The 57671-nt window shown below is 49.9% G+C and carries 56 protein-coding genes (2 of these 56 only partly in view); 13 read left to right on the forward strand and 43 right to left on the reverse strand.

Annotation, left to right across the window (positions count from 1 at the left end):
- The 3 genes in view from metN to AC6R10_RS07785 are tightly spaced (at most 28 nt apart) and all read left to right on the forward strand, a layout consistent with a single transcriptional unit that may run on beyond the window.
- Positions 1–12, forward strand: the 3' portion of a protein-coding gene (gene metN / locus AC6R10_RS07775; protein ID WP_334554519.1) for a methionine ABC transporter ATP-binding protein MetN. The gene continues 1023 nt to the left of window position 1, outside the view; 12 of the gene's 1035 nt are visible here — the last part of the coding sequence; its start codon lies beyond the left edge, outside the window; its stop codon occupies positions 10–12.
- Entirely contained in the window at positions 2–679 is a 678-nt protein-coding gene (locus tag AC6R10_RS07780; RefSeq protein ID WP_334554517.1) for a methionine ABC transporter permease, read from the forward strand. Before metN ends, AC6R10_RS07780 begins: the two co-directional genes overlap by 11 nt.
- A gap of 28 nt (positions 680–707) precedes the next feature.
- Positions 708–1517 carry a MetQ/NlpA family lipoprotein gene (locus tag AC6R10_RS07785; RefSeq protein ID WP_487901256.1) on the forward strand — a complete coding sequence of 270 codons (810 nt, stop codon included), beginning with the start codon at positions 708–710 and terminating at the stop codon, positions 1515–1517.
- A gap of 119 nt (positions 1518–1636) precedes the next feature.
- Here the strand turns inward: AC6R10_RS07785 and AC6R10_RS07790 are convergent, their stop codons facing one another.
- The 3 genes from AC6R10_RS07790 to ykgO form a co-directional block, all read right to left on the reverse strand.
- Complete coding sequence (locus tag AC6R10_RS07790; protein ID WP_487901257.1) at positions 1637–2164, reverse strand: cytochrome b; 528 nt, start codon at positions 2162–2164, stop codon at positions 1637–1639.
- 163 nt (positions 2165–2327) lie between these two features.
- A complete protein-coding gene (locus AC6R10_RS07795; protein WP_500631715.1) occupies positions 2328–3914 on the reverse strand; it encodes an AbgT family transporter in 1587 nt (528 codons plus the stop codon).
- A 227-nt stretch (positions 3915–4141) separates the two neighbouring features.
- A complete protein-coding gene (gene ykgO, locus AC6R10_RS07800) occupies positions 4142–4267 on the reverse strand; it encodes a type B 50S ribosomal protein L36 (RefSeq protein WP_005380299.1) in 126 nt (41 codons plus the stop codon).
- A gap of 119 nt (positions 4268–4386) precedes the next feature.
- Here ykgO and tsaA point away from each other — a divergent pair, with 119 nt between their 5' ends.
- Both tsaA and AC6R10_RS07810 read left to right on the forward strand, forming a co-directional pair.
- On the forward strand, positions 4387–5082 hold the full coding sequence (gene tsaA / locus AC6R10_RS07805) for a tRNA (N6-threonylcarbamoyladenosine(37)-N6)-methyltransferase TrmO (RefSeq protein ID WP_500671918.1): 696 nt from the start codon (positions 4387–4389) through the stop codon (positions 5080–5082).
- A gap of 109 nt (positions 5083–5191) precedes the next feature.
- Positions 5192–6907 (forward strand): proline--tRNA ligase, encoded by a 1716-nt coding sequence (locus tag AC6R10_RS07810; protein WP_500631717.1) that lies wholly within the window; start codon positions 5192–5194, stop codon positions 6905–6907.
- Positions 6908–6989: 82 nt separating this feature from the next.
- Here the strand turns inward: AC6R10_RS07810 and AC6R10_RS07815 are convergent, their stop codons facing one another.
- Together AC6R10_RS07815 and lpcA are read right to left on the reverse strand one after the other, a co-directional pair.
- Complete coding sequence (locus AC6R10_RS07815; RefSeq protein ID WP_500626565.1) at positions 6990–7835, reverse strand: class II glutamine amidotransferase; 846 nt, start codon at positions 7833–7835, stop codon at positions 6990–6992.
- Positions 7836–7870: 35 nt separating this feature from the next.
- The gene (gene lpcA / locus AC6R10_RS07820) at positions 7871–8446 is read right to left on the reverse strand and encodes a D-sedoheptulose 7-phosphate isomerase (RefSeq protein WP_334554503.1); all 576 of its coding nucleotides are present in this window, start codon (positions 8444–8446) and stop codon (positions 7871–7873) included.
- Positions 8447–8767: 321 nt separating this feature from the next.
- Between lpcA and fadE the strand changes: the two genes are divergently transcribed.
- Positions 8768–11221, forward strand: a complete 2454-nt coding sequence (gene fadE / locus AC6R10_RS07825) for an acyl-CoA dehydrogenase FadE (protein ID WP_500671919.1) — start codon at positions 8768–8770, stop codon at positions 11219–11221.
- Between the two features lie 239 nt (positions 11222–11460).
- On the opposite strand, the gene AC6R10_RS07830 is transcribed toward fadE, so the two are convergent.
- Both AC6R10_RS07830 and dnaQ read right to left on the reverse strand, forming a co-directional pair.
- Positions 11461–12711, reverse strand: coding sequence for a TIGR03503 family protein (locus AC6R10_RS07830; RefSeq protein ID WP_500671920.1), 1251 nt, complete (start codon positions 12709–12711; stop codon positions 11461–11463).
- A gap of 8 nt (positions 12712–12719) precedes the next feature.
- A complete protein-coding gene (gene dnaQ, locus AC6R10_RS07835) occupies positions 12720–13463 on the reverse strand; it encodes a DNA polymerase III subunit epsilon (protein WP_500626562.1) in 744 nt (247 codons plus the stop codon).
- 55 nt (positions 13464–13518) lie between these two features.
- Between dnaQ and rnhA the strand changes: the two genes are divergently transcribed.
- Positions 13519–13983 carry a ribonuclease HI gene (rnhA, locus tag AC6R10_RS07840; RefSeq protein ID WP_500671921.1) on the forward strand — a complete coding sequence of 155 codons (465 nt, stop codon included), beginning with the start codon at positions 13519–13521 and terminating at the stop codon, positions 13981–13983.
- Positions 13984–14009: 26 nt separating this feature from the next.
- On the opposite strand, the gene AC6R10_RS07845 is transcribed toward rnhA, so the two are convergent.
- Positions 14010–14747, reverse strand: coding sequence for a class I SAM-dependent methyltransferase (locus tag AC6R10_RS07845; protein ID WP_500671922.1), 738 nt, complete (start codon positions 14745–14747; stop codon positions 14010–14012).
- Between the two features lie 55 nt (positions 14748–14802).
- Between AC6R10_RS07845 and gloB the strand changes: the two genes are divergently transcribed.
- The 3 genes from gloB to AC6R10_RS07860 all read left to right on the forward strand — a co-directional run bounded on the left by gloB (position 14803) and on the right by AC6R10_RS07860 (position 17889).
- Complete coding sequence (gene gloB, locus AC6R10_RS07850; RefSeq protein ID WP_500631721.1) at positions 14803–15561, forward strand: hydroxyacylglutathione hydrolase; 759 nt, start codon at positions 14803–14805, stop codon at positions 15559–15561.
- A gap of 70 nt (positions 15562–15631) precedes the next feature.
- A complete protein-coding gene (locus AC6R10_RS07855; protein ID WP_500671923.1) occupies positions 15632–17206 on the forward strand; it encodes a LysM peptidoglycan-binding domain-containing protein in 1575 nt (524 codons plus the stop codon).
- Positions 17203–17889 carry a YIP1 family protein gene (locus AC6R10_RS07860; protein ID WP_487901269.1) on the forward strand — a complete coding sequence of 229 codons (687 nt, stop codon included), beginning with the start codon at positions 17203–17205 and terminating at the stop codon, positions 17887–17889. The genes AC6R10_RS07855 and AC6R10_RS07860 overlap by 4 nt, the downstream gene beginning before the upstream one ends.
- Here AC6R10_RS07860 and AC6R10_RS07865 read toward each other — a convergent pair.
- The 21 genes from AC6R10_RS07865 to rpsB form a co-directional block, all read right to left on the reverse strand.
- A complete protein-coding gene (locus tag AC6R10_RS07865; RefSeq protein ID WP_500671924.1) occupies positions 17879–18733 on the reverse strand; it encodes an endonuclease/exonuclease/phosphatase family protein in 855 nt (284 codons plus the stop codon). The genes AC6R10_RS07860 and AC6R10_RS07865 overlap by 11 nt on opposite strands.
- Positions 18734–18887: 154 nt before the next feature.
- Positions 18888–19226, reverse strand: a complete 339-nt coding sequence (glnB, locus tag AC6R10_RS07870; protein ID WP_334554486.1) for a nitrogen regulatory protein P-II — start codon at positions 19224–19226, stop codon at positions 18888–18890.
- A 172-nt stretch (positions 19227–19398) separates the two neighbouring features.
- A complete protein-coding gene (locus tag AC6R10_RS07875; RefSeq protein ID WP_334554484.1) occupies positions 19399–19713 on the reverse strand; it encodes a c-type cytochrome in 315 nt (104 codons plus the stop codon).
- Positions 19714–19816: 103 nt separating this feature from the next.
- Positions 19817–21145, reverse strand: a complete 1329-nt coding sequence (tilS, locus tag AC6R10_RS07880; protein ID WP_500671925.1) for a tRNA lysidine(34) synthetase TilS — start codon at positions 21143–21145, stop codon at positions 19817–19819.
- A gap of 139 nt (positions 21146–21284) precedes the next feature.
- Positions 21285–22244, reverse strand: coding sequence for an acetyl-CoA carboxylase carboxyl transferase subunit alpha (gene accA, locus AC6R10_RS07885; RefSeq protein ID WP_334554481.1), 960 nt, complete (start codon positions 22242–22244; stop codon positions 21285–21287).
- Positions 22245–22278: 34 nt separating this feature from the next.
- Positions 22279–25758 (reverse strand): DNA polymerase III subunit alpha, encoded by a 3480-nt coding sequence (dnaE, locus tag AC6R10_RS07890; RefSeq protein WP_500671926.1) that lies wholly within the window; start codon positions 25756–25758, stop codon positions 22279–22281.
- A gap of 86 nt (positions 25759–25844) precedes the next feature.
- Complete coding sequence (rnhB, locus tag AC6R10_RS07895) at positions 25845–26462, reverse strand: ribonuclease HII (RefSeq protein WP_500633916.1); 618 nt, start codon at positions 26460–26462, stop codon at positions 25845–25847.
- Positions 26463–27605, reverse strand: coding sequence for a lipid-A-disaccharide synthase (gene lpxB, locus AC6R10_RS07900; RefSeq protein ID WP_500672024.1), 1143 nt, complete (start codon positions 27603–27605; stop codon positions 26463–26465). It abuts the gene before it with no gap.
- Between the two features lie 90 nt (positions 27606–27695).
- Positions 27696–28484, reverse strand: a complete 789-nt coding sequence (gene lpxA / locus AC6R10_RS07905; RefSeq protein WP_334554546.1) for an acyl-ACP--UDP-N-acetylglucosamine O-acyltransferase — start codon at positions 28482–28484, stop codon at positions 27696–27698.
- Between the two features lies 1 nt (position 28485).
- Positions 28486–28938: a 3-hydroxyacyl-ACP dehydratase FabZ gene (gene fabZ / locus AC6R10_RS07910; RefSeq protein ID WP_334554476.1), complete on the reverse strand. Its 453-nt coding sequence runs from the start codon at positions 28936–28938 to the stop codon at positions 28486–28488.
- A gap of 155 nt (positions 28939–29093) precedes the next feature.
- Complete coding sequence (gene lpxD / locus AC6R10_RS07915; RefSeq protein WP_500671927.1) at positions 29094–30125, reverse strand: UDP-3-O-(3-hydroxymyristoyl)glucosamine N-acyltransferase; 1032 nt, start codon at positions 30123–30125, stop codon at positions 29094–29096.
- A 6-nt stretch (positions 30126–30131) separates the two neighbouring features.
- The gene (locus AC6R10_RS07920) at positions 30132–30641 is read right to left on the reverse strand and encodes an OmpH/Skp family outer membrane protein (RefSeq protein WP_500671928.1); all 510 of its coding nucleotides are present in this window, start codon (positions 30639–30641) and stop codon (positions 30132–30134) included.
- Positions 30642–30655: 14 nt separating this feature from the next.
- A complete protein-coding gene (bamA, locus tag AC6R10_RS07925) occupies positions 30656–33079 on the reverse strand; it encodes an outer membrane protein assembly factor BamA (RefSeq protein ID WP_500671929.1) in 2424 nt (807 codons plus the stop codon).
- A gap of 39 nt (positions 33080–33118) precedes the next feature.
- Positions 33119–34477, reverse strand: a complete 1359-nt coding sequence (rseP, locus tag AC6R10_RS07930; RefSeq protein WP_500626551.1) for a sigma E protease regulator RseP — start codon at positions 34475–34477, stop codon at positions 33119–33121.
- Positions 34474–35682, reverse strand: coding sequence for a 1-deoxy-D-xylulose-5-phosphate reductoisomerase (ispC, locus tag AC6R10_RS07935; protein ID WP_500671930.1), 1209 nt, complete (start codon positions 35680–35682; stop codon positions 34474–34476). The genes rseP and ispC overlap by 4 nt, the downstream gene beginning before the upstream one ends.
- Positions 35683–35730: 48 nt before the next feature.
- On the reverse strand, positions 35731–36573 hold the full coding sequence (locus tag AC6R10_RS07940) for a phosphatidate cytidylyltransferase (RefSeq protein ID WP_500671931.1): 843 nt from the start codon (positions 36571–36573) through the stop codon (positions 35731–35733).
- 11 nt (positions 36574–36584) lie between these two features.
- A complete protein-coding gene (gene uppS, locus AC6R10_RS07945) occupies positions 36585–37340 on the reverse strand; it encodes a polyprenyl diphosphate synthase (protein WP_500671932.1) in 756 nt (251 codons plus the stop codon).
- Positions 37341–37436: 96 nt separating this feature from the next.
- Complete coding sequence (frr, locus tag AC6R10_RS07950) at positions 37437–37994, reverse strand: ribosome recycling factor (protein ID WP_334554544.1); 558 nt, start codon at positions 37992–37994, stop codon at positions 37437–37439.
- Positions 37995–38102: 108 nt separating this feature from the next.
- Positions 38103–38834, reverse strand: coding sequence for a UMP kinase (pyrH, locus tag AC6R10_RS07955; protein ID WP_334554461.1), 732 nt, complete (start codon positions 38832–38834; stop codon positions 38103–38105).
- A gap of 287 nt (positions 38835–39121) precedes the next feature.
- Positions 39122–39964 carry a translation elongation factor Ts gene (gene tsf / locus AC6R10_RS07960; protein ID WP_334554459.1) on the reverse strand — a complete coding sequence of 281 codons (843 nt, stop codon included), beginning with the start codon at positions 39962–39964 and terminating at the stop codon, positions 39122–39124.
- 133 nt (positions 39965–40097) lie between these two features.
- Positions 40098–40826, reverse strand: coding sequence for a 30S ribosomal protein S2 (gene rpsB / locus AC6R10_RS07965; RefSeq protein ID WP_334554457.1), 729 nt, complete (start codon positions 40824–40826; stop codon positions 40098–40100).
- Positions 40827–41201: 375 nt separating this feature from the next.
- Here rpsB and map point away from each other — a divergent pair, with 375 nt between their 5' ends.
- The 3 genes from map (at position 41202) to AC6R10_RS07980 (ending at position 45321) form a co-directional block, all read left to right on the forward strand.
- On the forward strand, positions 41202–42080 hold the full coding sequence (gene map, locus AC6R10_RS07970) for a type I methionyl aminopeptidase (protein ID WP_500671933.1): 879 nt from the start codon (positions 41202–41204) through the stop codon (positions 42078–42080).
- Between the two features lie 98 nt (positions 42081–42178).
- On the forward strand, positions 42179–44800 hold the full coding sequence (gene glnD / locus AC6R10_RS07975) for a bifunctional uridylyltransferase/uridylyl-removing protein GlnD (protein WP_500671934.1): 2622 nt from the start codon (positions 42179–42181) through the stop codon (positions 44798–44800).
- A 137-nt stretch (positions 44801–44937) separates the two neighbouring features.
- Complete coding sequence (locus AC6R10_RS07980) at positions 44938–45321, forward strand: DUF3461 family protein (protein WP_334554450.1); 384 nt, start codon at positions 44938–44940, stop codon at positions 45319–45321.
- A gap of 92 nt (positions 45322–45413) precedes the next feature.
- Here the strand turns inward: AC6R10_RS07980 and pgpA are convergent, their stop codons facing one another.
- The 14 genes from pgpA to AC6R10_RS08050 all read right to left on the reverse strand — a co-directional run.
- Positions 45414–45917, reverse strand: coding sequence for a phosphatidylglycerophosphatase A (gene pgpA / locus AC6R10_RS07985; protein ID WP_500671935.1), 504 nt, complete (start codon positions 45915–45917; stop codon positions 45414–45416).
- Complete coding sequence (gene thiL, locus AC6R10_RS07990) at positions 45914–46891, reverse strand: thiamine-phosphate kinase (protein WP_500671936.1); 978 nt, start codon at positions 46889–46891, stop codon at positions 45914–45916. Before thiL ends, pgpA begins: the two co-directional genes overlap by 4 nt.
- Positions 46892–46952: 61 nt before the next feature.
- Entirely contained in the window at positions 46953–47420 is a 468-nt protein-coding gene (gene nusB / locus AC6R10_RS07995; RefSeq protein WP_334554444.1) for a transcription antitermination factor NusB, read from the reverse strand.
- On the reverse strand, positions 47420–47890 hold the full coding sequence (gene ribH / locus AC6R10_RS08000) for a 6,7-dimethyl-8-ribityllumazine synthase (protein WP_053408902.1): 471 nt from the start codon (positions 47888–47890) through the stop codon (positions 47420–47422). The genes nusB and ribH overlap by 1 nt, the downstream gene beginning before the upstream one ends.
- Before the next feature lie 130 nt (positions 47891–48020).
- On the reverse strand, positions 48021–49127 hold the full coding sequence (ribBA, locus tag AC6R10_RS08005) for a bifunctional 3,4-dihydroxy-2-butanone-4-phosphate synthase/GTP cyclohydrolase II (protein ID WP_500629440.1): 1107 nt from the start codon (positions 49125–49127) through the stop codon (positions 48021–48023).
- A 48-nt stretch (positions 49128–49175) separates the two neighbouring features.
- On the reverse strand, positions 49176–49829 hold the full coding sequence (locus tag AC6R10_RS08010; RefSeq protein ID WP_500671937.1) for a riboflavin synthase: 654 nt from the start codon (positions 49827–49829) through the stop codon (positions 49176–49178).
- A gap of 1 nt (position 49830) precedes the next feature.
- A complete protein-coding gene (gene ribD, locus AC6R10_RS08015; protein WP_500671938.1) occupies positions 49831–50931 on the reverse strand; it encodes a bifunctional diaminohydroxyphosphoribosylaminopyrimidine deaminase/5-amino-6-(5-phosphoribosylamino)uracil reductase RibD in 1101 nt (366 codons plus the stop codon).
- A 26-nt stretch (positions 50932–50957) separates the two neighbouring features.
- Positions 50958–51407 carry a transcriptional regulator NrdR gene (nrdR, locus tag AC6R10_RS08020; protein ID WP_334554434.1) on the reverse strand — a complete coding sequence of 150 codons (450 nt, stop codon included), beginning with the start codon at positions 51405–51407 and terminating at the stop codon, positions 50958–50960.
- 103 nt (positions 51408–51510) lie between these two features.
- On the reverse strand, positions 51511–52761 hold the full coding sequence (locus AC6R10_RS08025; RefSeq protein WP_500671939.1) for a glutamate-5-semialdehyde dehydrogenase: 1251 nt from the start codon (positions 52759–52761) through the stop codon (positions 51511–51513).
- Positions 52762–52780: 19 nt separating this feature from the next.
- Entirely contained in the window at positions 52781–53914 is a 1134-nt protein-coding gene (gene proB, locus AC6R10_RS08030) for a glutamate 5-kinase (protein WP_500671940.1), read from the reverse strand.
- Between the two features lie 137 nt (positions 53915–54051).
- Complete coding sequence (gene crl / locus AC6R10_RS08035; protein WP_334554428.1) at positions 54052–54441, reverse strand: sigma factor-binding protein Crl; 390 nt, start codon at positions 54439–54441, stop codon at positions 54052–54054.
- A 105-nt stretch (positions 54442–54546) separates the two neighbouring features.
- Positions 54547–55794 carry an esterase FrsA gene (gene frsA, locus AC6R10_RS08040; protein ID WP_500633929.1) on the reverse strand — a complete coding sequence of 416 codons (1248 nt, stop codon included), beginning with the start codon at positions 55792–55794 and terminating at the stop codon, positions 54547–54549.
- Positions 55795–55915: 121 nt separating this feature from the next.
- Entirely contained in the window at positions 55916–56380 is a 465-nt protein-coding gene (gene gpt, locus AC6R10_RS08045) for a xanthine phosphoribosyltransferase (protein ID WP_487901288.1), read from the reverse strand.
- Positions 56381–56594: 214 nt separating this feature from the next.
- Positions 56595–57671: the 3' portion of an NCS2 family permease gene (locus AC6R10_RS08050; RefSeq protein ID WP_500638135.1), read on the reverse strand. The gene runs 216 nt beyond the window's last position; 1077 of the gene's 1293 nt are visible here — the last part of the coding sequence; the start codon falls outside the window, past its right edge — the gene reads right to left on this strand; its stop codon occupies positions 56595–56597.

Genomic DNA, 57671 nt, shown 5'->3' on the forward strand with positions numbered 1-57671 from the left:
TATGTCCTTTAACACGATTTCACAGTGGCTCGAGCTTAACAGTAAGCTATTGATTGGCGCGACGTGGGAAACCCTCTACATGGTCGCCGTCGCGGGTATCGTGGGCTTTGCTGTCGGTATCCCTCTCGGCGTTATCTTACACACGACCAAAAAAGGCGGCCTACTAGAAAACACCAAACTCAATGGTGTGTTGGGCGCAATCGTCAATATTGGTCGCTCCGTGCCGTTTTTGGTGTTGATGGTTGCCATCATCCCTGTGACGAAACTGTTGGTGGGCACTTTTATCGGTACCACCGCCGCCATCGTGCCGCTCACGATTGGTGCGATTCCATTCGTCGCTCGCCTGATTGAAGGCGCACTACTGGAAGTGCCAAGCGGTTTGGTCGAGGCTGCGCAATCTATGGGTGCGACGCCAATGCAAATCATCAGTAAAGTATTGCTTCCTGAAGCGATGCCGACCATCGTCAACTCCGTCACCATCACTTTGGTGACATTGGTGAGCTACTCAGCAATGGCGGGTACAGTGGGCGGCGGCGGTCTGGGTGATGTCGCGATACGTTACGGATTCCACCGCTACGATGTGGTCATCATGGCTGTGACAGTGGTGATGCTCATCGTACTGGTTCAAATTATTCAATCTATCGGCGATGCAATTGTACGCCGAGTGGATCACAGATAAACATTAAGATTTTCACAAGGAGAAGGTCATGAAATTTAATCTTAAAGGTCTTTTGGCGATTGCCGCTGCGGCATCTGCATTGGTTCTGTCTGGTTGTGGCGAAAAAGAAGCGGACAACAGCAAAATCAAAGTCGGCGTGATGGCGGGTGCAGAAGCACAAGTTGCTGAAGTAGCAGCAAAAGTGGCGAAAGAGCAGTTCGGTCTGGATGTAGAATTGGTGACATTCACGGATTACGTTACTCCTAATGCAGCCTTGGATGACGGTTCAATCGACATCAACGCGTTCCAGCACAAACCATACCTAGATCAGCAAATTGCTGACCGTAGTTACAAGCTGGCTATCGCAGGTAACACTTTCGTTTACCCAATCGCGGGTTACTCTAAGCAAGTGACCTCTGTGGAAGAGATCGAAGAGGGTGCACGTATCGCCGTTCCTAACGATCCAACTAACCTAGGTCGCTCATTGATTCTACTTGAGCAGCAAGGTCTGATCACACTGCGTGAAGGCGTTGGTCTACTGGCAACGGTACGTGACATCGTTGAAAATCCAAAAAACATCTCAATTCTTGAGCTAGACGCAGCCCAGCTTCCACGCTCTCTTGATGATGTTGCGCTGTCTGTCATCAACACCACTTACGCAAGCTCTATCAACCTGACGCCAGAGAAAGACGGTGTGTTTGTTGAAGATAAAGAGTCACCATACGTGAACCTTATCGTTGCGCGTGAAAACAACGTCTCAGCAGAGAATGTACAAAACTTCGTAAAAGCTTACCAAACTGACGAAGTGTACAACGCTGCTTCAGACATCTTCCAAGGTGGTGTCGTTAAAGGTTGGTAATCTGACCTAAACGCACAATACCCCAATAAATACCAAAAAGGGTCGACGTTCATGTCGACCCTTTTTCTATCTTGGAATTCTCTGTTCTAGGAGCATTCTCTGCAGTCTGTCATTGTGGATTATTTACGCCCCAACATACGACTCAAAGTGCCATCCTTATCGACCCATTGATGCTTAAGCGCCGCCGCAATGTGGAGCACCAAGGCAGCAATGATGATCTTAGGGGCAAACCCATGCACTGCACCCCCTAGAGATTGCAGCCACTCTATTTTTTCCCCTGCAGCAAGGATCTCGACGCCAAATACCTCCAGTGCTCGCCCGCCGCCGACGCTCATGGCGATGCCTGAGATAGGCATCAGTAGTGTCGCCAGCATCAAAATGCCATGAATCGACTTGGCTAGAATCTCTTGTACTCGGGTCAACACCGCCGAGCTTTCAATCGGCCCTTCTTTGAGTCGCCACGCCACGCGCAACACAGCGATCAGCAAAATAATCACGCCAAGGGATTTGTGAATCCCCATTAACTCGCCTTTGGCTGGGCTTCGCTCCATTTGCTCAAGATACAAGCCAAGGCCTAACACGCCAATAAAACCAAGGCCCGTTAACCAGTGAAAAAAGAGGGTGGGTTTAGAATGTGGATTGCTCATGATGACGCTCTCTTATTAAAAGTATGCTGTCTATTATCTGGTCACCCTAGCCATCAATCCAGAGACTTCTAAGTAAAAAAACGTAAAGAGCAAAAAACGTAAAGAGCAGGCAAAAAAAAGCCGAAGCAAACGCTTCGGCTAAGGAAAAGTGTGAGTCTATCGACTACGGCGTGTAGTAGGTCGCCGCGCCCGGACCAACAGGTAGACCAAGGATGAAGACCCATACGTAGAAGAGTATACTCCAACCAACGATAAAGCAGATTGAGTACGGCAGCATCGTCGCGATGAGAGTACCGATACCGAGATTCTTCATGTAGCGCGTTGCCACAGCGAGGATCAGACCAAAGTAACTCATCATAGGTGTGATGATGTTGGTCGTTGAGTCACCAATACGGTAAGCCGCTTGAATCGTTTCTGGTGCGTAGCCAACCAGCATCAACATAGGCACGAAAATCGGTGCGGTGACCGCCCACTGCGCTGACGCTGAACCGATCATCAAGTTGATGAAGCCGCACATCAAGATAAAGGCGAAGAACAGCATTGGGCCAGTAAGACCAATATTTTGCAAGAAACCGGCACCGGCTACGGCAAACACTTGACCAAAGTTCGTCCATTTGAAAAATGCAACAAACTGCGCAGCAAAGAAGACTAAGACAATGTACATGCCCATTGATGACATGGATTTAGACATCGCATCAATCACGTCACGGTCATTGTTCATCGTGCCCACTACGCGGCCGTAAACAAAGCCAGGAATCGCGAAGAAGACAAAGATAAACGCCACGATGCTCTTAAGGAACGGAGAACCCGCGACAGTACCTGTACTTGAGCGCAATACGCCATCTTCTGGAACGATAGTCCAAGCCAGCAGCGCCGATACCACTAGGATCGCAATACCTGCCAACTTCAAGCCTTTCTTTTCGATAGCCGTCAGGCTACCCATTTTGTCTTGAGACAGATCTTCCGCCGCTTCTTCGTCATTGTATTTACCCAGTTTTGGCTCAACGATTTTCTCAGTCACGAAGGCACCGGTAATGGCGATAAAGAAGGTGGAGACGAACATAAAGTACCAGTTCACCTCAGGACCGACGGTGTAAGTTGGGTCGATCATCTGAGCGGCGGTCTCGGTAATACCAGACAGCAGTGGATCCACCGTACCAATAAGCAAGTTCGCCGAGTAGCCACCGGATACACCGGCAAACGCCGCCGCCAAGCCCGCCAAGGGGTGACGACCCAAAGAGTGGAATAGCATCGCTGCCAGTGGGATCAGAACCACATAGCCTAGCTCAGACGCGGTGTTAGAAATGATACCAGCAAAAACCACGGTCACAGTAACCATGCGCTTAGACGCGCCCATCACCATACCGCGCATCGCGGCAGAAAGTAGACCCGAGTGTTCAGCGATCGCAACACCTAACATGGCGACCAATACCGTCCCGAGCGGCGCAAAGCCAACGAAGTTCTTCACCAGGTTGGTCACGATCAGTTGAAGGCCTTCAGCGTTCAGTAAGCTGACCACATGAATCATTCCATCTGCGGCACGACCGCTTGCCCCTTCAGGACGAGGATCGATGACTGACACTTCGAAGTACCCGGCAACGCCAGATAGCACGAGAATCGCGAGACAGAAAATAGCAAATAGTGTGATTGGGTGGGGTAATAGGTTCCCCAAATACTCTACCGAGTCAAGAAAGCGGGTAAAAATAGGCTTTTTCGGCGAGCTTTGTTTCATTGAAGCAGATGAACTCATCTGTTCCCTCCTTGTCGTTTTTCCTACGCTTTTGTGACAGGGCTGTCACAAAAGCTTGGGCAGAGTACTCGACAAGAAGGTCAATTAGAAATCCTAAATGTTACAAAACGTATCAAATAGAAGAATAATTAACCAAAAAACTTAGCTTACAATGAAAAATATCACTAATTAAACGATAAATATCAACATAAAAAACCACAGATAAAATAAACACCATCAATCATTTGTTACTTTTGCACCGCCTTAAAGCGAGGATTGGTTTTGCAGATCACGTATAAGCGCCCTCTTCGTTTAACGATTTGGCAATCAGGATGACGGCTTTTTGCACTCTTTAATGATTTCACGACTTTCATCTCTTAATTCTCCATTGATTGTTATATTATAACATATCAATTAATAATCATTATCAATAAGAAAAGCAAGCAAAATTTGTGATACTTTGCCGTATCAATCCGTACTGAAGACCTTAGCCATGTATTCCATAGAACCGATTGGCCTTATCGAAAGCCCTTACAAAGAGAAATTCGCCGTTCCTCGTCAACCTCGCTTGGTCCCTGCTGCGCGATCACGCGTCAAGCTGCAAGGGGCGGCCAATAGCCCTGAAGCCGTGCGTGGATTAGAGCAGTTTTCTCACGTGTGGTTGCTGTTTTTGTTTGATCAGAATCTGCAAGCGGGATGGAAGCCCACTGTGCGTCCGCCTCGCTTGGGCGGCAATGAGCGCATTGGTGTGTTTGCCTCGCGCTCGACATTCAGACCTAACGGTATCGGCATGTCGGCGGTCGAAGTCAAAGGGGTGAGCAAGCAAGGCGATCAGATCTATCTGGATCTGGGCAACGTCGACTTGGTCGACGGCACCCCGATTATCGACATCAAGCCCTATATCCCCTACTCAGATTCAGTGGCTGAGGCCAAAGGAGGCTACGCAGAAGCAGAGCCCGAAACCTCTCAAGTCCACTTCTCCTCGATTGCGCTAGCCACGCTCGACAAGCGCCACGATGCTGAGTATGTCAAAACCGTTATCGAACAAGTACTGGCGCAAGACCCTCGTCCGGCCTACAAAAAGAATAAGCCCGACGACAAGGAATATGCGGTAAATTTGTTCGATCTGAACGTCAAGTTCACCGTTCACGATAACTTAATAACAGTTACTGCGATTGAAAGCTTTTGACAACACTCTTTGGCTGATATTATAAGCGGCTAACCATTTTCCCTTTGTGGGATCTTCATACTTCAGCCTATTGGCTTGAGTATCTAACTTTACTAAACGGATAAATTGAATGCGTACCAGTAACTATCTTCTTTCTACTCTTAAGGAGACTCCAAACGACGCAGAGGTCGTGAGCCACCAGCTCATGCTCCGCGCGGGTATGATCCGTAAGCTGGCTTCAGGTCTATACACCTGGCTGCCTACTGGTCTGCGTGTGCTGCGTAAAGTCGAAAACATCGTTCGTCAAGAGATCGACAATGCAGGCGCCGTCGAAACCTTGATGCCCGTTGTTCAGCCGTTTGAACTATGGGAAGAGACAGGCCGCAGCGAGAAGATGGGTCCTGAGCTCCTTCGCTTTACTGACCGTCATACGCGTCCGTTTGTTCTAAGCCCAACTGCAGAAGAAGTGATCACTAGCCTAGTGCGCAACGAAGTGAGCTCTTATAAACAGCTACCGCTCAACCTGTACCAAATCCAAACCAAATTCCGCGATGAGCGTCGTCCACGTTTTGGCGTAATGCGTGCACGTGAATTCTGCATGATGGATGCATACAGCTTTGACATCGACAAAGAAGGTCTAGAGAAATCTTACCAAGCAATGCACGATGCTTACTGTAAAGCCTTCGATCGCATGGGACTTGAGTACCGCCCAGTACTGGCTGACTCTGGCGCTATCGGTGGTAGTGGTTCTCAAGAGTTCCACGTACTTGCGGAAAGTGGTGAAGACCTCATCGCCTTCTCGACTGAGTCTGATTACGCAGCGAACATCGAAAAAGCCGAAGCGGCCGCACCTGCTGGTGAGCGCGCTGAGCCAACTCAAGAGATGACGCTGGTGGATACGCCAAACGCGAAAACCATCGCAGAGCTTGTAGAGCAACACGGTCTACCTATCGAGAAGACAGTCAAAACGCTGTTCGTAAAAGCCTCTGACGAAGTAGACGCAGACATCATCGCGCTAATCATCCGTGGCGACCACGAACTAAACGAAGTGAAAGCAGAAAACTTGCCTCAAGTTGCTGCTCCTCTAGAGATGGCAAGCGAAGAAGAGATTCGCGCACTGATCGGCGCAGGTCCTGGCTCACTCGGCCCTGTTGGTCTTGAGTTGCCATTCATCGTTGACCGCACTGTTGCTGTAATGAGCGACTTCGGTGCAGGTGCGAACGTTGATGGCAAGCACTACTTCGGTATCAACTGGGGTCGTGACGTTGAGCTTGGCCAAGTTGAAGATCTGCGTAATGTTGTCGAAGGCGATCCAAGCCCATGTGGAAAAGGTACCCTAATGCTTAAGCGTGGTATCGAAGTGGGTCACATCTTCCAGCTTGGCAATGTTTACTCACAAGCGATGAACTGTGGCGTGCTGGGCCCTGACGGTAAGAACGTCATCCTGGAGATGGGTTGTTACGGTATCGGTGTGTCACGTGTTGTGGCTTCAGCGATTGAACAAAACCACGACAAATACGGCATCATCTGGCCAGACGCTCTAGCGCCTTTCCAAGTAGCGATCGTACCAATGAACATGCACAAGTCTGAAGAAGTGAAAGAAGCAGCTGAGAAGCTGTACGCTGAACTGACGGCTATGGGTATCGAAGTCCTATTCGATGACCGTAAAGAGCGCCCAGGCGTTATGTTCTCTGATATGGAACTGATCGGTATTCCTCACACTATCGTGATTGGTGACCGTTCAATGAAAGAAGGCAACTTCGAGTACAAGAACCGCCGCTCGGGAGAGAAGACGCCAGTCGCTATCGCTGACGTGATTGAGCACCTCAAGGCACAACTTAGCTAATACCGCTTAAGCGATACAAACAAAAAGGGTTGACGTGAAAGCGTCAACCTTTTCTATTTTGGACGTTTGCTCAATGGCGACGCTACTCCAAAGGCTCTGTCGGCGCTTGACTGGCGACCTTCTTCTCGGCATAAGCCACATCTACCAGCGCATCCGCATTGCCATCAATCAGCTCGCCAAAGTGAAAGATACCAAACTCACCCGGCTTCATCCGATGCCAGGTTTCATTGTCCGTCAGCGGTTGAGTAGCAATCACTGAGACAATATCGTTGGGCGTCGTCTCTTCTTGAAAGTTGATGGTGACATCTTCATCAATCAATGTCGCTTGCCCAAAAGGCGCGCGACGAGTGATCCAATACAGATGATTGGTGCAATACGTCATCACATACTCTCCGTCAGAGAGCAACATATTGAAGACCCCTTTCTCTTTGAGCATGTCACAACACATGGCCACAAAACGAAATACTCCCACCATATCGTGCGGTGGTTGTGGGTAACGATCTTCCATCTGCTTGAGCAGCCAACAAAACGCCATCTCACTGTCAGTTTGCCCCACTGGACGATGCCGACCTGTGTCCATCTGTTGGTAGTCCGTCAACTGGCCATTGTGGGCAAAAGTCCAGTAACGCCCCCACAGCTCGCGGGTAAACGGATGGGTATTTTCCAGATTCACACCACCACGGTTGGCTTGGCGGATATGGCTGATGACCGCGCGGCTCTTAATCGGATAGTTTTGCACTAACTCGGCAATTTTCGACTGACAGCTAGGGTTAGGGTCTTTGAAATTACGAAAACCTTTCCCCTCATAGAAGGTGATCCCCCAGCCATCACTGTGCGGGCCAGTTTTTCCCCCACGCTGCATTAAGCCAGTGAAACTGAAACAAATATCGGTCGGAACGTTGGCACTCATACCGAGCAATTCACACATGCTTCAAACCACTCCCTGTCAACGTGATGGCGTAATTACGCCATCTCCTTTTCAATCAATTGGATCACAATGTGGATGATTTTGATGTGGATCTCTTGAATGCGATCCGCATAGCCAAAATGAGGAACACGAATCTCGATATCCGCTACCCCCGCCATTTTGCCACCGTCTTTACCCGTCAGAGCGATGGTTTTCATGCCTTTCGCTTTTGCCGCTTCTATCGCCTTAAGAATGTTCCCTGAGTTGCCCGAGGTAGAGAGGCCAAACAGAACATCCCCAGCCGAACCGACCGCTTCAACATAACGAGAGAAAACAAAGTCATAGCCAAAATCGTTGCTAACACAAGAGAGGTGACTTGGATCTGAAATGGCAATCCCAGGGTAACCCGGACGATTTTCACGATAGCGTCCAGTGAGCTCTTCGGCGAAATGCATCGCATCGCAGTGTGAGCCGCCGTTACCGCACGAGAGCACTTTGCCCCCTTGCTTGAATGAATCGGCAATGAGTTTCGCTGCGGCTTCAATTTGAGCAATGTTGTGCTCATCACTTAAAAAGGCATTCAAGACGTTCGCCGCTTCAGTTAATTCACTTTTGATCAGATCGTGGTACATAGGGAATTCTCTAATTGTTATCTTCGATGGGGAAATTTAGCCACAAAGCTAAATACCATTGTTTACGAGTTTACTCGAACCATCCAGAGTGTCGATAGCTGCGCGTCAACTAATGCCAATTCCTCCCCCTACTTCGCCCACAAATTCAGCACGGACCGACAATTTTAGAATTTTCACTCTACTTAGATCACTTTTTAAGCACGATTGGGTTTTACATTTCATTAATGAGTTGTTTACACTCTAACTGGTTAGACCTCTTATAAGATAAACGACGTATAACCCTTAACCCTACATTTTGGGGCGTCGAAGAAGGAAATACACATGGACATCTTGCTCTCAATATTAGGCTTTACGGTGGTACTGGCGACCTGCTTGTACCACCGCAGCTCCTTAATCCTTTCACTGTTTGCGTTAACACTGACGATGGTCGTGCTCTCCATCTGGGGCAGCGCAGGATCGTTGAGTTGGATACTGTACATCGCCGCCACTGCGGTTTTGGCCGTTCCATCGATTCGTCAGTCTCTGATCAGTAAAAAAGCCCTTTCTCTCTTTAAGAAAGTGCTGCCCGCCATGTCTCAAACCGAAAAAGAAGCGTTGGATGCTGGTACGGTTTGGTGGGAAGCTGAGCTTTTCAAAGGCAAACCAGACTGGAACAAGCTGCACGACATTAAAGCGCCAACGTTAAGTGCCGAGGAGCAAGCTTTCCTCGATGGCCCCGTCAATGAAGTGTGTGCGATGGTGAACGACTATCAGGTCACTCACGAGTTGGCCGATCTGCCACCGCAAGTTTGGCAGTACCTAAAAGACAACAAGTTCTTCGCAATGATCATCAAGAAGCAGTACGGCGGGCTTGAGTTCTCTGCCTACGCTCAGTCGCTGGTATTGCAAAAGCTCACTGGCGTCTCAGGCGTGCTCTCTTCTACCGTTGGCGTGCCTAACTCATTGGGCCCGGGCGAACTGCTACAACACTACGGCACCGACGAACAGAAAAACTACTATTTGCCACGCTTAGCCGAAGGTAAAGAGATCCCTTGTTTTGCACTGACCAGCCCAGAAGCAGGCTCAGACGCCGGCTCCATTCCAGACTTCGGTATTGTCTGTAAAGGCGAATGGGAGGGCAAAGAAGTCCTCGGCATGCGCCTAACTTGGAACAAGCGCTACATCACGCTCGCCCCAGTCGCCACCGTTCTCGGCCTCGCCTTTAAATTGCGCGATCCAGACGGCTTACTCGGCGAGACGGAAGAACTTGGCATCACCTGCGCGCTGATTCCCACACACCTAAAAGGGGTGGAAATAGGCAATCGCCACTTCCCGCTCAACGTGCCTTTCCAAAACGGCCCGACACGAGCCAATGATCTGTTTGTACCTTTAGATTTCATCATTGGTGGCCCATCAATGGCCGGTCAAGGTTGGCGCATGCTGGTCGAATGTTTGTCTGTGGGTCGCGGGATCACCTTACCGTCGAACTCAACCGGTGGCATTAAGACGGCGGCTTTGGCAACTGGTGCGTACGCACGTATTCGCCGTCAATTTAAACAACCGATTGGCCAGATGGAAGGCGTCGAAGAGCCATTAGCACGTCTAGGTGGCAACGCGTATGTGATGGACGCGGCCAGCAACCTGACTGTCGCGGGGATTGATTTGGGTGAAAAGCCCTCGGTCATCTCAGCGATCGTGAAGTATCACTGCACCCACCGCGGTCAGCAAAGCATCATCGATGCGATGGACATTGTCGGTGGTAAGGGCATTTGTCTTGGACCGAAGAATTTCCTCGCGCGCGGCTACCAAGGCTCTCCGATTGCCATCACGGTAGAAGGGGCCAACATCCTCACCCGCTCCATGATCATCTTTGGCCAAGGGGCGATTCGTTGCCATCCGTTTGTGCTGGAAGAGATGAATGCGGCTTACTCTGACGCCTCCGATGCGCTTGATAAGTTTGATAGCGCGCTTGCCGGTCACGTCAGCTTTACCCTGAGCAACCTTGTGCGCAGTGTCTGGCTGGGTGTTACCGATGGCCGTTTCTCCAGTGCACCGGTTCAAGACAGCACGAAACGTTACTACCAGCAGCTCAACCGCTACAGTGCTAACATTGCCTTCTTGGCCGATATTTCGATGGCAGTACTGGGTGGTTCGTTGAAACGTAAAGAGCGCTTGTCGGCTCGCTTGGGCGACATTTTGAGTCAATTGTACTTAAGTTCAGCCACGCTGAAACGCTTTGAGAATGATGGCCGCATTAGTGATGACTTGCCATTGGTTCACTGGGGATTGCAAGACAGCTTGAAGCAAACCGAGCTGGCGATTGATGAGTTTCTCGCTAACTTCCCAAATCCTTGGTTGGGTAAAATCCTGCGCGCTCTGATCCTGCCTTTTGGCCGCGTTCGCCGAGCGCCGAATGACAAACTCGACAGCAAAGTCGCGCAAATTCTGCAAACGCCAAGCGCCACACGTGCTCGCTTAGGTCGTCATCAATACTTCGAAGCGAGTGAGTTCAATCCTGCGGGTAAAATTGAGCAAGCCTTGACGGTGATTTTAGAAGCAGAGCCTGTGTTTAAGAAAGTATGTAAAGCGCTCAATGAGCGTAAGCCTTTCTTGCGCCTAGATCTCATCGCCGATATTGGCCTAGAGAAAGGCATCATCGACACAAAAGAGGCTGAACTGCTACGCAGTGCCGAAGAGCACCGCCTCTATGTGATCAACGTCGATGATTTCGAGCCCAAAGAACTGGCGACCAAACCGGTTCGAAAGAGTAAGCCCAAAATCGTCGAAGTCGCCTAACGCGCGCATACTAAGCGTATAAAAACGACAAAGGGCAGCCTCGCTGCCCTTTGCTTTATCTCGCTATCCTTACTGCTAACTATCCTTGCTGCTGACTATGCTTACTGGTAAATAGAAACCTTCGCTAAGCCGACGAGTTATCGTCACTAAGGTTGATGTTAGATTGATTGAGAGCATCACTCTTAAACACCCTCTATCAATGCTTGCCTGCATAGCGCTGCCGCAACAGCTCTTACGGATTACTTCTTCGGCATCTCAAGCTGCATTTCCGGCATCGCTTCTTTCTTGGCTTTGAGCTTACGCATAACAAACCAAACCACCAGCCCCAACAAAATCGCAATTAGGTTGCCGACACCGATAATGATCATACTCTTGGTTCGCTGGGCTTTTCTAAACTCAGCCAACTGCATCTCTTCCATGATTTTCTGCTGCTTGAGACGTTCCTCTTCTTGCAGACGACGAGTCTCAGCAATATCGATGTCTTCGACCACACTGTAGGTGTGTTGATTCTTGGCAAAAATCAGAGGACGTTGCGAGCCCAACTCGGTGGCGAAAGTCTTGGAGGACCATTGGTAATTGCCCAGCGTACCGTCATACGGCACTTCAAGCTCAAAGGTACTGCTTTCCGGCTCCGAAGCCCCTTGCACGCTAACCACATTGCCCTTCGGATCAGTATGGTCGACAAACCCAGCAAGACTGCCTGGCATGATCATCCCCATCTCACCGGAGAACACGACGCGATGAGGCTCACCAGAGACTCGTGATTGAATGAAGGTCGTTTCCAATGGGGTGGGATAAACCAATACCTCTTGCTCTTGAGCACGCAGGAACACACCATTGCCGGAGGTAATGCGCACGCGATACTTACCCGGCGCGCTGGTAATGGGTAGCGACACCGTAAACACGCCATCGCCCGCCACTTCGTCGAGCCCTTGACCATCATCAGCAAACACACCGATCTCTTCTGGCACCGGACGCGCCTCTTTGACTAACTGATCTTCATTCTCAACATACTTGGTGAAGGTCACTTTCAGTTGGACACGGTCCAAAAAATCACGCAAAACTAATGGTTTTTTATCCGCCGTCAAGCGAGCGGTGAACTTCAGCTCTTCCCCTTGATAGAGGCGGTTGGGCAGTACGTCAGTGGCCAGTTCAAGATGAGAAATCAGAGTAATTTTGTTTTTAGGCGTGACTTTACCGATCGCCTGCCAAGGGCCGGGCATTGGGTTATCAATCGAAATGATGTCCATCGCCGACTCTTGATACCAACGCACATTATCTGGGCTGCGCCAGGCGTAATATTTCTTACCATCAGGGCGCACTAACACCACAGGTTGGGAGTTTTGCGCGCGGTAGATAACAAAGGTGATTTGCTTGATGGTGGGGTCGACTCGAAAACGGTTATCGAGCAGAGACATTGAGGACTCTTGCGCTGCAAATCCTAGACAACTGAATACCATGCCCACTAGGGCAATCCAACTCCTCAACATCCCTTCTCCTACTGACGCCAGAGGCTGCTTGCGCTCTTCTCGACGATATCTAATCTTTTATTGTGTGCTTCTAGTTCATCGGCCGTTGCTTTAATTACCTTTAGCGCTTTTCGACCACTGGCGACGCGTTTTATTGACTCACCTCCCACATCACCGTCACTGGCGCTGCCGGGATTAAATTGCAAAGAGGTCTGCCCACCGGTCATCAACAGGTAAACGTCGGCGAGAATCTCCGCATCGAGCAAAGCGCCGTGCAAGGTACGGTGTGAGTTATCTATGCCGTATCGCTCACACAAGATGTCCAAGTTGTTGCGCTTACCAGGGAAGATTTTCTTCGCCATCGCCAGCGTATCGGTGACTTTGCAGTAGTCTTCTGTTTTACCAATATTTGGGTCTAATAAGGCAAACTCATTGTCCATAAAGCCGGTATCGAAGGGCGCGTTGTGCGCCACCAATTCGGCCCCTTTGATGAACTCAAGAAACTCTTGGTGGATAGCGTGATACTCGGGCTTATCAACCAAAAACTCATCTGTAATACCGTGTACTTCTATCGCGTCTGGTTGAATCTCGCGATCGGGCTTAATGTAGACGTGAAAGTGTCGTCCTGTCAGCTTACGATTAATGATCTCAACGGCACCGATTTCAATAATGCGGTGACCAATATGCGGCGCGCCGCCTTCTCGGTTCATACCTGTGGTTTCGGTATCGAGTACAACGATGCGGCCGTATTGCGAATTGCTGCTGGTATTCATAACAATATCTATGTCAGACTATGTCTCTAAGTGATTAAACCAATAGTACCAAAACATGACGAAACAGGTGGAAATTTTCACAGACGGTTCTTGCCTTGGCAACCCTGGACCCGGTGGTTATGGCGTTGTCCTGCGTTACAAACAGACGGAAAAAACCTTAGCCAAAGGCTATACCCTCACCACCAATAATCGCATGGAAATGATGGCTACCATCGTCGCTCTCAAGGCGCTCAAAGAGCCTTGTCATGTCATCCTCACCACCGATAGCCAGTACGTTCGCCAAGGCATCACGCAATGGATTCACAACTGGAAGAAGCGTGGCTGGAAAACCGCCGACAAAAAACCGGTAAAAAATGCCGATTTATGGCAAGCGTTAGATGCCGAAACCGCACGTCACAACGTCGAGTGGCACTGGGTGAAAGGCCATGCCGGGCACAGAGAAAACGAGATGTGCGATGAGCTAGCCAGGACCGCCGCAGAAAACCCAACCGAAGAAGATACAGGCTATCAGCCGAGCTAACGGTGCCTTATTCTTCAATACCGCAGCTATTGCTTAGGGTTGAGGGAAATTTTGTAATTGACGCCCAGTGGCGTCAATTTTCGTTTAAGCTTCCAGCGAGGTTTTATCGGCTTGAGCGGGTAAGTCCGCTTTCTTGCCACGATAAAATAGAGGCTACCCATCGGCCGCGCCCACTCCCCTAGGCTATTTTCCATCCAAGTCCAAAACGTTCGATAGCTTTGCATCGGAAACAGAGCGTAGCGATCGCACTCAATCACTTCATAATTGAGTACGCCCAGCCAATCTTTAATGCGATTGGGGGTAAACATCCGGCCACTCCATGGCAAGTTGTGCTTGCGCCATGGCATCAGGCTTGCCAAGCCGGTCAAACTCAGTGGGTTAAAACCGGTCAAAATCAGATAGCCATCATCCATCATCACTCGGTCAACCTCACGTAATAAGCGGTGCGGATCGTTACAATAATCGAGTTGGTGCGCCATCACGATGGCATCAAAGCTCTTTTCTAGAAACGGCAGTTGATAACCGTCAGCGATGACGTTATGCAAAGGATTTTTTATGTCGAGCTGGACTTGATGTTGAATATTGCAACTAAAACTGGTTAACTCACAGCTCAAGCCACCTAGCTTGAGCAGGTGATAACCAAACAGCTTCGGACACCATTCATCGACGCGAGTTTGGATAGACTCACTCACCCACTGGCCGTTTTTTAATTGCGTCCACGAATGGGGTTGTTCTAGCTTCTTCTTACTGCGGGCTGGCTTCATACTTAACCTGCTTCACTCAAGAGTCGATGACGACAGTGTCACTGGAGAGACTTCCATGTTAGAGATCAAAAGCATACCTGCATTTAACGACAATTACATCTGGCTTATCGAAAATCGAGATAAGCGTTGTGCGGTTGTTGACCCCGGTGATGCGGCTCCAGTCCTGGCGTATCTCAAACAGCACGAATTGAGTTTGGAAGCGATTTTAATTACCCACCATCACAATGATCACATTGGCGGCGTCGCCGAGCTAGTGCGCCAATTCCCGACCATCAATGTGGTGGGGCCTGCAAGCGAGCCGATTCCAACCTTATCCCACTCTGTCTCTACTGGCGATCAAATTGAGCTGTTTGGTGAAGTGTTCCGTGTCATCGGCCTTGAAGGACATACATTAGGTCATATCGGCTACGTCGGTGATGGCAAACTGTTCTGCGGCGATGTGCTGTTTTCTGCCGGCTGTGGGCGCGTGTTTGAAGGCACAATGGAACAGATGCATACCTCATTGTGCAAACTGGCGGCTCTGCCTGATGAGACCGAGGTCTATTGCGCTCATGAATATACCGCGAGCAATGTCGCGTTTGCATTGGCGGTCGAGCCCGATAACGTCCAACTTCAGCAATATCGTGATGAAGTCAATCGGCTGCGTGCCCAAAATCAACCCACCCTCCCTACCACGCTTGGGAGAGAAAAACGCATCAACCCTTTCTTGCGTACCGGTGAACCCAGTGTCATGCGCTCGGTCGCCAATCGGACCCAAGAGACAGACGCACTCGCGATATTTAGCGCATTACGTGAGTGGAAGAACGAATTTTAGCACTTTGGTGCTTGTCACTGCCTAAGTGACGAAAGTATTATCAGCAGCCAAAGATTAAAAGGGCTGGATAATGCGATTGAAACATAGCTGGGCTTTGGCTCTCCTGCTGACAGGGTGTCAACTGACTCAGTCTGACCATACCGGTGAAGGCGAAAGCCCTGACACCAATACTCCTAACACGGCTTTGCAGCACACATCAGTAGCTGCGAAGCCCGCGACCAAGACAAAAGCCACCAAACCCGCGCCCGTTGTGACCCCAGAGTCTCAAGAAGATGTGTGGCAGCGAATTGCGATGCAACTCGAGATGCCAATCCCGGAGCACAAAAGCGTGGATTACTACCGCACTTGGTATCTCAAACACCCTAACCATCTCAAAACCGTCTCCGAGCGCGCACAGCCATTTCTCTACCTAATCACGGAGAAAATCGAGCAGCGTGGCCTTCCGCTAGAATTGGCCCTGCTTCCTGTCGTAGAGAGCTCATTTGATGCCTTTGCCTACTCGCACGGTAGCGCCGCTGGCTTGTGGCAGTTTGTACCTGCGACCGGTAAATCCTTTGGCTTAAAACAGAACTACTGGTATGACGGACGTCGAGATGTCGATGCCGCGACCGATGCCGCACTTGACTACCTCACTCAGTTAAACCGCCGCTTCAATGGCGATTGGCAACATGCCATCGCGGCCTACAACAGCGGCGGCGGTCGTGTTTCTAGTGCGATTCGTAAAAACAAGAAGCTTGGTAAACCGACCGATTTTTTCTCGCTTGACCTCCCTAAAGAGACCAGTGGTTATGTTCCTAAACTGCTCGCCCTAGCGGATGTGGTGGCCAACCAAGAAAAATACGGTATCGATATTCCTGCCATCGCCAACCAACCTGTGGTTGAGCTGGTTGATCCTAAAGAGCAGTTAGATCTGGCGATTGCAGCCAACTACGCTGGCCTAACGGTAAAAGAGCTGCAAAGCTTAAACCCTGCTTACAATCAGTGGGCCACCGCACCCGATGGCCCACATCAGTTATTGCTGCCCGTCAATTCGGTCGCACCATTTCGCCAAGCCGTTGAAGCCAACCGTGGTCAAGGTCTAAAAGTGGTGCGTTACAAGGTGAAATCGGGCGATAGCCTGAGTGTGATTGCCAACAAACACAACACAACCACTAAGGTGATTCGCACCGCCAATAACCTCAAAGGCAACACGATTCGCGCGGGTCAGTACCTGATGATTCCGACCTCGACCCGTGACGACAAAGCGTACACCTTGAGCGCATCCAACCGATTGGCACAAACCCAGTCTCAAGCGCGTGGCACCTATAAACTGACGCATACGGTGAAGTCAGGGGAGAGCCTCTGGAGCATTGCCTCTACCAACAACGTATCGCACCAATCCTTGGCAAAGTGGAATGGCATGAGCCCAAGAGACACCTTGCGCGTTGGCCAATCACTGGTGATTTGGAAAGAGAATAAAGAAGGCGCGATCATTCGCACTGTCTTTTATGATGTCCGCTCCGGAGATACCCTCAGTGGTATCGCGAGCAAGTTCAAAGTGAAAAGCCGCGACATCGTCAAATGGAATGACCTGAGCAATCAGAAATACCTCAAGCCCGGTCAAAAACTCAAGTTGTATGTCGATGTCACTAAGGTGAGCGTATGAACCCGTCAAGTAACCCTTTGATCATGCTGGTGGATATTTTCCGTTCGCCCAGCGCTTGCTTTCTCGCCTTGTACCAGCGCGGCATGTGGGGATGGCAACCCTACTTGTTTCTAATTCTGTCGCCATTTTTGTTCTGGGGCGCCTACTTTGACATGGTCAATGTTGCCTGGCTACAAGAGACACTAGAAGCGCAATTGGCCATCACCAATCCTGAGCAGCTCGCCCTACTGGATGCCAATACCTTAATGGCCAGTGAGATCATCAGTGATGTCGCCGGACGCACACTGACGATTGTGATGTTGGCGTTTTGGTTTAATTTGGCTACTAAGCCGAGTCAGCATCAACATGGATTTTGGCGTTGGTTTGCTGCGAGCGCGGTGATCACCTTCCCAGCGATCATTGGCGATTTGGCGAGCTACATCAGTGTGCTGTTAAAACACGGTCAAGTGATGGTCTACGCTGCCGATCTCAATAGTTTGAATGGCTTACTCAAATTGCCGCTGACTCACTCATGGTCGCAATTTGCCAGCTCATTTCCTTTGCTGCTGCCTTGGTACATCGCGCTGGGATATGCGGCGGTCGGCACTTGGACAGAGTTTGAGCGTGGCCAAGCGTTAGCCATCGCCGCTCTCCCTTGGGTCGCTTACTACCTGATTTGGGCTCTCTATATTGTTATTTTTTAAGCTCAAAACTGGCTAACATTGGATTATGATCGGAGGCGTCACTGTGTGGTGCCTCTGCTGTTTTCAGCGTCAATCCACGATAGAAGATATGATCCAGCTGCAGGCCCGTCAGAAACTGAGTGCGGTTATCAGGCGTAAAAGTGACCGCGTTGAGCGCTAAGCCCGACAACGCTTGACGCATCACCGTCATGCGCTCTTCACTCCAACTGTTAAAATCCCCCGCCACCAGCATTGGCCCCTGATGCTTTCTGAGCTCCGTCACCAAGGTGTCAATTTGGCGCAGGTACTCTTGAGTGCCATAAGTGAAATTAACCGCATGAATGTTGACCACGGCAAGCTCACGGCCATCACTCAACGGATAACGAGCATAGAGCGCCGATTTGGGTAAACGCAGCCAAGGTTCCAATTCAGTGTAAGCGCAAGCCAGACGCGGGGCACCGAGTGTCAAATTGAGCACTCCGGCACTGGTATCAAACACTTTAAACGCATCCACTTGGGTGCCAAACCAACGCGCTTGTTCAATGTATTGCTTGAACGCCTCCCCCATGCTCGCCTCTTGCAGCAGCACCAACTGCTTGTTGTCACTGAGCTCGCGCAGCGCTGATTGCCAAGAGGGACGATTTTGCTTGTAGATATTCCACACCAAGATATTCAGTTGCCCCTCTTTATCCAGCGCAGGCGCCTGTGGGTTCTGGTAGCAATGCAGAGAGACCTGACTCTCTTGATTGGAGAGCGAGTAGACCAGACGGTCGGCAGGCAAGATAAAAATGGTATGAAAGAGCGTGAGCCCCATTAGCGTGAGCGCACTTACGGTGATCAGTGTAATGGTAAGGCGCTGTTTCATTTCGCGACCCTATTTGGAAAAGGGATAGTTGGAAAATAGAGAGTGAGAAAAGGCATAGCTAGAAAAAACATAGAGTAAAACGCGTGGTAGGGAAAGCGGTCTTAGATAAAACAAAAGAGCCATTGGGCTCTTTTGTTCTCATTCGGATTCAGCGTTAAATCGCTTCTTCGTCTTCTTCACCCGTACGGATGCGTACCACGCGCTCCACATCAGTGATAAAGATTTTACCGTCGCCAATTTTACCGGTTTGTGCGGTTTCGATGATGGTGTCGACACACTGCTCAGCCACCTCTTCGTTGACCACAATCTCAAGCTTCACTTTTGGCAGAAAGTCGACCATGTACTCCGCGCCGCGGTAGAGCTCTGTGTGACCTTTCTGACGACCAAAGCCTTTCACTTCAGAGACCGTCATACCTGTGATGCCGACTTCTGCCAACGCTTCACGTACGTCATCTAATTTAAATGGCTTGATGATGGCTTCGATTTTTTTCATGTTCATCCCTTAAACTTGCGCAACATATTTCCCTGATTATCACACGAACATCATGCAATAAAAAGCCCGAGCCAACACTCACCAACAGTTTGTCACTTACCATGGTTATGACTCGGGTTCTTTAACCAATCCCACCGTCGCAAAGCGCTGACGAGACTGGTGAAAAATGGTGTTATTTTAAGCTCGCGTAATAAGCGGCTAAGTTTTCGATATCCGCATCACTGAGCATCGACGCTTGCGCCTGCATTACTGCTGCCAAGCCGCCATTGCGCTCTTTGTTTTTGTACGCCTTGATAGAGGAGATCAAGTACTGCTCATTTTGACCCTTTAAGTTTGGATAGCCAGGGATCACGGCAATACCATCAGCGCCATGACACGCTGCGCACACGGCGGCCTTCGCTTGCCCTGCCGCCGCATCACCCGCCGCTAATGCGTGTCCACTCACTAATCCTAAGCTCATCATCACTGTGATTGCGATTGTCTTCATTGCTCTTCCTTATCCATTGTCTTTTTTGTTTGATGACGATGGGTATCGCCACTCCCCAATAAGGCTAGGGGTATTATTTTTACGATTGTGGCACAACTCTGGTTTACTTGTTCCAGGTAAGTTCACAATCTTGACCAATAAAGGCTTTATCTACAAAGAGATGCGCCACTGCTGCAACTTGGTCACCACACATTAAAATCGGCGTTCGGCGCCTCAACCAGCTGGGTACGCCGTACTCCTGAAACAGTTTTTTCATCGGCCGGCGATGACCTCGTTCAGAAGGGTGAGCGGTAAAACCTTGCGGGTCAAAAGTAATACGCAGGGGCTGTGCACTAAGCGCTGCTAAAGATAAATGCCCTTGAGAAGAAGTGCGCAGCGCGAGGTGCCCCAAGTTGGCGGGGAGTTCGATGCTCTGACCGATAGCAATCTCATGCTGCCAATGTTCAAGACTGGCGTGATCGTCCACCAAGTAGAGTCGCTGCTGATAACGACGAACCTCTCGCTGACCATCCACAACAAACCTAGGGTTCGCATCACAGCGCGCCAGTGCCACTTGTTGCCATATCAATGCGAGTTGATTGACGCTTGGCATGGCGAGTTGGTGCTCGGCAAACCACATGCGCATCAACCTTGCACGCATCACCTCACTGCACGTGCTTAAGGCTTCAATCGATAAGCTCGCATCGGCAAGCAGAACTGCGGCGAACTTATCCTCAAGCAGTTCATCAAGTAGTAACTCTTGCTCGGCGCACAGCTGCGCACTGCGCGCAATCGCAGTGGGTAAGTGGGGCCAGCGCTCGGTCAGCACGGGGGAGACATGATGGCGAATAAAGTTGCGATCAAAGCGGGCATCTTGGTTGCTTTCATCCTCTATCCAATCGAGCTGATGTTCTCGCGCAAAAGCGACGATCGCGTCTCGGCTCACATCGAGTAAAGGGCGCAGCAACGTCCCTTCGCGCAAAGGTTTTTGCTTACCCATCGCAGAGAGCCCTTTCGGCCCGCTGCCGCGTTTTAACGCGAGTAGAAACGTCTCGACTTGGTCATCGCTATGATGCCCAGTTAACAGCACATCGCCTTGGCTGAGATAGTGTTCGAGGGCTTGATAACGCGCCTGGCGCGCCTTCGCTTCAAGGCTTTCACTGCCGCAATCGAGCGTCACTTTCTCTACATGGCACTCCATCTGCGCCGACGCGGCCCATTGCTCACACCGCTCAGCCCAATGGTCCGCATTTGGACTTAAACCATGATGAACGTGAACCGCGCAGACATCGAGTTCCGAGCGCTGCGTGGCACGATATTGATGAAGTAGATGCAGCAAAACACGCGAATCAACGCCACCACTGAGCGCCAACACCACACGTGGCTGGCTCTGTTTGGATGCATCGAGATACCTCGACAAGGCTTGGCTAAAGTGTGAATAGAGATCAGTCATAAGGCATCAAGGTTAGACTCATTGGCCAAAGTGTATCACTGCCACTTGGAGGGAGCTATGCTGCTCAAGCGCAAAAGGCGAGCGCCACAACGCAAAAAGGCCGAAACAGAGTTCGGCCTTGAAAGATAGAGACGGTCAATTAACAGTAACCGTAGCTCATCAAACGCTGGTAACGACGCTCAAGAAGCGTATCGTTGTCGAGCGAGGCTAGGTCATCAAGCTGCTTGAGTAGCGTCGCTTTCATATTTTGCGCCATCTGAACATGATCACGATGCGCACCGCCTAGTGGCTCTTCAATGATTTCATCAATCAGCTCAAGCTCTTTAAGACGAGGAGCAATCAGACCCATCGCCTCTGCCGCTTGCGGCGCTTTGTCTGAATCACGCCACAAGATAGACGCACAACCTTCCGGTGAAATCACCGAGTAGGTCGAGTATTGCAGCATGTTGACGTAATCACCAACACCGATCGCCAATGCACCGCCAGAGCCGCCTTCACCGACGACGTTACAAATCACAGGCACTTTCAAGCCCGACATGACTTTCAAGTTGGTCGCAATCGCTTCTGACTGACCGCGCTCTTCAGCGCCAACACCTGGGTAGGCACCGGCAGTATCAATGAAGGTAATGATCGGCATGTTAAAACGCTCAGCCATTTCCATCAAACGCTTAGCCTTACGGTAACCTTCTGGCTTAGGCATGCCAAAGTTGCGTTTCACTTTGTCACGAGTCTCACGTCCTTTTTGATGACCAATGATCATCACAGGTCGGCCATCAAGGCGTGCCATACCGCCGACAATCGCTTTGTCATCCGCGTACGCTCGGTCACCGGCTAGCTCTTCAAACTCGGTAAACATATGCTGGATGTAGTCCAGCGTGTAAGGACGTTGTGGGTGTCGGGCCAGTTGAGCGGTTTCCCACGCACCAAGATCACTGAAGGTCTTTTTCTTCAGTTCTAAACTCTTTTTCTCTAGCTGTTCGATCTCTTTCGCGAGATCGACGCCAGAATCACCACCATGACGAGACACATCACGTAGCGCTTCGATTTTTGCTTCTAGCTCTGCGATTGGTTTTTCAAACTCTAAAAAATTCAGGCTCATCTATCGATCCTTGTGGGTTTGGCGTTCACCAAACTTAGTTAAATTCGAGTTCCACTTGGCTAGCACCAAGCAGTTGTTTTAAATTGTCTAACAGTTCGTCGCTTGGCGTTACTCGCCACTGGGTCCCTAGCGTTAAACGCGCTCGTGCATCGCTACGCTGGTAGTATACATGGACAGGGACTGTCCCTGCCCGATAAGGCTCTAGTATTTGACTAAAGCGCTCAAAAAACTGCCCATCAATTTGATTGTGATCGATGGAGAGCGACAAACCACGCGCGTATTTTTCTCGCGCTGATCCAAGATCCATGACTTCACGGGCCGACATTTTAAGTCCCCCATTGAAATCATCAAAGCTGACCTGTCCAGAAACCACCAGAATTCGATCTTTTTCAAGCAATTCGGCGTAGCGATCCAGCGCATCGGAGAACAACATCACCTCCATGCGGCCACTGCGATCGTCCAAGGTCATAATGCCAATACGCGATCCTCGCTTGGTGGTCATCACGCGTGCTGCGACCACCAACCCCGCCACCGTGACACTTTGATCGCGCCGAGTCGGCGTTGCATCGGCCAAACGGCAACTGGTGTATTTATCTAACTCTTTAAGGTACGCGTTGATAGGATGCCCCGTCAAATAGAGACCTAAAGTATCACGCTCCCCTTCTAGCCACACTTTTTCTGGCCAAGGTGGCACCTTGGTGTATTTGTGTTCGACTTCCTCAGGCGCTTCGGTCAATACGCCAAACAGATCCGTTTGACCAAAGGCTTCGGCTTGGTGATGCTGACTGGCCGCTTTGACTGCATCATTGAGTGACGCCATCATCGCCGCTCGATGTGGCCCCAATCTATCAAGCGCACCGGCGTAAATCAGTTTTTCAATCACACGTTTATTGACCTTTTTCAGATCGATTCGTGCACAGAAATCAAATAGGTCTTTGAAGTGACCGCCCTCTTGTCTCGCTTGCAAGATGGCATCAATCGGCCCCTCACCGACACCTTTGATGGCGCCAATACCGTATACAATGGCGCCATCTTCATCGACATTGAAACGATACAAACCAGAGTTAATGTCCGGTGGTAGCACCTTGAGCTTCATGCGTAAGCATTCGTCCACCAGACCAACCACTTTCTCGGTGTTGTCCATATCGGCGGTCATCACCGCGGCCATGAATTCCGCAGGATAGTGCGTTTTTAACCACAGCGTTTGGTACGACACCAAGGCATAGGCAGCAGAGTGCGATTTGTTAAAGCCATAACCGGCGAATTTTTCCACCAAGTCAAAAATCTTCATCGCCAACTCGCCGTCGACGCCGTTTTTAATCGCACCCTCTTCGAAGATGGCGCGCTGTTTGGCCATCTCCTCAGGTTTTTTCTTACCCATAGCTCGGCGCAACATATCCGCGCCACCGAGCGTATAGCCCGCGAGGATCTGGGCAATCTGCATCACCTGCTCTTGGTAGAGAATGATGCCGTAGGTCGGGTCGAGGGTCTCTTTGAGCGATTCGTGTTGCCAGGTTTCATCTGGGTAGGAAATCGCTTCGCGGCCGTGCTTACGGTCGATAAAGTTATCCACCATCCCCGATTGCAGCGGGCCCGGTCGAAATAGGGCCACCAGTGCGATGATGTCTTCAAAACAGTCTGGCTGAAGTCGCTTGATCAGCTCTTTCATTCCGCGTGATTCAAGCTGGAATACCGCTGTGGTCTCGGAGTTTTGCAGTAAGCGGAATGATGGCGCGTCATCGAGTGGGATCGATTCGATTCTCACCGGTACTTTCCCTTCGCGCTCAAGGCGAGGGTTAATCAGCCCCAAAGCCCAATCGATAATGGTCAGGGTACGCAGCCCCAAGAAGTCGAATTTCACCAGACCGGCGGTTTCCACATCGTTCTTATCGAACTGAGTGACAGGGAAATGCCCTTCCGCATCGGCATAAATCGGAGCAAAGTCAGTGATGGTAGTGGGTGAGATAACCACGCCCCCTGCGTGCTTACCGGCGTTTCGTGTACACCCTTCAAGGATGCGACACATGTCGATCAGCTCTTTGACATCTTCGTCGGCTTCATACAGCTCAGGTAATGCAGGTTCGGCCTTGAACGCTTTTTCGAGCGTCATACCCGGATCGGGTGGCACCAATTTAGAGATGCGGTCAACAAATCCAAACGGATGGCCCAGCACTCGGCCGACATCTCGGATAACCGCTTTGGCCGCCATGGTACCGAAGGTAATGATCTGCGATACCGCATCACGACCATACATTTCCGCCACGTGATCGATCACCTGATCACGCTTGTCCATACAAAAGTCGACGTCAAAATCGGGCATCGAAACACGTTCTGGGTTCAAGAATCGCTCGAACAGCAAATCGTACTCAAGCGGATCCAGATCGGTGATCTTTAGCGCGTACGCCACTAAGGAGCCGGCACCCGAACCTCGGCCAGGGCCTACAGGAATATCATTGTCTTTGGACCACTGGATAAACTCCATTACGATCAAGAAGTAACCCGGGAAGCCCATGTTGTTGATTACTTCCAACTCGACTTGCAAGCGCTCATCGTATTCTGGCCGTCTTTCGGCACGCACTTGCGGGTCAGGGAACAGGAACTCCAGTCGCTCTTCGAGACCTTCTTGTGACTTTTTCACCAAGAACTCGGTTTCCAACATGCCATCGGTTGGGAAGGCCGGCAGGAAGTACTCACCCAGTCTCACGGTTACGTTACAACGCTTAGCAATTTCTACACTGTTCTCTAGGGCCTCAGGGATGTCGGCGAATAGCTCGCACATCTCTTCTTCGGTGCGCAAATATTGCTGAGGGCTGTAATTTTTGGGGCGGCGCGGGTCTTCTAAGGTGTAGCCATCATGAATCGCGACGCGAATTTCATGAGCATCAAACAGCGAGGGCTCGAGAAACACCACCTCATTGGTCGCCACCACGGGCAGTTGCTGCTGCTCGGCAAATTCGAGCGCGAAGTGCAGGTAGCTCTCTTCGTCGTTACGCCCGGTTCGAGTGAGTTCGAGGTAGAAACGGTCGGAAAAATGTTGCTGATAAAACTCGGCGCACTGCTCGGCAATCCCTTGGTTTCCTTTCAGTAGCGCTCGGCCAATTTCACCGCTTCGACCACCGGACAGCACAATCAAACCTTCAGAAAGCTCAGCCAACCACGCTTTGTCAATCACAGGCTGGTGTTGAACATGGCCTCTCAAGTAGGCTTTAGAAATCAATAAGGTGAGATTATTGTAACCGGTGTTGTCTGCCGCAAGCACCGTCAGTTTCGTCAACTCATCGCCAAACTCCGGCGATTGCATGACAAAATCCGCCCCTATGATGGGTTTTACGCCACAGTTGTGCGCAGTGCTGTAAAACTTCACCAAGCCACATAGGTTGGTAAAATCGGTGAGCGCAACGGCAGGCATACCTAGTTCAGCCACTTTCTTCACCAAGGGCGGCACTTTCGACAGGCCGTCAATCATGGAGAAATCACTGTGAACTCGAAGGTGGATAAACTTAGGGTCGTTCATAGGTTGTGAATCACTTAGGGTACAAATAGGTAACATCAGTTGGGGGCTATTCTACGTTATCGCCCCCGCTCGCTCAATTCACAAGGCTACTCGATGCCGAGCGCGCGTTTCACCGGCTTAAAGCTTTTGCGATGCTCATCAATCACGCCGTGCGCTTCAATCGCCGCAAAATGGGCTTTGGTCGGGTAACCTTTGTGTTGCGCAAAACCAAATTGCGGATGTCGCTTATCCAGCGCTTCCATCTCTTGATCGCGCACCACTTTTGCGATGATTGACGCTGCACTGATTTGCGCGACACGCAAATCACCTTTGACGACCGCCATCGCATCCATAGGCAGCTCTGGGACTCGGTTGCCATCAATCAGAGCGAGATCGGGCGTTAGCGATAAACCCGCAATCGCACGCTGCATCGCAACCATTGTCGCTTGAAGAATATTCCACTCATCAATTTCAGCAGGAGAGCATCGACCAATAGACCAAGCCAACGCTTTCTCTTTGATTTCCGGTAGCAAGGCTAAACGCTTTTTCTCAGAGAGTTTTTTTGAATCATTGAGCCCTTCGATCGGATTGTTCGGGTCGAGGATCACCGCTGCGGTCACGACATCGCCGACTAAAGGACCACGCCCCACTTCATCGACACCGGCAATCCATTGATAGCCCGTTGGGTACTCAAACGGGGCTAAGGGGGTAGCTTGTTTTGCCATTTATGCTTTACCTATTAATGATAATACGGCGTTGGCCGCTTGTTCATCGGCGCCTTTACGAATCGAATGATGCATCTCGGTGAATTTCTCGACCATCGCCTCCCCTTCACCAGCTAAGAGCCTTTCTATCTCCGCACTGAGATTTTCTGGTGTGCACGCTTCGAGTAAGTACTCTTTAACGATCTCTTTGTCTGCCAAAATATTGGGTAAAGAGACAAACGGCGTTTTGACTAAGCGACGCGCGATAAACGCAGTAATGGCGTTCACTTTATACCCCACCACCATAGGGCGCTTAATGAGCATACACTCTAACGCCACGGTGCCAGAGGCCAGCAGGACCGCATCGGACGCCGTAATGACATTACGCGCGGTATCATCCACTAAGGTGAACTCAAGCTCTGGTGCATAAGTTTGCCAAGCTTGCTCAAATTGCTCACGACGCTTAGGGTTAACCAACGCCACCACAAAGCCTAAATCGGGATGGGTTTGATGCAGGCGTTGGCAGGTTTCAAGGAAAGGTTGGGAGAGCATGTTAAGCTCACTGCCGCGACTGCCTGGCAGCACTGCTAACCAGCGTTTATTCGGGTCCAAACCGAGCAGCTCACGCGCGGGCGTTTTTTCCGAGACCATAGGAATCGCATCAGCAAGGGTATGGCCGATAAACTCACACGGCACTTGGTGGCGGTCATAGAAGGCTTTTTCAAACGGCAAAAATGCAAGCACCAGATTCGTCGCCGCTTCAATCTTAACGATACGTTTTTGTCGCCACGCCCAAACCGACGGGCTGACATAATGGACGGTTTTAATGCCCGCTTGCTTTAAACTGAGCTCAAGCCGTAAGTTGAAATCAGGCGCGTCGATACCGACAAACACATCGGGCGGATTGTGAGTAAAGTAATCGACCAAAGAGGCTTTAACTTTGAGCAGTCTCGGCAATCGACCCAGCACTTCGACCAGCCCCATCACGGCCAGTTCTTCCATATCGAACAGAGATTCGCAGCCCTGAGCGATCATCTTAGGGCCACCAATACCGACAAATTCCGCATTGGGGTAGCGCGCTTTTATCGCTTTGATAAAGCCCTCGCCTAAGGTATCACCAGAGAGTTCTCCCGCGACGATACCAATTCTCAGTGGCTTTTCCATTGTCATGATGTATCGGTCCAATTAAATGCAAAATAAAAAAGGCCGTCTGATTTCCTAGACAGCCTTTTAGACATCGAGCGCAGGCCGCGATTAACGAATAATGCCGCGTTCTGTATTTTCCAGCATGTGCGAGAAGCGGCCGACAGAGGCAAACTCTTTCGCCATTTCCGCCAAGATAGGTTTCACCTCTTCCATGGTTTTGCCTGAGCGGTAGATTTCTTTGTACGCTTTTTGTAGGGCGCGAATCTCCGCTTTTTCAAACCCATTGCGCTTAAGGCCAACCAAGTTCAAACCAAATGGAGTGGCGTGGTTACCTTGCGCTAAGACATAGGCAGGCACATCTTGGACGACCGCAGAACAGCCACCAATATACGCGTAAGCCCCGACCGTACAGAAAGGGTGAATCGCTGATAGTGCCATCACACCCGCGTAATCTTCCAAGGTGACATGACCACCTAAAATCGCGTTGTTTCCGATGTGTGTATGGTCACCAACAATCACGTCGTGGGCGATGTGTGCGTTAACACACAATAGGTTGTCGTTACCAATAACCGTCGTCGCTTTGTCTTGCACCGTGCCACGGTGGATCTGCACCGCTTCACGAATAACGTTGCGATCGCCAATCACCACCGTTGTCTCTTCGCCGCCGTATTTCTTATCTTGGTTCTCTTCACCAATGACCGCGTGCGGGAAGATGCGGTTCTCTTTACCTATCGTCGTATGACCTTTGATCACGACATGGGACATGATTTCTGTGCCCTCACCAATCTCCACTTGGCCGGAGATGTAAGTGAAAGGCCCAACGGTCACATTCGCAGCGATGGATACGTCACCTTCGATGACCGCAGAAGGGTGAATTTGAGCCGTCTCATGAATCATATTAGAACTCTCGACGAGCACATTTAAGCTCTGCTGAACAAACCACTTCGCCATCAACCGTTGCTACACCATTGAATGCAGCAATGCCGCGGCGCTCTTTCAAAAATTCTACTTTGATCACCAGTTGATCACCTGGAGTGACCGGTTTACGGAACTTGGCTCCGTCGACACTGGCAAAGTAGTACAACTCATTCTCAGAGGGCGCACCAAACGATTTAAACGCCAAAAGACCGGTCGCTTGTGCCATCGCTTCCAAAATCAGTACGCCAGGGAACACTGGGAGTTGCGGAAAATGACCCGTAAACTGAGGTTCATTGACTGAAACATTTTTGATCGCCGTGAGGTACTGCGCTTCTTGAAAATCCGTCACACGGTCAATGAGCAAGAATGGGTAGCGATGAGGCAACAATTCCTGAATTTCAGTAATGTTCATCGTTTTATTTTCAGTAGTCAAAGTCATATTCCTATGTTGAATGCTAAATTCTTTTAAGTTGTGGCGCATTATAGACGAAAAAAGCTCGCAAATCGCGAGCCTTCGCTGACAAAAACGCATGAGCCGCCAGATAGACATAGCAGCGCTCAACGCACGAGTGCCTGTGGCACACCCTGTTAGTCAGGCTGTTGGTTTTCCAACTGCTTTTCGACCGCTTTCAAACGCTTGTTCATCTCATCAATGCGATGAACACGAGCGGCGGTTTTACGCCATTCACGATTGGTCTGCAGAGGAATACCTGACGAGTACATGCCTTTCTCTTCAATACCTCGCATCACCATGCCCATACCGGTAATGGTAACGCCATCGGCAATCTCAATATGACCATTGATCACGCTGCCGCCACCAATGATACAGTACTTGCCAATGGTGGTACTGCCAGCAACAATCGTACCACCCGCCATGGCGGTACCATATCCGATGTGTACGTTGTGCGCGATTTGCAGTTGGTTATCAAGAATGACGTTATCTTCAATCACCGTATCGTCAAGCGCACCACGGTCAATCGTAGTACATGAACCGATTTCAACTCGGTTACCAATGCGAACACTACCAAGTTGAGGAATTTTAACCCACTCACCTTTCTCATTGGCATAGCCAAAGCCATCTGAGCCAATCACAGTGTTGGCTTGCACTAGACAGTCTTCACCAAGAGAGACTTGATGATAAATGCTTACATTCGGCCATAGCTTGGTACCTGCACCAATTGAGGCGTTTTTGCCAATAAAGCAGCCCGCGCCAATCGAGACATTATCACCCAGTGTTGCGCCTGACTCGACCACCGCATTCGCGCCAATCGAGACATTGCTGCCCAGTGTCGCATCCGCAGCGATAACGGCACTTGGCGCGATTTCAGCCGCCGGCATAGGCGTAGTGTCTAGCGCTTGCGCCACTTTAGCAAACGCCACGTAAGGGTCTTCAACGACAAGCACGTTGCCGTGGCATTGCTCTCGCTGGGCCTCTTTGACCATCACCACAGTAGCTTGGCACTGAGCTAAGTGCTTGGCGTACTTTGGGTTAGAAAGAAAAGTGACATGGCCCGTTTGGGCCTTGTCCATCGGGGCAACCATAGTGACGGTCGCCGTTGCGTCGCCATACAATTGACCCGAGGTAATCGTTGCCAGTTCGGCAAGAGTCAGAGTTTTCATAAACGATTATTTAAGTGCTTTGATCACATCTTCAGAAATATCGAATTCAGGCTTACCGTATTGCAATGCAGTAATATCGATCACGAGATCGTAGCCTTCTTTTTCAGCGATTTTGTTCACCGCGTCTTGAATCACTTTAAACAGCTTCTGCTTCTCTTGTGCTTCACGACGAGCAGACGCTTGCTCAAGAGATTGACCTTTAATGCGGAATTCATTCTCGAGCTGCGCAATTTCGATACGCGCTTTTTCGACGTCTTCTTGGCTCATCAGCTCAGCGTCACGCTTAAGTTTTTCCACTTTGGTACGCGCTTTCGCTTCAATCGCTTTTAGTTCGTCCGCTTTGTCTTTAAAGTCTTCCTGCATTTTCTGCAGAGCGACTTCACGTTGGGGCAGAGCCTGAAACACCATGGCGGTATTGATGTAACCAATTTTTTGCGCCGCTTCTGCTGCATGAGCAAAAAGAGAAGACGCCATAATAACAAGGCCAAGGCCCGCCGCTTTGATAGTTTTGTTCACTGTAAAATTCCCCTTTAGAAGGTTCTGCCGATTGTGAAAGTGAAGAATTCTTCGTCATCACCTTCGTATTTCTTAATAGGTTTCGCTACCGAGAAGACCAATGGTCCCATCGGAGACATCCATTGCAACGCCGCACCGTATGATGCGCGGTAGTTGGTTGGATCTGAGTAATCCTCATAGTATTGGGTGCCCGCATAACTCGCATCGTAGTTAAACTCGGTATCCCACACACTTGCCGCGTCGACGAACACACTGGTTCGAATTTGGCTACGCACTTCATCAGACGCAAATGGCGTCGGTACAATCAGCTCCATACTGGCCAGCGCGATGGCATTACCACCAACCGAGTCGTCCGTTGCCACCACACAGCCGTCGTTTCCGCTGCTTGGAGGACAAACGCTCGAGTTGCTGGAGTTGTAAACCGCCCTTGGACCCGCTGAGTTGGAGCCAAAACCACGTAATGTGGTGAAGCCACCCGCATAGTAGTTCTCATAGAATGGGAACAAGTTATCGTTGCCATCCGTTTGACCGTAACCGTTACCGTAACCCAAGCGACCACGCATCAACAAGGTAAACTCGTGCTTTTTGGTCAATGGCACATACTGTCTCACGTCGTACTGCAGTTTAAAGTACTGTGCGTCTGAGCTAGGCACGGTGGCCTTGGCGAACGCGCGTTGGTAGTTACCTGCCGTTGGGAAGTAGCCCTTGTTGAGGTTGTTGCGCGTCCAAGAGACATTCACGTCAAAATCTTGAGTGATAATGTTATCGCTGTCACCTTGACCAATACTGGCCGCAAACTGCTGCGCCTGATCGTAGGTGGGCACGTTACCGATGTTGTTATGGGTGTAGCCTAAGCCGAATTCGAAACGGTTGAGTTCATCAAACGGGAAACCCCAAGTCACACTAGCACCATAACTTTCGTTGGTGTAGTCGATGATCCCCGCTTCTGACGCTTCAAATTCGTTGTAGAAAATCTTACCGCCCATACTGACACCATCGAGGTTCCAGTATGGATCGCGATACTCAAGGCTGACGTTCTTCTGGTAGTCGTTCATCATTGCACTGATACCGACGCGATCACCAGAGCCCGCAAAGTTATCTTGTTGCAAACCGACCTGGAAACTGACCCCCGACTCAGTGCCGTAGCCAACACCAAAGTTAATGCTGCCTGAGTTGGCTTCTTTGACGTTGTAGACAAGATCTACCTGGTCATCACTGCCCGGAACTCGTACCGTCTGGACATCGACGGTTTCGAAGAAGCCCAAACGGCTCAAACGGTTTTTACCCGTTTCTATCGCGCGCGAGTTAAGCCAACTGCCTTCCATCTGACGCATTTCACGGCGCAGCACTTCGTCTTTGGTCGCATTGTTACCGACAAAGCGAATATCACGAACGTAGATACGATTCCCCGCCTCGACATTGACAATCAAAGAGACCTGCTGATTTTCATCATCAAATTCAGGAATGGTGGTCACTTGTGGATAGGCATAACCGGCTTCACCCAGTACGCGCTTGATGTTCTCTTCAAGAGAGGTCACGGCAGAGCCATTGTAGATTTCTCCGTTTTCGAACGTGACCAAATCTTGCAGCTCTTGCTCTTTACCGATCAGTTCACCACGGAACTGGACATCTTTGACGGTATACGGCAAGCCTTCTGATAACCCCAGCGTGATGTACACCCCTTTTTTATCGGGTGAAATCGCGACTTGTGTCGAATCCACTTGGAATTTTAAGTAACCACGATCCAGGTAGTACGATCTTAAGGCTTCAATGTCGCCCGCTAAAACTTGCTTTTGATATTTATCATCGGCGAGGAAGTTCCACCATGCGACATCCACATTAAGATTGAAACGGCTCAGCAGCTCTTCATCTTCGAAGACTTCATTGCCGATAAAGTTGATTTGTTGGATTTTCGCAGAGACACCTTCAGAGAAGACGAATTTGACATCACTACGGTTACGCGGCAGCGGCGTCACGACCGCTTTGACTGACGCGTTGTATTTACCCACGCTGTAGTAGAAATCTTCCAACCCTTTCTCAATATTGGACAGGGTAGTACGATCCAGCGCTTCACCGACGCGCATTCCGGAGGCGTCAAGGTTTTGCTGCAACTGCTCTTCTTTGATCGCCTTGTTCCCAGAGAAAGAGATGCTGGCAATCGTTGGGCGCTCTTTGACTTGCACCAACAAGACATCGCCATCGCGAAGCACTTTGATGTTCTCAAAGTTACCTGAATCGTAGAGTGCACGAATGATCTCAGAAACGTCTTGCCCATCGACAGTGTCACCGACACGGACAGGCATTTTCAAAAGCGCCGCACCGAGAGCCACACGCTGTAACCCTTCGATCTGTATGTCTTCAACCACGAAGCTCTCGGCACCGTTTGCGCTCACACTCGTCGCGAGAAGCGTCGCAAACAGAATATTTTTCATCGCCATATTTGTTTTAGTTATTCCTTTCTACACCCTTCGCCCCGTTTAAAGACGAGCAAAATCATTGAAAATCGCCACTGCCATGAGAGAGAAGATAATCGCACCGCCGATACGGTAACCCATTTCCTGGACTTTTTCAGGCACAGGGCGTCTGATTATGGCTTCAATAGCAAAAAACAATAAATGTCCACCGTCGAGCATCGGCAATGGAACGAGGTTTATAATGCCTAAGTTCACGCTGATAAGCGCAAGGAAGCCGAGAAAATAGACCAAGCCATAATCGGCGGTCGTTCCTGCCCCTTTCGCGATCGAAATAGGTCCACTTAGGTTGTTCAATCCAACATCACCAACAATCAGTTTTTTCAGCATACTGATGGTCAAGGTGATCACTTGCCCGGATTTTTCAATCGCTTTACCGACTGACTCAAATACACCAAATTGCAGGTCGAAGCGATAGCTTTGCGGCCATTCTGCGACTTCTGGAGCAATTCCCGCAAAACCAATCACTCGCTGGTCTGAAAGCGCTCGGCTGTCTGGCGTTAAAGACACGTCCACAGACTGGCCATCACGCTCCACTTTGAGTGCAAGCGCGCGATTAGGGCTTGCTTGAATGGTCTCGACGACCTGCTGCCAGCTCTCGACAGCCCGTCCATCGATACTCACTAACGTATCACCGACAAGCAGGCCAGCACGTTCACCAGCACTTCCCTCGCCGACATTGGTCAAACGAGCGGAAATCTCTGGCGTAAAGGGAATAAATCCAAGCGCTGACATAGCAGACTGCGTCTCAGGGTCAAAGTTCCATTCATCTAAATAGAGCACTTTGGTTTCTTCGACCCCAACACCGTCCGCCGGTGCGACGGTCAGGGTCAATTGACTGTCGCCAATATGGCGGATAAGCCCCATATTGACCGACTCCCAATCTGCGGTTTTGACGCCGGAAACCGCTTTAAGTTCCATGCCAGGTTCAAGACCGGCTTGCGCCGCAATCGAGTATGGCGTGACTTGTCCCACGACCGGTTTCACCGCAGGGACACCAATGATGAACACCAACCAATACGCGAAAATGGCAAACAGGAAGTTGAACGCTGGGCCTGCCGCGACAATTGCGCTTCGTTTCCACAAAGGTTTACGGTCAAAGGCGAACGCTTGCTGATCCGCGGGCACATCATCCACTCGGCCATCAAGCATTTTCACGTAACCACCGAGAGGGATCAAAGAAATAGAGTACTCGGTGCCATCTTTGCCGACTTTACTCCATATGGATTTACCAAAACCGATAGAGAATTTTTCGACTTTTACGCCACAGCGGCGCGCCACCCAAAAATGGCCAAACTCATGCACGGCGACCAAAATGCCTAATGCAATGATAAATGAGATAAAGTTCCACAAAATACCGGTCATAGTGTCCGTCCGTTCATGGTTTCTATGGCGAATGCACGTGCCATACTATCGAGCTCTAGAATGCTCTCCAAACTATCACATTGCCCCTGACCACGGCTAGCACAGATCCGATTAGTGACCTGCTCATTGATGCGAGCGATGTCAGTGAACGCCAGTTTACGATCAAGAAAAGCCTGCACTGCAACTTCGTTGGCCGCATTGAGCGCTGTGGTCGCATGCTGGCCTTCAAAACAGGCATCAATGGCCAATTTCAAGCAGGGGTAACGTTGGTAATCCGGCTGTAAAAAGGTCAGTTCGCCCACTTGAGTAAAATCTAACGGTGCCACACCAGCAGCAATACGCTCAGGGTACGAGAGTGTCAGCGCAATCGGCGTTGCCATATCCGGCTCGCCCATCTGAGCCAAGACGGAGCCGTCACGATATTGCACCATTGAGTGGATCACAGATTGAGGGTGGATCAGAACTTTGAGTTGCTCGCGGCGAGCATTGAACAGCCATTTTGCTTCAATAAACTCAAGCCCTTTATTCATCATGGTGGCCGAATCCACCGAGATTTTTGGCCCCATGGACCAGTTGGGATGAGCAATCGCTTGTTCTGGGGTCACCTGCTCTAGACTCGCAATGTCGCTGTAGCGAAACGGCCCGCCAGAACCGGTCAAAAGAATATGGCTAATACCCTGCTTTTCAAGATCGCAGCGCCCTAGCTCCGTTTGCGCCTCGACGGGCAAACATTGGAAGATGGCATTGTGCTCACTGTCAACAGGCATTAACTCCGCGCCATACTTGGCAACCGCGTCGATAAAAAGTTGTCCAGACATCACCAACGCTTCTTTGTTGGCAAGCAGCACTCGCTTACCGGCTTTCACCGCCGCCATGGTCGGTAACAAACCGGCCGCGCCGACAATGGCGGCCATCACGGTATCGACATCCTCCAGCGCCGCCATTTGGCACATCGCATCTACACCGGATAACACATCAATGGTGAGCGACTCTCCGGCTAACGCAAACTTGAGCGCGCGCGCAGCATCATCGCTCGCCATGACCGCATACTGGGGTTTCCACTTAAGACACAACTGGCGCATTTTCTCGACGTTGTGTCCCGCGACTAAAGCAACGACCGAGTAGTGTTCACGATTCTGTTCGAGCACCTTAAACGTACTGTCACCAATCGAACCTGTCGCGCCGAGTATTGTCAACTTACGCATAGTAGTTACAACCAAGAAGGTAAAGGCAAGCGCCGGCTTGCCTTAGAATTAGAAAATGAAGTAGAGCAGCGCAAACACGGGAAAGGCAGCCGTCAAACTGTCAATGCGATCCAATACACCGCCATGACCAGGAATGATGTTACTGCTGTCTTTAATGCCAGAGACGCGCTTAAACATGCTCTCTACCAGATCGCCCAATACTGAGATAATCACCGTCGCTAAGGTAATCCCGACCATCACAAATGCGTTGGTAAAGGGAATCTCAAACCAATGTGAAAAGCCCCAAGCAACTAAACTGGCGGTCACCATTCCGCCCACTAATCCTTCAATGGTTTTATTGGGGCTCACTTTAGGTGCCATTTTATGTTTACCGATGCTTTTACCGACAAAGTAGGCACCGCTGTCCGCCGCCCAAACAATCAAACAGACAAATAGAACCAAACGCGCGCCGTGGAAAGGATCGCTATAGAGGTCCTGCGCACGCAGCATCACCACGCTCCAGAAAAAGGGCAATAGCGTTAAGATTCCGAAAAGGTGTCTGAGCAGCGTCGACCCCTGCCACAGTGTAGCGGATTTGGGATAGGTAATCGCCAGCACGCTGGCAAAAAGCCACCAGGCGCAACCTAAGCCTAGTAAAGTAAGGTGGGATAAGGAAATCTCATTTAAGCTGTACGCATCAAATGGGACAAAGAACGCACTGGCCGCAAACAGTATCGCTGCAGGGACAAGTGCTAAGTAGCGGGATTTGGCCTCGACAAATTGAGTCCACTCCCAAAAACCTATCATAGTGACCACGGCCAGCGCCGCCATAAACGTAGGTAAAGACAGTTGAAAGATGCCTAAAATGACTAACGGAGCAAGGATAAGTGCCGTTATTATTCTTTGCTTCAAACTTAAATCCTTTATTCGCTTTTCATCAATGCCTTGATTTGTTCACCTGTACACCCGAACCGTCGTTCGCGATTAACAAACCAAGTCACTGCTTCGACAAGACTATTCTCGTCAAATTCTGGCCAGTAGATCGGCGTAAAGTAGAGCTCAGCATACGCCATCTGCCATAGCATGAAGTTGCTAATTCTACACTCTCCACTGGTTCGAATCATCAAATCGACCTCAGGAATGTCGTTCATCGACAAATGATCGGTCATTAATGATTCAGTAATCTCTTCTGGTGCAAGTTCACCGCAAGCCACTTTGCTGGCAATCGCTTTGGTCGCTTCCACAATGTCCCATTTGCCGCCGTAATTAGCCGCAATATTGATCACCATTCCGCTATTGTTCGCCGTTAAGGCTTCTGCAGCGGCAATTTTCTCTTGCAAGCGTTCATTAAAACGAGACTTATCACCAATGATCCGCAGCTTGAGGTTGTTCTTATGCAGTTTCTTTACTTCTGATGACAGCACAGAAATAAACAACTCCATCAACACGCCGACTTCTTCTTCTGGTCTGCGCCAATTCTCGCTACTGAAAGCAAACAAGGTGATGGCCTTGATGCCGAGTTTAGCGGAAGTCGAAATCGCCTTACGTACCGCTGCCACCCCATTTTTATGGCCAAAGACACGCGGTTTACCTTGTGCTTTCGCCCAACGGCCATTGCCGTCCATGATGATTGCGATGTGTTTAGGGAGTACGTCAGGTGAGAGTTGAATGTTTTGCATAAGAGGGATTGGGTTTCCAGCAGGGTCGAAGAGATGCAATAAAAAAACGCTGTGCTGTTCGCCCAGCGTTTTTACTCATGGGCAGTTTAATGACTATTAAACTTCCATCAACTCTTTTTCTTTTGCTGCTAGCACTTCGTCAACTTTCTTAACCGCTGCGTCAGTCAGTTTCTGAATTTCATCTTGTGCTTTGCGATCTTCGTCTTCAGAGATCTCTTTGTCTTTCAATAGCGCTTTAAGGTCGCCATTGGCATCACGACGAATGTTACGAATCGCCACGCGAGCACCTTCTGCTTCACCGCGAACGATCTTAACGAGGTCCTTACGACGCTCTTCTGTCAGTGGTGGCAGAGGAACGCGGATAATGGTGCCCGCAGACATTGGGTTTAGACCCAAATCAGACATCATGATCGCTTTTTCTACTTTCTGAGTCAGCTCTTTGTCGAATACCGTGATCGCCAGTGTACGCGCATCTTCCGCAACAACGTTCGCGACTTGGTTTAACGGTGTTGGTGCGCCGTAGTACTCAACTGAAATACCAGAAAGAAGGCTTGGGTGAGCACGACCTGTACGTACTTTAGATAGGTTGTTTTTTAGCGCTTCAACGCTTTTTTCCATGCGCTCTTGAGCGTCTTTTTTGATTTCGTTAATCACAATATCACCTTGATGTGTCATTCTTATCGAAGTCTCCCCACTAATGGGATGACGACCTTCGAAAGGCAATACCGTAGCCAACACAATGCTCGCTACGGTTGAATTCAATTAGTTTGCAGAGCTAATCAGTGTGCCTTCAGCTTCACCCATAACCACGCGGCGCAGTGCACCAGGTTTGTTCATGTTGAACACACGAATTGGCATTTTGTGGTCACGAGCCAGAGTAAATGCGGCTAAGTCCATTACTTTCAGTTCTTTATCAAGAACTTCAGCGTAAGATAGCTTATCATACAGCTCCGCGTCTGGGTTGGCTACTGGGTCTGCAGTAAATACCCCATCCACTTTTGTCGCTTTGAGAACCACGTCAGCTTCAATCTCAATACCGCGCAGACACGCCGCTGAATCTGTTGTGAAGAATGGGTTACCTGTACCGGCAGAGAAGATCACAACGCGACCTTGGCGCAGCTGGCTGATAGCATCGGCCCAGTTGTAATCATCACACACACCTTTTAGAGGGATAGCGGACATCACACGCGCGTTCACATACGCACGATGCAGCGCATCACGCATCGCAAGACCGTTCATCACTGTTGCTAGCATGCCCATGTGGTCACCGACAACTCGGTTCATACCTGCTTCAGCAAGACCGGCACCACGGAACAAGTTACCCCCGCCGATAACAACACCCACTTGAACGCCCAGTTCAACGAGCTCTTTTACCTCTTGAGCCATACGATCAAGGATCGTAGGGTCGATACCAAAACCTTCTTCGCCTTGTAGAGCTTCACCGCTCAGTTTTAACAGAATACGTTGATATGCTGGTTTAGGGTTTGTCGTCATGGAGTCTACCTTCCAATAAAGAGAGTGGTTGATTAACAGTCATGGATAGGGGAGAAAATCAAGTTCATAGACCCTAGTTCCTAGAGAAAAAATCCACTCTAGACTCTAGAAACTAGGAACTAGGCACTAGGAACTAGGCACTAGGAACTAGGCACTAGGCACTAGGCACCTAGGAACTCGCACCGAGTCACTAACACCCCTATTCATCACGGCTAATCGTTTGCACGCTAGTCATAAAAAGACCGCAGCCTTGGCTACGGTCTAAATAGTAAGCGCTACACTCAGGATTAACCTTTTTGAGCTGCTGCTACTTCTTCAGCAAAGCTCATTTCTGCGCCTTTCTCGATACCTTCGCCAACTTCTAGACGAACGAACGTAGCAACAGAAGCGCCTTTCTCTTTCAGCATTTCGCCTACAGATTTCTTAGGCTCCATGATGAACGCTTGACCTGTTAGAGAGATTTCGCCAGTGAATTTCTTCATGCGGCCGATAACCATCTTCTCAGCGATCTCTTGTGGCTTGCCTTCGTTCATAGCGATTTCAACTTGAACTTCTTTCTCTTTAGCCACTACGTCAGCTGGTACATCTTCTGGGTTAACGTACTCTGGCTTAGACGCAGCAACGTGCATTGCAACGTGCTTAAGAGTTTCAGCATCGCCTTCACCCGCTACCACAACACCGATTTTCTCACCGTGACGGTAAGAAGCGATTGCAGCACCTTCAACGTACTGAACGCGACGGATGTTGATGTTTTCACCGATCTTAGCAACTAGAGCAACACGCTCTTCTTCGAATTTAGCAACAAGCTCTTCAGCAGATGCTTTAGACGCTAGCGCGTCTGCTGCTACTTTCTCTGCGAATGCAGTGAAGTTGCCATCTTTAGCAACGAAGTCAGTTTGGCAGTTAACTTCAAGAAGAACAGCAACACCGCCTTCTTCTTTGATGATGATTGCGCCTTCAGCTGCTACGTTACCTGCTTTCTTAGCAGCTTTCGCAGCGCCTGATTTACGCATGTTCTCGATTGCTAGTTCGATGTCAGCGTTTGCTTCAACAAGCGCTTTCTTACATTCCATCATACCTGCGCCAGTACGTTCGCGCAGTTCTTTAACTAGAGCAGCAGTAACAGCCATTCTCTATTCCTCAGTTGATTCTGGATTGGGTAAAAAACAGGGGCCTACACACGTTCGGCCCCTATTGATAACTATAACTCAGCTTATGCGACAACAAGATTGCACATAAACCAAGTGTGACACGGAGCCGCTATTATTCAGCTTCTACGAAACCGTCTTTTTCAGCAGCTGCAGCTACGTCTTTGTTACGACCTTCTGTAACCGCTTGAGCAGCAGCGTTTAGGTATAGCTGTACTGCACGGATTGCGTCATCGTTACCTGGGATAACGAAGTCAACGCCGTCTGGGTTAGAGTTAGTATCAACAACAGCGTAAACTGGGATACCTAGGTTGTTTGCTTCTTTAACTGCGATGTGCTCGTGATCAGCGTCGATAACGAATAGAGCGTCAGGTAGGCCGCCCATATCTTTGATACCACCAAGAGATTTCTCTAGCTTCTCCATTTCGCGAGTACGCATTAGAGCTTCTTTCTTAGTTAGCTTGTCAAAAGTACCGTCTTGAGACTGAGCTTCTAGGTCTTTTAGACGCTTGATAGACTGACGAACAGTTTTGTAGTTAGTTAGCATACCGCCCAACCAGCGGTTGTTAACGAAGTACTGGTTGCTAGCAATAGCCGCTTCTTTAACAGCTTCAGATGCAGCGCGCTTAGTACCTACGAAAAGAACTTTACCTTTTTTCTCGCCAACTTTCGCTAGCTCAGCAAGCGCTTCGTTGAACATTGGTACCGTTTTTTCTAGGTTGATGATGTGAACGCGGTTACGAGCACCAAAGATGAATGGCTTCATTTTTGGGTTCCAGTAACGAGTTTGGTGACCGAAGTGAACACCAGCTTTCAGCATATCGCGCATTGATACAGTTGCCATTTTAAAATCCTCTATGGGGTTAGGCCTCCACATTCCCCATAACTCCGACTAGGCTTCTGCCCAGCACCCCGGAATATGTGTCGGAATGTGTGTGATTTAAAGATAAATGTGTTTGGATGTTGCCCGCTTCGCCACCTCAACGCATCAAGGTGAAGAAAACAGACCGCAATTCCGGCGCGCTTTATATCATATTTTTGCGTTGTTTGGCTAGAAAAAAAACCACTTTCACCGCGTCCAAACCCCGCGAAATCACCGACCGTCACAGCAACCCTAGTCATTTTAAGGATTTATCGAGATTACACTTTCGCCCCTCTTCCTGTTAGAATGCGGCCATTCGCACCAGAGCGTGCTGACAGAGTTAGATAGAGAAAGCCGATGTCAATTAAGATCAAAACCGCACAAGAAATTGAACGCATGCGCATAGCTGGCGCATTGGCCGCTGAAATCCTAGAGATGATCGAGCCACACGTCCAAGTCGGCGTGACGACCGATGAGCTCAACCAGATTTGTCACGACTACGCCACCAGCAAAGGTGCGTACTCTGCGCCACTCGATTATCATGGTTTCCCGAAATCTATCTGTACTTCGATCAACCACATTGTTTGCCACGGCATTCCTGCCAACCAAGATGAAATTGGTAGCAACGGTCAGATGAAACCGGCGGTGTTAAAAGATGGCGACATCATCAACATCGACATCACAGTGATTGTTCCTGATGATGAAAACGCCGATCTTTCCGTGCGCCCAGCAGGCTACCATGGCGATACTTCGAAGATGTTCTTAGTGGGTGAGGTCTCCCCTGCCGACAAGCGCTTGTGTATGGTGACACAAGAAGCCCTGTACGTCGGGATGCGTAAAGTCAAACCGGGTGCTACGGTTGGCGATATTGGCAGTGCCATCGAGAAATACATCAAAGAGAACAACAAGAAAAACCCACGTAATAAGTTCTCTATTGTCAAAGACTTCTGTGGTCATGGTATCGGCAACGAATTCCATGAAGAGCCACAAATTGTTCACTACAAGAACAATGACCGACGTGTGTTGAAAGAAGGCATGTGCTTTACCATCGAGCCTATGATTAACGCCGGTAAATTTGGTGTCAGCGTCGATGCCGAAGATGACTGGACGGTCTACACTGGCGATGGCAAAAAATCCGCTCAGTATGAGCACACCATAGTCGTAACGAGCAACGGCTGTGAAGTGCTGACACTAAGAAGCGATGACACCATCCCACGCCTGATGAACAACGATTAACGATTGAATGGAATATCCCCGCTTAAGGGGATATTTTTTTATCTGACTAACTTTGCTAGATTCCTAATTAGGATTTTTTTGCTGCATGGATTCGCTGTATGCCCTTTCAAACCCCTTTAGCGCTCGACGAGTCGCAACTCTCCGTCGCCGAGCTTAAACAGCAACTGGAACAGTTTGCTGAACATCAAAAGAATGAATTTCTCAACCATCATCCAGTGACTGACCTTGTCCTAGGTCGCTCTGACTACATTGATTTACTATTAAATCGACTGTGGCAACATTTCGGTTTCGCCAACTTACCCAACATCAGCTTAGTTGCGGTAGGCGGTTATGGCCGCGGTGAGCTACACCCGCTCTCGGATATTGATATCCTGATTGTCTCTCGCCATACCTTACCGGAAGCGCTGGCCGCCAAAGTCAGTGAGTTTATTACCCTGCTGTGGGATTTACGCCTGGAGATTGGTCACGCCGTGCGTACGGTTGAGCAATGCGCGCAAATCGGCCGAGAAGACCTAACCGTTGCCACCAACTTACAAGAAGCGCGCTTGTTGTGTGGCTGTGAAGAGACCTTCCACAAGCTGAAGATGGAAATCCATTCAGAGAGCTTCTGGCCAAGTGAAATCTTCTATCAAGCGAAAGTACAAGAGCAACGTGAACGCCATGCGCGCTATCACGACACCACTTACAATCTGGAGCCCGATATTAAGTCAACTCCAGGCGGACTGCGGGATATTCACACCTTAAGTTGGGTCGCAAGGCGCCATTTCGGGGCCACTTCTTTGTTAGAGATGAGTAAATATGGTTTTCTCACTGACGCGGAATATCGTGAGTTGGTCGAATGCCAAGATTTCCTTTGGCGCGTGCGTTTTGCCCTGCATCTACAGTTAAAGCGCTACGACAACCGCCTCACCTTTGCCCACCAAGCCCAAGTTGCCGAGCTGCTCGGTTTTCACGGTGAGGGTAATCGAGGTGTAGAGAAAATGATGAAAGAGTTCTACCGCACGCTGCGCCGTGTGGCTGAACTCAACAAAATGCTGCTTAAGTTGTTCGACCAAGCGATTCTGGACAATGGGATTGAGGCCGAGCCTATCATTCTCAGTGAGGATTTTCAGCGCAGAGGACACCTAATAGAAGCGCGTAAACCTGCATTGTTCCAAGCGCGTCCTGAAACCATTCTGGATATGTTTTTACATATCGCCAACGACTCCACCATTGATGGCGTCGCCCCCTCCACCATGCGCCAACTTCGCACCGCTCGGCGCCGTTTGAATAAGTTTCTTCACACTATCCCAGCGGCGCGTGAAAAGTTCATGGATCTGTGCCGACACCCGAACGCCCTTACTCGCGCCTTTACACTGATGCACAAACTCGGAGTGTTAGCCGCCTATTTACCGCAATGGAGTCAAATTGTCGGTCAGATGCAGTTCGACTTATTCCACGTCTACACCGTCGATGAGCACAGTATGCGCTTGCTGAAACACATTCACACCTTTAGCTTTGCGCAAAATCACGACAAGCATCCGATCTGCTGTGAAATCTACCCACGAATTCAAAAGAAAGAGCTGTTGATCCTTGCGGCGATTTTCCATGATATCGGGAAAGGGCGCGGCGGCGATCACTCGGTGATTGGTGAAGGAGAAGCCTATGATTTCTGTATTGAGCATGGTTTGTCGAAACCTGAGGCCAAACTGGTTTCTTGGTTGGTTCGTCATCACCTCTTGATGTCTGTCACTGCTCAGCGCCGAGATATTTACGATCCTGAGGTGATCACTGAGTTCGCCAAGCAAGTGCGGGATGAAGAGTATCTGGAGTACCTAGTCTGCCTAACCGTCGCTGATATCTGCGCCACCAACCCTGAACTTTGGAACAGTTGGAAACGCACACTGCTCGCTGAGCTTTTTTACTCGACGCAACGTGCCTTACGCCGCGGTTTAGAGAACCCTGTCGATGTACGTGAGCGCATCCGTCACAACCAGCAGTTAGCTTCTGCGCTGCTGCGCAAAGAGGGGTTCAGTGCCAGAGAGATCGAAGTACTGTGGCAACGCTTTAAAGCCGACTACTTCTTAAGACACACCCACAAACAAATTGCGTGGCACTGCGCGCATCTGCTGCGCCATGACGATCCGGCTAAACCATTGATCTTAATCTCTAAGAAAGCAACCCGAGGCGGAACGGAAGTGTTTGTCTACAGCAAAGACCAACATGCTCTGTTTGCGACTGTGGTGGCCGAGTTAGATAGGCGCAATCTCAACGTTCACGATGCGCAGGTTATGACCAGTAAAGATGGTTATGTGTTAGATACCTTTATGGTGTTGGATCAACACGGTGAGGTCATTGATGAGACGCGCCACAAGGCACTGATTAAGCACTTGGTCCACGTACTCGAAGATGGCCGCCCAACCAAGATCAAAACCCGTCGAGTGCCGCGTAACCTGCAGCACTTCAAGGTGAAAACACAAGTCGACTTTCTGCCGACTAAGAGTAAAAAGCGCACCTTGATGGAGTTTGTGGCCCTCGATACCCCAGGACTGCTTGCCACGGTAGGGGCGACGTTTGCCGAATTGAATCTCAACCTGCACGCCGCCAAAATCACCACTATTGGTGAGCGGGCTGAGGACTTGTTCATTATCACTAGTGATCACACCGGCAAGCTCAGCGAAGAAGAAGAGCAACGACTGCGTGAGACCTTGATCAAGAACGTGGCGGAGTTGGCGCCGTAAGCGATCTCGTCCACAAGTTGCAAAGCTGATTAAAAAACAACTATCTACCACGATCATAGGCTGCTACATTAACCTATGAACACTTTGTTTCCCTTCCCGGATGGGAAGGGGTTACTACAACACAAAAGAGGTAGCTTATGTTTCCAAACCTCACTGGTTTAGGTATTCACGAGCCTAAGCAAATTGAGCGCTATTCACTTCGTCAAGAAGCGCACAAGGATGTGTTAAAGATCTATTTTCGTAAGCAAAAAGGCGAATTGTTTGCGAAAAGCGTAAAATTCAAATATCCCCGCCAAGTCAAAAACGTACTCGTCGACAGTGGCAGTCACCAATACAAAGAAGTGACTGAGATTAATCGCAATTTAACGCTGGTTATCGATGAATTGAACCAAATCACACGACCAGAAAAAGCGGCTGAAACGGATGTGAAACAGAAAATCTTGTCCGATCTTCGTCACTTAGAGAAAGTGGTCGCCAGCAAGATTGCCGAGATTGAAGCCGATTTAGAGAAGCTGAAATAAGCGTACTCTCAACCTAGAAAGACAAAGGACAGCGCAGTCGCTGTCCTTTTTTATTGCGTTCCATATTTTGCTGTCTCTATGACTAAGCTCTGCTATAGCCAGCCTGCATATCGACCAATGAGATAGAGTGATACCGCGGCCATGAGGCCAGCGACGATATCATCAATCATAATCCCTAAGCCGCCGTGAATACGCTTATCGAGCCAGCCGATCGGCCAAGGCTTGACCATATCGAAAAATCGAAACAAGACAAATCCAGTCAACAGCCACTTCCAATCCGTCGTCGACAGATTAAATAGAGGCACCACCAGCATGGTGATCCAAAAGCCAGCAAACTCATCCCAGACAATCGAACCGTGATCATGCACGCCCATGTCATCAGACGTCACTTGGCAAATTTTGACGCCGATCCAGCAAGAAAACAGCACAGCCATAATATAGAGTGGTAACGGCAGCTGGACCAAAAGAAGATAAAAAGGCACCGCAGCTAAAGTGCCCATGGTGCCGGGGACGATAGGAGAAAGCCCGCTGCCAAAGCCTGTCGCAAGCAGATGCCACGGGTTTTTCAGCGAAATAAGTGCTAAGGGATTTGTCATACTGATTCACTAAAATGATCATAGCCTTGTCGTGGCCATGTCATTGGTTGTCCTTTTGAGTGAAGTTCCCAGTGACCCTGTGGGCGAATTTGGCCGATGCAGGTCACCTTACAATTACAGTGTGCCAGCGCACTCTCAATCGAGCCACGATTGGCCTCGCTGACGGTGAAACAGAGTTCGTACTCTTCGCCGCTCGACAACGCCATTTGCTGAGCACGTTCAGTGCTGGCCAAAAATGTCACCAGTTCATTAGAAACAGGAAGCGTGCTCACGTCAAGGCTTGCTCCAACCTCTGAGCATTCAAGAATATGCCCAAGATCAGCAATTAACCCATCAGAGATATCGACCGCGGCACTGGCGAGCCCCAACAAGGCTTGTCCGACCAAGACACGCGGCGTTGAATAGTAATGTCGATGTACTAACTCGCTTGCCAAAGGCTTTTGGGCCAAGCTTGGATCAAGGATCACATCCAACCCCGCTTGGCTATCACCAAGCTCTCCGGTGACGTAGATCCAATCCCCTACTTGGGCCCCATCTCGGCGTAGCGCTTTGCTTGGGTCTACGTATCCCTGTACTGTTAAGGTCATACTGAGCGGGCCTTTGGTGGTGTCTCCACCAATCAGTTGAATATCGAAATAGTCCGCCAATTGGTAGAATGCGTCACAAAATCCGCTCAACCAAGACTCATCGGCCTCAGGTAGGGTGAGCGCCAACGACACCCAAGCAGGCGTTGCTCCCATCGCCGCTAAATCACTGATGTTGGACGCCAACGCTTTGTGCGCAACAGCATGAGGATCGGCGTCGAGGAGGAAATGGGTCCCCGCGACTAAGGTATCGGTGCTGATCGCGATCGCCAGATCACTGCCTGGTGGTTGGACTAGCGCACAGTCATCGCCTGCCGCCAACAGCACGTCTTTGCGCAGCCCTTGTCGACCAACAAAATATCGATTAATTAGGTTAAATTCACTCGCCATAGAGAATTTCTCACATAAAAAAGGTCAGCGCTTGCTGACCTTTTATCTCAAAACTACTGAGTTACTTTTTACGTACGTGTGGTGCGGCTTTATCCAGCACACCATTGACGAATTTGTGGCTGTCTTCTGCAGCAAACACTTTTGCCAACTCAATCGCTTCGTTGATGACCACTTTGTAAGGAACATCTTCGCGGCGAGTCATTTCATACATCGCAAGACGAAGCAACGCAAGCTCCATCATGTCCAAATCTTGCATTGGACGCGCGGTGTATGGGCGAATTTTGCTGTCTAGCTCTGTGTGACTTAGCACAACACCTGATAACAGGTCACGGAAGTAGGCAACGTCTGTATCTGGAGCAGAAAGCGCTGGCTCTTGAGCGTGGTGCTCTTCTTCATCGTACTTACCGCCCGATAAGAACTGCTCTTCAATTGTGGCAACATTTTCTTTGGTAATTTGCCAAGAGTAGATTGCTTGTAAAGCAAATCGACGTGCATTACGACGTGCGGCTGGTTTCACACTGGCCCCCATTAGGAATCAATTTCTGATAGAACGTTAATCATCTCAAGTGCGCTTAGTGCAGCCTCTGCACCTTTATTACCAGCCTTGGTTCCTGCGCGCTCAATTGCTTGGTCAATTGTATCAACGGTCAATACGCCAAACGCCACTGGTAAACTGTATTCCAATGAGACTTGAGCAAGACCTTTGTTACATTCACTGCAAACATAGTCAAAGTGTGGTGTACCACCACGAATCACCGTACCAAGCGATACAATCGCGTCAAATTTACCGGTTTTTGCAACACGCTGAGCAACCAATGGCAGTTCAACTGCACCAGGGCAACGCACAACGGTGATGTTCTCTTCGCTAACTTGTCCATGACGCTTTAAAGTATCGATTGCACCAGACAATAGACTTTCGTTAATAAAACTGTTGAAACGAGAAATAACGATAGCAATTTTTGCATTTGGCGCTGGGAAGCCACCCTCGATCACTTTCATAAGCTTTCCTTTAACTATATTCATCAAGTGAGAATCGCCGGATTCTAGCACAAATTTGTGAGCAATATCTAATGGAAATTCGCACCGACTGGGGAGGTGGCAGGCGATGCCACCTTCCACTCAATCCTGCTTATTCGCAGACGTACTCAACGACATTCAAACCAAAACCACCCAATGCATGGTATTTTTTGTTGGTCGATGACAGCAGACGCATATCATGCACACCGAGATCCGCAAGAATTTGCGACCCAACGCCCACGCGACGTGATGTACCTTGACGCTTGGCCAGCGTCGGCGCTTCCCCTTTGTCTTGCGCTTCAAACATCTTGACGCGGTGGATGAGTAAATCGGTCGACTCTTCGTTACCCAAAATCACCAATACACCGCCCTCTTCACCGATGCGCTTCATCGCCGCATCCAGGCTCCAGCTGCGGTCTGCGTTCCGGTTACTGTGCAGCAAGTCAGTAAAGGTATCTTGTAAGTGAACACGCACCAATGGGGTTTGTGTCATCTCACCTTTGCACAACGCGTAATGGACTTGGTTGTCAATAACATCGCGGTATGTGACCAATTTGAACTCACCAAACTCCGTCGGCAATTGGCACTCCGCTACGCGCTCAATGGTGGTTTCCGTGTTGTTGCGATACTCAATCAAATCGGCAATGGTGCCCAGTTTGATGTCGTGCTTTTGCGCAAACACTTCCAGATCAGGGCGACGCGCCATCGTGCCGTCATCATTAAGGATTTCAACAATCACGCCTGCGGGCTCAAGACCTGCAAGGCGAGCCAAATCGCAGCCTGCTTCGGTATGACCTGCGCGCGTTAACACGCCACCTTCTTGGGCGGCCAGCGGGAAAATGTGCCCGGGCTGAACGAGATCCGCCGCTTTGGCGTCTTTTGCCACTGCGGCTTGTACTGTACGGGCGCGGTCGGCGGCAGAGATACCCGTTGTCACCCCTTCAGCAGCCTCAATCGACACCGTGAAGTTGGTGGTGTACTGCGCATTATTGTCTTGCACCATAGGTGGCAATCCGAGCTTTTCACAGCGTGATTTGGTCATGGTCAAACAGATCAAACCGCGACCGTGGGTTGCCATAAAATTGATCGCTTCCGGCGTGACGTGCTCCGCCGCCATGATCAAATCCCCCTCATTTTCACGATCTTCATCATCCATGAGGATGACCATTTTACCTGAGCGAATGTCGTCGATGATTTCTTGAGGCGTACTAATTGGCATGATTCTGTTCCTTATTATTGGCGCGGCTTTTGCGGACGTTCGACGTCACTACGCAAATCCGTTTTGTTGTAAGAATTCGAGTGTTAGGGTGGATTCTGGCTGTGCAGAGGTGGAGGCCGTTAATAGACGCTCCATGTAACGGGCCAAGACGTCGACTTCGAGATTGACTTTGCGCCCGACGTGGAAGTCGGCGATGGTCGTCTCTTCTCCCGTATGCGGCACGATAGTGAGCTTGAAAGCGTTTTTACGTAGCGCATTCACCGTTAAGCTAATTCCATCAACCGTGATGGATCCTTTCTCTGCCACATATTTCGCGATGGATTCCGGCATCGCGACCCAGAATTCAATCGCGCGACCGACACTGTTGCGCTCAACGATCTCGCCAACACCGTCCACATGGCCGGAGACAATATGACCGCCAAATCGAGTGGTCGGCAGCATGGCTTTTTCAAGGTTAACTTTGTCGCCCGCTTGATAATGGGCAAAGCCGGTTTTTTGCAGTGTCTCGAGGGATAAATCGGCGCTGTAACTGGTCGCGGTGTAATCCACCACCGTCAAGCAGACACCATTGGTCGCAATACTGTCGCCCAGTTTGACATCGCTCATGTCCAATTTACCGACCTCGATGGTCACACTGATGTCTTCCCCTTTTGGGGTGATGGCAGTTAGGATCCCTACTGCCTCTACAATACCTGTAAACATATTAGGATTCTTTGTTAGCTAGTTTGGCGACAACACGAATGTCTTTGCCGACCATACGAATATCTTGAATATCGAGCTCGATGCATTCACTCATGGCACCAAGCCCTAAAGCACCGAGCAGGCCTCGTCCATCACTGCCCATCAGTTTGGGCGCGAGGTAGAGAATCAGCTCATCCACCAATCCCGCTTTGAGCACACTTTGCGCAAGCGTTGGGCCCGCTTCAATCCATAACTGATTGATGTTGTGATCTTGGGCTAAGCTGGCGAACGTAGCAAAGAGATCCACACGTCCATCATCCCCGAGCGGTGCGTTGAGAGCGCCATTTGGCCCCACCACCAGCACCTCGCCCGGTGTATTAAAGAGTTTAAGCTCTGGATGAAGCTGCCCTTGCCGGTCCAAAATGACACGCACTGGCTGACGAAGATCGGTGGGTGAGTATTGAAGTTTCAGCGACGCAGGCAAATCATCAAAACGGACATTGAGTGAAGCGTCATCGGCGATCACCGTTTGGCTAGTGGAGAGAATCGCACTGCTTTGCGCTCGGTAGCGCTGCACATCCTGACGGGCTTCTGGACTGGTGATCCATTGGCTCTCCCCATTGCTTAGCGCCGTTTGTCCATCAAGGCTCGCCGCCAGTTTCAATTGTACATAAGGCATTTTGCTGTGCATGCGCTTTAGGAAGAATGGGTTTAACGCCACGGCATCTTGTTCGAGCAGCCCGACTTGGACCTCAATACCCGCGCTGCGCAGCATTTCAATACCACGACCTGCCACTTGCGGATTAGGATCTTGCATCGCGCAGACAACCTTCGCGACTTGGGCATTGATCAAGCCTTCCGCGCAGGGCGGCGTGCGACCATAGTGAGAGCACGGCTCCAAGGTGACATACGCGGTCGCCCCTTGCGCCTTGTCGCCTGCCATACGCAGCGCATGTACCTCAGCATGAGGCTCACCGGCTCGAAAGTGGAAACCTTCACCGACAATGTCGCCATCTCGGGTAATGACACAGCCAACATTAGGGTTCGGCGCTGTGGTGTATTTCCCACGCTGTGCGAGTTCAATGGCGCGCGCCATCATTTGATAATCTTGTGCACTAAACATGCTCGCCTTTCACCACGCTTAACCGTTTAATCTTCGAGCTTGGCGATCTCTTCACCAAACTCACGAATATCTTCAAAGCTGCGGTACACAGACGCGAAACGAATGTAAGCCACTTTGTCGAGCTCTTTCAACTGCTCCATGACCAGATTGCCGATCATCTCACTCGGCACTTCTCGTTCCCCCGTCGCACGCAACTTAGACTTGATCATGCTGATGGCCAACTCGACGGCATCGGCACTCACCGGACGCTTCTCAAGCGCTCGTTGCAAACCACCAATCATTTTATCTTCATTGAATGGCTCACGATTTCCGTTGGACTTGATGACTTTCGGCATCACCAATTCCGCGGTTTCAAAGGTAGTGAATCGTTCACTGCACGCTAAACACTGCCTGCGGCGGCGCACCTGGTGGCCGTCAGCTACAAGACGAGAGTCGATCACTTTGGTATCGTTCTCAGAACAAAAAGGACAATGCATATCACCTCCATATTAGTGGCAAACAGTGTAACGGAAATCCAAGAAGTTAGAAAAGCAAAAGGGGCAAACTTGCCCCTTTTTCAAATGGTGTCTGGTGAAAGTGTTAACTGCGCGGCAAGTAGTTCGCTTTACCGACCCATTTGTAGCTGGTGAGCTCTTCTAGACCCATAGGACCGCGTGCGTGCAATTTCTGGGTCGACACGGCAACTTCAGCACCAAGGCCAAACTGCGCACCATCAGTAAATCGCGTCGCTGCGTTGACATACACCGCCGCCGAACCCACTGAGTTAATGAAACGCTCTGAATTTTCCAAGCTGTTGGTCATGATCGCATCAGAGTGGCTCGCGTTGTGAACACGCATATGGTCAATGGCTTCATTGACATCCGCCACCACTTTCACGCCTAAGGTGTAACTCAACCATTCAGTGTCAAAGTCGCCCTCTTTCGCGTCGCGAAGATCGCGTGCGCCCGCCATCAAGGCTTTCGCTTTAGGTTCTGCGACAAACACAACACTCTCGTTCATGCGATCAACAATCATAGGCAGAAAACGTTCTGCAACCGCATGATGCACCAATAAGGTGTCTAGCGAGTTACACGCCGATGGACGCTGTACTTTGGAGTTTTCCACCACATCGAGCGATTTTGCTAGATCGGCACTTTCATCAACAAAAATGTGGCTAATGCCAAATCCGCCGATGATGACAGGAATCGTGCTGTTCTCTTTACACATTTTGTGTAAACCTGCGCCGCCTCTTGGAATGATCATATCGACGTAATCATCCAGTTTGAGTAGCTGAGAGACCCATTCACGATCTGGATTTTCAATGTACTGAACCGACGCCGCAGGCAACCCAGCTTTGGCCAGTGCAGATTGGATGACCTTCACCAACTCCATATTGGAGTAAAACGTTTCTTTACCCCCACGTAAAATGCTCGCATTGCCGGTTTTTAAACACAGCGCGGCAATATCGATAGTGACATTAGGGCGCGCTTCGTAAATCACACCGACCACGCCGAGCGGCACTCGACGGCGAGAGAGAGACATGCCGTTCTCTAGCACCTTGCTGTCTATCTCACTGCCAACAGGATCATTGAGGGTGATCACATTGCGCACATCATTGGCAATACCGCTCAAGCGCTCAGGATTGAGCAGCAGACGGTCAAGCAGGGCATCGGTCAACCCCGCTTCTCGGCCCAGTTCGATGTCTTTAGCATTGGCAGCAAGAATAAGGTCTGCATTAGCTTCCAATTCATCAGCGATGATCGCTAGGGCTTGGTTCTTCTGTTTCGTTGATGCGGTGGCAAGTTGAAAAGCAGCGTCTTTTGCTGCCTTGCCCATTGAAATAAGTTCCACTCTTGGCTCCTTCGTCTGATTATTCTTGGATAACGACCATATCGTCGCGGTGCAGCACTTCACTACCGTAGTCGTAACCGAGGATAGCGATAATATCTTTACTGTGCTTGCCGATAATTTTGGCCATGTCTTGGCTAGAGTAGCTAGCGATACCTCGCGCGACTAGCTGCCCGTTGGGTGCGGTCACTTGAACCACCTCACCACGAGCAAACTCGCCAGTCACCGCTGTGACGCCTTTAGCCAATAAGCTGCTGCCGTTTTTGATCACGGCACGCACCGCCCCATCATCAATCGTGATGGTGCCTGATGCCGCAGGGCCTGCAAGAATCCAACGTTTACGGTTTTCCAGCGCTTCATCGCATGGCAAAAAGCGCGTGCCTTGCGGCGCTTCACTTAACGAATCAAAGATCACATCTGGCGCGCTACCTGCGGCGATGATGACTTCAATCCCAGCGCGGCGTGCGATGTCAGCTGCTTGTAACTTGGTCGCCATGCCGCCAGTCCCTAAGGTGGTACCACTGCCACCGGCGATTTTACGTAGCGTATCGTCGATGGTTTTCACCTCTTTGATCAACTCTGCTGAGGGATCTTTGCGTGGATCGGCGGTAAACAGACCTTTTTGGTCTGTCAACAGCAGCAGTTTGTCTGCGCCGCAAAGAATGCCGACCAAGGCCGATAAATTATCGTTGTCGCCCACTTTGATTTCACTGGTGGCGACGGCATCGTTCTCATTCACAATAGGAATGATGTCGTTATCAACTAACGCATTGATGGTGTCGCGCGCGTTGAGAAAACGCTCTCTGTCTTCAAGATCGGCGCGCGTGAGCAGCATTTGACCAATCTTAATACCATAAATCCCAAACAAGGCTTCCCAGGTTTGAATCAACTGACTTTGACCAACCGCCGCCAGCAACTGCTTGCTGGCCATCGCATTGGGGAGTGCGGGGTAACCTAAGTGCTCTCGACCTGCGGCAATCGCGCCCGATGAGACCATGACCACTGAGTGGCCTTGCTTTTTAAGTTCTGCACATTGACGCGCAAGCTCAACCATATGAGCCCGATCAAGCGCCAAAGTCCCACCAGTGAGTACACTGGTCCCAAGTTTCACTACCACGGTTTTTGGTGATGTGGCAGCGGTGCGTTGCTGATTCATGACACTTCTACTTTGAATGAGAAATAAGGATGGTTAAAAAACTGACCTGTTGTTTTAGCAATCAAATCCGCTTTTCACAAGTAGAAAAGGCGCGATAACGCGCCTTTTTACTAGGATTCAATGTCAATCAATGAAATTTAGACAAATTCGACCGATTGCTGATGCATTTTTACTTCGAGATCAAACTCCGTTGACAAGGTTTCAATCAATTTTTGATGAAACGCTTCTTGGGTTTTGGTGACATCTTCCACGGCCTTTTTCGGCAAGGGTTCGTCTCGCCATTCACCACTGACATCATAAAGACCAGTACGGTAACGCGCTTCGTAATAGCCGTCGACTAAGCTAAGCTCAAGCCACCAGCCCCAAAACTCGCGCTTTTCAGGGGATTTCTTGTCGTTGACACACACAGACAGGCAATCAAATAGATACGCCCCTTCTGAGCTCTGCACCTCTCGCAGATAGGGACCAATGGCACGCAGTGTGGTTAACAAGCGAAAATGCGTCGGGGTCTTTTTTTCTCCAGTCATAGTGAATCTCCATATTCATTATTATCTGTTGGCTGGAACACGGTGTGACGGACACTTTAGATGCGGTACGTCATTACTTTAGTGTCGTCTAAAAAACCCACAATGTCATCTAATTAGCTCATCTTCTAGCCACTTGATCGCCAAATCGAGGGATTGCTCATATCCTTGTGTAATTGTCTTAGCACTGATTTGCTTCGCTTTGCCGTATTGGCTGTACAAGGCGACCAATCGGTTGTCACTAAAGGGAGAGACGGGATCTCGCTCTAGGTTCATCGCCAAAATAGGCACCTTGGTTTTACGCCCACCTAAGATACCTTGCACCTTCAACGACCATGCCATCAGTTGAATCGCCAGACTGTTAATATCGACAATATTCTTCCCAATGCGCGATGCCAACACGTCCAGATACATCTTAGGCATCTGCTTGATTTTATCCGGAGACGATAAGATGTCATGAATCGGCGCCCCTAGCGTTACGCACGCCTTGATCTTCTCTTGCTCCATAAATGACAAACGCACCATGGCATTGCCACCAAAACGAAACCCGATCAAACCCACTCTGTGATGATCAACCCAAGGAATATCGACCAGTTGATTGAGCACGGCCTGATGTAGGCAAGAACTATCATGCGTCAGATTCCAATGGGTGTTGTGCCCCATAGACGGCAAATCGATAGTGAGCATCGCGATGCCTTTTTTGGCTAGATGATCGCGAAATAGACGCCACATATCCGTTTGTAGACTATCGAGCCCCGCGCTCACCATCACCACAGGTTGTGGCTCATCAGTGCGAGTTAAGTGAAGGTGGGCGACGATTTTTTTATTTTGATGCGGGATCTCTAGCCGTTTGATGGTGTACTTAGTCTGTTTCGCAGCTTCCTCATAAGCATTGCCCGCCAACACTTGCGCCTGAGCGGCGAGCGTATCGTTTTTGAGGTGCGGATAACCGGCGATACTGTAACAAAGGGAAGCGTTAAAGAGCTCGTCAGCCGCTTCTTCACCTTTGAGTTGTTGCGCGCGCTTTTGATGCAGCATGCCCAACTTTGTCCACTCGAAGTTCCAGTTCCCGCTGTGATAGCCCATCACCGTATCTAGCCACTCATCGTGGGTACGCGAGTGCTTTGAGGAGGCCATCGCCGCTAATACGCCTTCGATTTCGATAGGTTGTAGCCCTTGCCATGTCCATTGCAGGCGGCGTAAGTTGCGATACCATTTGTAGCCGTCTTCGACGCGTTTTTCATCCAACAGCGCCTGACTTGATGGCATGTAGGCAATCAACTCCGACGTCTCTTTGGCTTTTTTATCTTTGGCAAACAGCGTCTCAGACAGGTTTTTGCTTACTTCTTCCGACATCACATTACCCGTGTATTCGTTCGATTCTTTCATAGTAATAAAAAAAATGACCCAAGAAAGGGTCATTTATCAAGATTCTTTATTGAAATCGCCAATGCATTCACCCAAGAGTGAAAAACCATTACTTTTGCTTGCGATTGATCGGTTCGATGTATTGAATCGCCATATCCCATGGTTGCTCAATCCAAGTCTCTTGAGCGATATCAACCACGTAGTCATCTAAAAGCTCAGCGCCCGATGGTTTCGCGCACACGGCGATCAATTTCGCTTTCGGGTACAAGTCACGTAGTTTGCGTGCTGTGTCACCACTGTCGACCAGGTCTTCAACGATAAGGTAACCTTCACCGTCACCTTCAGGTGCTTTCAATACGCTCATATCACGTTGGTGATCGTGATCGTAGCTTGAAATACAGATGGTATCCACGTAACGAATGCCGAGTTCACGCGCTAAAATAGCGCCCGGTACTAAACCGCCACGGCTTACAGCCCAAATCCCTTTCCATTGCTCGGCAGGCATCTGCTTTTCTGCAAGTTCACGACAGTACGCGTGCATCTGATCCCAAGTGATGATGAATTTTTTACTCATTGTAATAACCTAATAGTTTTGTCCAATCGGCATCCCCTGAAAAACAAGCTAAGTTGATACAACCTACAGCTTGATGCACCAGGCCAAATAGGGGAAAAGCTACGCAAACGATTATTTTACCGGAAGCGGCGGCCAATACCAATGGCGAATTATATTCTCTATAAAACAACGCCACAGCGAGAACGCTGTGGCGTTGTTGATTCAATGCTTGTGATTAACCAGCGAAAACGTACTTCAGTAAGAAGACTGCCGACAGTACCCAAACGCTCACAGACACGTCGCGTCCTTTACCACTCAGTAACTTAATTGCAGCGTAAGAGATAAAGCCCAGTGCAATACCTTCTGCGATTGAGTAAGTCAGTGGCATCAGCAGACACGTCACCACAACCGGTGCCGCTTCTGTTAGATCACGCCAATCGATGCTGACCAAGCCAGACATCATTAGAATCGCTACGTAGAACAGTGCGCCAGCGGTCGCGTATGGAGGAATCATGCCAGCCAAAGGCGAGAAGAACAGTGCCAACAAGAACAGCACACCAACAACTACCGCCGTTAAACCAGTACGACCGCCTGCCGCAACCCCTGCCGTAGACTCTACGTAAGACGTGGTGCTTGAGGTACCGAGTACCGCGCCCACTGACGTTGCAGTTGAGTCCGCCAATAGTGCTTTGTTCAAACGTGGTAGTTTACCGTCTTCTTTGATGAAGTTCGCCTTAGTTGCAACACCCACCAGCGTACCCGCCGTATCAAAGAGATCAACAAACAAGAAGGCAAAGACCACTGAGATCATGCCCACTTCAAACACGTCTGCAATGTTCATTTCCATAAAGGTCGGCGCAATGCTTGGTGGTGTCGACATCACACCGCCCCACTGTACATCACCCACCAATAGACCAAGTGCGGTGATAATAAGGATCGCGATCATAACAGCGCCACGAACGCCGCGGTACACCAAACCGATGGTCAAGAAAAAACCCAAGGCAGCCAAGGCTGGCGCTAGGTTTGTGATGTGGCCCAAGCCGACCAAGGTCGCTGGGTTATCAACAACGATACCTGAGTTTTGTAGACCGATAAACGCAAGGAATAGACCAATACCCGCAGAGATACCCGTGCGCAGCGACAATGGGATGGAGTTGATGATCCACTCACGGATTTTGAATACCGAAAGCGCCATGAAGATCAAACCAGAGACAAATACCGCACCGAGCGCGACTTGCCATGAGTGGCCCATACCCAAAACAACGCCATAAGTGAAGAACGCGTTGAGGCCCATGCCTGGCGCCAATGCAAT

The sequence above is a fragment of the Vibrio sp. R12-SG2-ISO1 genome, assembly GCF_059834045.1.

What these genes read in the sequence shown, in the direction of transcription:
- AC6R10_RS07830 (WP_500671920.1), bottom strand. Translation starts at nt 12,711, where the DNA reads ATGTTGAGGAGTTGGATTGCCCTAGTGGGCATGGTATTCAGTTGTCTA.
- bamA (WP_500671929.1), bottom strand. Translation starts at nt 33,079, where the DNA reads ATGGCGATGAAAAATATTCTGTTTGCGACGCTTCTCGCGACGAGTGTG.
- ykgO (WP_005380299.1), bottom strand. Translation starts at nt 4,267, where the DNA reads ATGAAAGTCGTGAAATCATTAAAGAGTGCAAAAAGCCGTCATCCTGAT.
- tsaA (WP_500671918.1), top strand. Translation starts at nt 4,387, where the DNA reads ATGTATTCCATAGAACCGATTGGCCTTATCGAAAGCCCTTACAAAGAG.
- rpsB (WP_334554457.1), bottom strand. Translation starts at nt 40,826, where the DNA reads ATGGCAACTGTATCAATGCGCGATATGCTGAAAGCTGGTGTTCACTTC.
- tilS (WP_500671925.1), bottom strand. Translation starts at nt 21,145, where the DNA reads ATGACTGATCTCTATTCACACTTTAGCCAAGCCTTGTCGAGGTATCTC.
- pyrH (WP_334554461.1), bottom strand. Translation starts at nt 38,834, where the DNA reads ATGACGACAAACCCTAAACCAGCATATCAACGTATTCTGTTAAAACTG.
- rseP (WP_500626551.1), bottom strand. Translation starts at nt 34,477, where the DNA reads ATGACCGGTATTTTGTGGAACTTTATCTCATTTATCATTGCATTAGGC.
- thiL (WP_500671936.1), bottom strand. Translation starts at nt 46,891, where the DNA reads ATGGCGAGTGAATTTAACCTAATTAATCGATATTTTGTTGGTCGACAA.
- glnD (WP_500671934.1), top strand. Translation starts at nt 42,179, where the DNA reads ATGCCCTTTCAAACCCCTTTAGCGCTCGACGAGTCGCAACTCTCCGTC.
- ispC (WP_500671930.1), bottom strand. Translation starts at nt 35,682, where the DNA reads ATGCGTAAGTTGACAATACTCGGCGCGACAGGTTCGATTGGTGACAGT.
- gpt (WP_487901288.1), bottom strand. Translation starts at nt 56,380, where the DNA reads ATGAGTAAAAAATTCATCATCACTTGGGATCAGATGCACGCGTACTGT.
- frsA (WP_500633929.1), bottom strand. Translation starts at nt 55,794, where the DNA reads ATGTCGGAAGAAGTAAGCAAAAACCTGTCTGAGACGCTGTTTGCCAAA.
- ribH (WP_053408902.1), bottom strand. Translation starts at nt 47,890, where the DNA reads ATGAAAGTGATCGAGGGTGGCTTCCCAGCGCCAAATGCAAAAATTGCT.
- proB (WP_500671940.1), bottom strand. Translation starts at nt 53,914, where the DNA reads ATGAATCAGCAACGCACCGCTGCCACATCACCAAAAACCGTGGTAGTG.
- ribD (WP_500671938.1), bottom strand. Translation starts at nt 50,931, where the DNA reads ATGTTTAGTGCACAAGATTATCAAATGATGGCGCGCGCCATTGAACTC.
- AC6R10_RS07815 (WP_500626565.1), bottom strand. Translation starts at nt 7,835, where the DNA reads ATGTGTGAATTGCTCGGTATGAGTGCCAACGTTCCGACCGATATTTGT.
- lpxD (WP_500671927.1), bottom strand. Translation starts at nt 30,125, where the DNA reads ATGAAAACTCTGACTCTTGCCGAACTGGCAACGATTACCTCGGGTCAA.
- AC6R10_RS07780 (WP_334554517.1), top strand. Translation starts at nt 2, where the DNA reads ATGTCCTTTAACACGATTTCACAGTGGCTCGAGCTTAACAGTAAGCTA.
- crl (WP_334554428.1), bottom strand. Translation starts at nt 54,441, where the DNA reads ATGACTGGAGAAAAAAAGACCCCGACGCATTTTCGCTTGTTAACCACA.
- AC6R10_RS07875 (WP_334554484.1), bottom strand. Translation starts at nt 19,713, where the DNA reads ATGAAGACAATCGCAATCACAGTGATGATGAGCTTAGGATTAGTGAGT.
- AC6R10_RS07860 (WP_487901269.1), top strand. Translation starts at nt 17,203, where the DNA reads ATGAACCCGTCAAGTAACCCTTTGATCATGCTGGTGGATATTTTCCGT.
- AC6R10_RS07845 (WP_500671922.1), bottom strand. Translation starts at nt 14,747, where the DNA reads ATGAAGCCAGCCCGCAGTAAGAAGAAGCTAGAACAACCCCATTCGTGG.
- AC6R10_RS07865 (WP_500671924.1), bottom strand. Translation starts at nt 18,733, where the DNA reads ATGAAACAGCGCCTTACCATTACACTGATCACCGTAAGTGCGCTCACG.
- AC6R10_RS07790 (WP_487901257.1), bottom strand. Translation starts at nt 2,164, where the DNA reads ATGAGCAATCCACATTCTAAACCCACCCTCTTTTTTCACTGGTTAACG.
- ribBA (WP_500629440.1), bottom strand. Translation starts at nt 49,127, where the DNA reads ATGCCAATTAGTACGCCTCAAGAAATCATCGACGACATTCGCTCAGGT.
- uppS (WP_500671932.1), bottom strand. Translation starts at nt 37,340, where the DNA reads ATGCAAAACATTCAACTCTCACCTGACGTACTCCCTAAACACATCGCA.
- AC6R10_RS07980 (WP_334554450.1), top strand. Translation starts at nt 44,938, where the DNA reads ATGTTTCCAAACCTCACTGGTTTAGGTATTCACGAGCCTAAGCAAATT.
- AC6R10_RS07795 (WP_500631715.1), bottom strand. Translation starts at nt 3,914, where the DNA reads ATGAGTTCATCTGCTTCAATGAAACAAAGCTCGCCGAAAAAGCCTATT.
- tsf (WP_334554459.1), bottom strand. Translation starts at nt 39,964, where the DNA reads ATGGCTGTTACTGCTGCTCTAGTTAAAGAACTGCGCGAACGTACTGGC.
- accA (WP_334554481.1), bottom strand. Translation starts at nt 22,244, where the DNA reads ATGAGCCTGAATTTTTTAGAGTTTGAAAAACCAATCGCAGAGCTAGAA.
- map (WP_500671933.1), top strand. Translation starts at nt 41,202, where the DNA reads ATGTCAATTAAGATCAAAACCGCACAAGAAATTGAACGCATGCGCATA.
- dnaE (WP_500671926.1), bottom strand. Translation starts at nt 25,758, where the DNA reads ATGAACGACCCTAAGTTTATCCACCTTCGAGTTCACAGTGATTTCTCC.
- nrdR (WP_334554434.1), bottom strand. Translation starts at nt 51,407, where the DNA reads ATGCATTGTCCTTTTTGTTCTGAGAACGATACCAAAGTGATCGACTCT.
- nusB (WP_334554444.1), bottom strand. Translation starts at nt 47,420, where the DNA reads ATGGGGGCCAGTGTGAAACCAGCCGCACGTCGTAATGCACGTCGATTT.
- AC6R10_RS07855 (WP_500671923.1), top strand. Translation starts at nt 15,632, where the DNA reads ATGCGATTGAAACATAGCTGGGCTTTGGCTCTCCTGCTGACAGGGTGT.
- AC6R10_RS07785 (WP_487901256.1), top strand. Translation starts at nt 708, where the DNA reads ATGAAATTTAATCTTAAAGGTCTTTTGGCGATTGCCGCTGCGGCATCT.
- lpxA (WP_334554546.1), bottom strand. Translation starts at nt 28,484, where the DNA reads ATGATTCATGAGACGGCTCAAATTCACCCTTCTGCGGTCATCGAAGGT.
- rnhB (WP_500633916.1), bottom strand. Translation starts at nt 26,462, where the DNA reads ATGGCAAAACAAGCTACCCCCTTAGCCCCGTTTGAGTACCCAACGGGC.
- fadE (WP_500671919.1), top strand. Translation starts at nt 8,768, where the DNA reads ATGGACATCTTGCTCTCAATATTAGGCTTTACGGTGGTACTGGCGACC.
- pgpA (WP_500671935.1), bottom strand. Translation starts at nt 45,917, where the DNA reads ATGACAAATCCCTTAGCACTTATTTCGCTGAAAAACCCGTGGCATCTG.
- dnaQ (WP_500626562.1), bottom strand. Translation starts at nt 13,463, where the DNA reads ATGAATACCAGCAGCAATTCGCAATACGGCCGCATCGTTGTACTCGAT.
- rnhA (WP_500671921.1), top strand. Translation starts at nt 13,519, where the DNA reads ATGACGAAACAGGTGGAAATTTTCACAGACGGTTCTTGCCTTGGCAAC.
- lpcA (WP_334554503.1), bottom strand. Translation starts at nt 8,446, where the DNA reads ATGTACCACGATCTGATCAAAAGTGAATTAACTGAAGCGGCGAACGTC.
- gloB (WP_500631721.1), top strand. Translation starts at nt 14,803, where the DNA reads ATGTTAGAGATCAAAAGCATACCTGCATTTAACGACAATTACATCTGG.
- lpxB (WP_500672024.1), bottom strand. Translation starts at nt 27,605, where the DNA reads ATGGAAAAGCCACTGAGAATTGGTATCGTCGCGGGAGAACTCTCTGGT.
- AC6R10_RS08010 (WP_500671937.1), bottom strand. Translation starts at nt 49,829, where the DNA reads ATGTTTACAGGTATTGTAGAGGCAGTAGGGATCCTAACTGCCATCACC.
- AC6R10_RS07810 (WP_500631717.1), top strand. Translation starts at nt 5,192, where the DNA reads ATGCGTACCAGTAACTATCTTCTTTCTACTCTTAAGGAGACTCCAAAC.
- glnB (WP_334554486.1), bottom strand. Translation starts at nt 19,226, where the DNA reads ATGAAAAAAATCGAAGCCATCATCAAGCCATTTAAATTAGATGACGTA.